Here is a 56,647-nt window from a genome sequence, read left to right on the forward strand (position 1 = left end):
GCTGGTGACCGGCTACATCTCCATGAACACCGAGCACAAGTACCTGAGCGACGTGCGCGTGCGCAAGGCCATCGACATCGCTTTCGACCGCCAGACCCACGTCGACCAGTTGTTCGGCAAGGGCAATGCGCTGGTGGCGGTCAATCCCTACCCGCCGACCATGCTCGGCTACAACACCGACAACCGCAACCCGCCCCGCGACCTGGACAAGGCCCGTGCGCTGCTCAAGGAGGCTGGCGTGCCCGAGGGCACCAGCTTCACCCTGTTCACCCGCAATGGCGGCGGACCGACCAACCCCAACCCCAGCCTGTCGGCGCAGCTGCTGCAAGCCGACCTGGCGAGCATCGGCCTGAAGCTGGACATTCGCATCATGGAATGGGCCGAGATGCTGCGCCGCGCCAAGAAGGGCGAGGCGGACATGGTCTCGGCCGGCTGGGCTGGCGACAACGGCGACCCGGACAACTTCCTCTCGCCGATGCTCAGTTGCGATGCGGTCAAGTCCGGCGAGAACTATGCGCGCTGGTGCAACCCTAAGTTCCAGGCGCTGATCACCCAGGCCCGCGAAATCAGCGACAACGACCAGCGCGCCGCGCTCTATAGCCAGGCCCTGGCGGTGTACGATGCCGACCGGCCGTGGATCAGCATGGCCCACCCGAAGATGTTCACCGCCTTGCGCGAGAACGTCGAGGGCTATGTCATCAGCCCGCTGACCAACAACAACTTCGCTACGACCCGGGTGAAGTAGAAGAAACGACCACCGCCGCCCTCGCGAGGGCTGGCGGCTGCCTTGACCGGCCCGATGAGGTACCTCCGACGATGTTGAGTTTTATTGCCCGGCGCCTGGGCTTGCTGATTCCGACCTTTTTCGGAATCACCTTGCTGACCTTCGCGCTCATACGCCTGATCCCCGGCGACCCGGTGGAAGTGATGATGGGCGAACGCAGGGTCGACCCCGAGATGCACGCCCAGGCCATGGAGCGCCTGGGCCTGAACAAGCCATTGCCTGCCCAGTACCTGGACTACATCGGCAAGCTCGCCCAGGGTGACCTGGGCGAGTCGCTGCGCACCCGCGAGAGCGTGTGGAAAGAGTTCATCACCCTGTTCCCCGCCACCCTGGAGCTGGCCTTGGCGGCCCTGGTGTTCGCCGGGATCGTCGGCCTGCTGGCCGGGGTGATCGCCGCGCTCAAGCGCGGCTCGCTGTTCGACCATGGGGTGATGGGCATCTCGCTGGCGGGATACTCGATGCCGATTTTCTGGTGGGGCCTGATCCTGATCATGTTCTTCTCCGTGAGCCTGGGCTGGACTCCGGTGTCCGGACGCATCGACCTGCTCTACGACATCGAACCCAAGACCGGCTTCATGCTCATCGACACCCTGCTCAGCGACGAAGAGGGCGCGTTCAAGGACGCAGTGATGCACCTGATCCTGCCAGCCATCGTGCTGGGCACCATTCCCCTGGCGGTGATCGCCCGCATGACCCGCTCCTCGATGCTCGAGGTGCTGCGCGAGGACTACATTCGTACCGCCCGCGCCAAAGGCCTGTCGCCGGCGCGGGTGGTGTTCATCCATGGCCTGCGCAACGCGCTGATCCCGGTACTGACGGTGTTCGGCCTGCAGGTCGGCACGCTGCTGGCCGGGGCGGTGCTCACCGAAACCATCTTTTCCTGGCCGGGCATCGGCAAGTGGCTGATCGAGGCCATCGGCGCCCGTGACTACCCCGTGGTCCAGAACGGTATTCTGCTCATCGCCTGCCTGGTGATCCTGGTCAACTTCGTCGTGGACATCCTCTACGGCCTGGCCAACCCACGTATCCGTCATCAGCGCTGAGGGCCTCGTCATGACTCATCCGATTTCCGACGCCGTGAGCCCGGCCACCGCCGACCACAGCGCGCTCTACCCCTCCCCCTACAAGGAGTTCTGGCAGGCCTTCTCGCGCAACAAGGGCGCCGTGGCCGGCCTGGCGTTCATCTGCGTGATCGTGTTCTGCGCACTGTTCGCCCCCTGGGTGGCACCACACGACCCCAGCGAGCAGTACCGCGATTTCCTGCTGACCCCGCCGGTGTGGCTCGAAGGTGGCACCTGGCAGTTCGTGCTGGGCACCGACGAGCTGGGCCGGGATCTGCTGTCGCGGTTGATCCAGGGCTCGCGCCTGTCGCTGCTGATCGGCCTGTCGTCGGTGGTGATGTCGCTGATTCCGGGCATCCTGCTGGGCCTGTTCGCCGGCTTCTTCCCGCGCCTGCTCGGCCCCTCGATCATGCGCCTGATGGACGTGATGCTGGCCCTGCCCTCGCTGCTGCTGGCCGTGGCGATCGTCGCCATCCTCGGCCCTGGCCTGATCAACACGGTGATCGCCATCGCCGTGGTGTCGCTGCCGTCCTATGTTCGCCTGACCCGCGCCGCGGTGATGGGCGAGCTGAACCGCGACTACGTCACCGCCGCACGCCTGGCCGGTGCCGGGTTGCCGCGCCTGATGTTCGTCACCGTGCTGCCCAACTGCATGGCGCCGCTGATCGTGCAGGCCACCTTGAGTTTCTCCTCGGCGATTCTCGACGCCGCCGCCCTGGGCTTCCTCGGCCTGGGCGTACAACCGCCGACGCCCGAGTGGGGCACCATGCTGGCCTCGGCACGCGACTACATCGAGCGCGCTTGGTGGGTGGTCAGCCTGCCGGGCCTGACGATCCTGCTCAGCGTACTGGCCATCAACCTGATGGGCGACGGCCTGCGCGATGCGCTGGACCCGAAACTCAAGAACGCCGCCTGAGGAGAGCGCCATGTCACTGTTGCACATCAACAACCTGAACGTGCGCTTCGGCGATGCCGACGCCGTGCCCGTGGTCGACGGCCTGGACCTGACGGTGGATGCCGGCGAGATCCTGGCCATCGTCGGCGAGTCCGGCTCGGGCAAGTCGGTGACCATGATGGCCCTGATGGGGCTGATCGATGCGCCAGGGCGCATCACCGCCGAGCGCATGAACTTCGACGGCACCGACATGCTCAAGCTCAGCGCCCGGCAGCGGCGCAAGGTGGTCGGCAAGGACATCGCGATGGTCTTTCAGGACCCGATGACCGCGCTCAACCCCAGCTATACGGTGGGCTACCAGATCGAGGAGGTGCTGCGCCAGCACCTGGGCCTGAAGGGCAAGGCCGCGCGCCAGCGGGCGCTCGAGCTGCTGCAGAAGGTGGAGATTCCGGCCCCCGAAAGCCGCCTGGACGCCTATCCGCACCAGCTTTCCGGCGGCATGAGCCAGCGCGTGGCGATCGCCATGGCGATCGCGGGGGAACCCAAGCTGCTGATCGCCGACGAGCCGACCACCGCGCTGGATGTGACCATCCAGGCGCAGATCATGGAACTGCTGGTGAACCTCCAGCGCGAGCGCAACATGGCCCTGATCCTGATCACCCACGACCTGGCCGTGGTCGCCGAAACCGCGAAGCGGGTGTGCGTGATGTACGCCGGCCAGGCCGTGGAAGTGGGCCAGGTGCCGGAGTTGTTCGACGTGCCTGCCCATCCCTACAGCGAAGCGCTGCTGGCGGCGATTCCCGAGCACAGCCTGGGCGCCGAGCGCCTGGCGACGCTGCCCGGCATCGTCCCGGGCCGCTATGACCGTCCGCAGGGTTGCCTGTTGTCCCCACGCTGCCCCTACGTGCGTGAAAACTGTCGGGCCCAACGCCCGGCCCTCGATCCCCAGGCCCACAGCCTGGCACGCTGCTTCTATCCGCTGAATCAGGAGGTGGCGTGATGAGCGTCGTCCTAACCGCCCGCGAACTCACCCGTCACTACGAAGTCTCCCGCGGTCTGTTCAAGGGTCACGCCGTGGTGCGCGCCCTGAACGGCGTGTCCTTCGAATTGCAGGCGGGCAAGACACTGGCCGTGGTCGGTGAGTCGGGCTGCGGCAAGTCGACCCTGGCCCGCGCCCTCACGCTGATCGAGGAACCGTCGTCGGGGTCGCTACAGATCGCCGGCACCGAAGTGGCAGGCGCCAACAAGGCCGAACGCATGCAACTGCGTCGCGACGTGCAGATGGTCTTCCAGAGCCCCTACGCTTCGCTGAACCCACGGCAGAAGATCGGTGACCAGCTGGCCGAGCCGCTGGTGATCAACACCGCGCTGAACCGCGCCGAGCGGCGCGAGCGCGTGCAGCAGATGATGCAGCAGGTGGGCCTGCGCCCGGAACATTACCAGCGCTACCCGCACATGTTCTCCGGCGGCCAGCGTCAGCGCATCGCCCTGGCCAGGGCGATGATGCTGCAACCCAAGGTGCTGGTGGCCGATGAACCGACCTCGGCCCTGGACGTGTCGATCCAGGCGCAGGTGCTGAACCTGTTCATGGATCTGCAACGCGAGTTCAACACCGCCTATGTGTTCATCTCGCATAACCTGGCCGTGGTGCGTCATGTGGCCGACCAGGTGCTGGTGATGTATCTGGGAAGGCCGGCAGAGATGGGCCCCAAGGCGGACATCTATGAAAAGCCACTGCACCCCTACACCCAGGCACTGCTGTCGGCGACGCCGGCGATTCATCCGGATCCACTCAAGCCCAAGATCCGCATTGCCGGCGAGTTGCCCAACCCGCTCGATCCACCGGACGGCTGCGCCTTTCACAAGCGCTGCCCCTATGCCAACGAACGCTGTGCCAAGGAGGTGCCGGCATTCAGGGCCGTGGGTACTCGACAGGTCGCTTGCCACTATGCCGAACAGTTCCTGTAGCGAACGTTGAAATCTGCACCATGCAAAAGGGCCGCAGATGCGGCCCTTTCGTTTGATGCGATCAGTGCATGAAGATCGCGATGAGGATGATCACAGGGATCGGTACGCCAAGCATCCAGAGCAGAATCGAGCGCATGATGAAGTCTCCAGTCGAATAGTCGAATTAGCGAACAACGGTGGTCGAGGCATGCAGGGCGCGGGGATCTTCATCGATCCAGCGAGCGCGGTCGCGCAGGCGGCCACCGAACAGGGCGGCGAAGCTGGCGAAGAACGCACCGCAGAGCAAGGCGACGAAGGTCCAGATGGCGGTCCAGGCAGCGACCTTGGCTGCCGTGTCAGCCGCTTGCTGGGCGGTCTGCTTGGCTTGGGCGGCGTCCTGGCGCGCCTCTTCGTACACCTGCTCGACGCGCGACTGGGCTTCGGCCTGGGTCAGACGAGTACGCTGGGCGACCATTTGCGCCAGGTAGGTACGGTCTTCAGCCGACATGCCGTTGTCCGCTGCCAGGCCACGCATTAGGATGCGGCTGGCGACACCATTGGCGGCATCTTCGCTCACACCCACCGGGCCTTCGCTGCGGAACAGACGGTCGACGTAGTAGCCCATCGGGTCGGCAGCGCCGGATGGCTTGTTCTTTTCATCGCTCATCGACACGCTGGCGACAGCGCCCGAGGCGGCGGCAGCACCGGCCGAGGCACCTGCACTGGCCAGACCACCTGCCGACGACAGCACCAGCATCGCGGTGACCAGGGTCGCCACGGCCCAGGACAGGAAACCATGAGCGGTATCGCGGAAGTACACCTCATCTCCATGCAGATTGGCCCACTTGACCCGCAGCCGGCCGGCGATGTAGCCGCCCAGGCCCGACGCCAGGATCTGCGTGATCAGCAGCCAGACGATCGTGGAAACGCCCAGCGCCTTGGCACTGACGCCCTCGTTCGCCCAAGGCGACGATGCGGCGAAACCCAGGCCAGCGCCCAGGATGACGAGGATCAGTGAGAGGGCAGCCGCCGCAGCGGCACCGGCGAAGATAGCGGCCCAGGAAACCCCCGAGCGGTTCGGGGCCTCGGAGACAGCGGTTGGCAGATCGGCAGTGGTTATCATGATTCGGCGCCTTATGATGAAGGTGAGCAAAACTTCCGTTGGTTTGCACGGTGGACGGTGCAGCCGACGTGCCAGTTGTCACAAAAAATGACCATCAATAAAATCAAAGAGTTACAAATACAAGGGATGTTAGGATCGTGCGAAACGCCCGAAACCTGCCAACGGGAGTGGGCGTTATGCAGTGCTGCGAGGCCGGTGTGGCTACCCGGCTGTGTCGCGCTTGCCCAGGTTCGGCAGACGTAGCACTATCGCGCCATGAACACGCCTTTTGCGCCTGACGGCCCCGAACAGACTCCGCTGACGGCACAAGTCGTCGGGCGCTACCACCTGTGCTGGAAGCGGCGCGATCTGGATGGCGTGATGGCGCTCTACCACCCGCAGGTGAGATACCAGGATTTTTTTCAGAACCGGGTGCTCGGCCTGCACGAGCTGCGCGAGTACGTTCAAGGCTGCCTGCCCCATCGACAGGGCGAGGACATCGTCCATAACGACCGGATCCGCGTCGACGGCTGTACCGCGTTCATTCAGTACCAGGTCACGGTGCAAGGCGGCGCCGGGCTGGTGGCGTTCCAGTCCAGCGAAGCGATCACCGTGCGCGACGGGCTGATCTGGCGGGTCAACGAATACGCCACCCTGGTGCGTCAAGGCTCGGCCAGCCAGGGCAGCGGGCCAGCGCGCCCGGCCATCAGCCGCCTGGGCTTGTCGCCACGCCAACTGAGCACCATGGCTCAGGACCTCGAGCACTATTTCCAGCAGCGCCGACCCTATCTGGACCCAGGATTGGACCTGCAACGCGTGGCCAGCGAAAGCGGTTACAGCCGCAACCAGATCTCCTACCTGCTCAACCAGGTACTGGGGCAGAGCTTCTACCGCTACGTCAACCACGCTCGGGTACTGCATCTGCTCGACGAACTGCAAACGCCCACCGGCACGCTGCGGATCGACGAGCTCGCGTTTGCGGCGGGCTTCAACTCTCTGTCGGCGTTCTACAAGAGCTTCCGCGACCATACCGGGTTGTCACCCACAGCCTACCTGAGGCAGATGAGGGCGCGACCCTGAGAAGATCGCGCCTCGCCGCCTACGGCCGGTGATCAGCTCTGCGGGAAGCTGATCTCTCCATTGGGGCCGATTTTGCCCTGCACCTGAGTACCGTCGTCGAAAACGAAAATCCCATTGGGGAACAGCTTGCCAGTGCCTGGGTAATCGATGACCCCATCGGGGTTCTGCACGCTGCCATCGGGGTAGGTCACGCTACCGTCCGGGCCTTGCTTGGCATCCGGGATCAACGCCTCGATATAGGGCCAGGCGTATAGCCCCACTCCCAGCACTGCCGCCACGGTACTGGCGACGGTACCCAACTGGCTCAGACGCTCCAGCGCCTCGATGGCTGGCTTGCCACCGGCGGGGGCAGGCACGGGCCGCGGCTTGGGTGCCGGTGGTTTCTTGTAGCCGGCTGGCGCCTTGATAACCAGGCCTGATTTGACGGGGGGCTTCACCGGCGGCTTCACAGGTGGCTTTACCGGTGGTTTCACCGGCGGCTTGATGGGTGGCTTCACCGGCGGCTTCACAGGCGCCGTGACGCCCGGCTTCTTGGGCAGCTTGGGGCCGCCTGCAAAGCGGCGCGGAAGGTCAGAGTGAACGCTCATCAGGTCTCTCCTGCTGTGTGAGATGTCCGGCAAGCTTAGGTACTCGTTCTGCGCGCCTTGCGTTAGATAGCTATGGCGTTCTCTGCGTGCACGCACGCAAGACAGCGCGGCACCGCGCCCACTAGCATCGAGCTCATTCCAAGACGCTTCTGGAGCCGTACTCGATGCACGCCTTGCGCACGATCAGCCTGTGGATGGATCAGCTCGACGAGCCGCTGCAGGCACGCCCTGCCCTGCAGCAGGACATCGACGTGGATGTGTGCATCATCGGCGCCGGCTACACCGGTCTGTGGACCGCGTACTACCTCAAGCGCCAGGCACCGCACCTGCGCATCGCCATCCTCGAGGCACGGATCGCCGGGTTCGGTGCGTCCGGGCGCAATGGCGGCTGGGTGATGGGCAACCTGCTGGGCGAAGACCGTCTGCTGGCCACGCTCTCGGCTCGACAACGCCGCGAGAGCATCGACCTGCTGCACGACATACCCGACGAAGTGCAGCGCGTGGTGCTGCAAGAAGGCATCGACTGCGATTACCGCAAGGGCGGGGTGATCTATTGCGCGGCCCGCTATCCGGAACAGGAACGCAGCTTGCGCGCCTACCTGGATGACCTCTATCGCCAGGGCATGAGCGAAGACGACTACCACTGGCTGAGACCAGAAGCGCTGGCGGGACAGTTGCAGGTCAGCAACGCCTACGGTGCGATCTTCAGCCCTCACGTGGCGACCATCCAGCCGGCCAGGCTGGTACGTGGCCTGGCGCGGGTGGTCGAGCGCCTGGGCGTGGCGCTCTACGAGAACACCCCTGCTCACGACTGGCACAGTGGCGAGGTGCGCTGCGCCCAGGCGAAGGTACGCTGCCAGTGGGTGGTGCCGGCCGTGGAGGGTTACGCCGCCAGCCTGCCGCCGCTGGGTCGGTATCAGTTGCCGGTGCAGAGCCTGCTGGTGGCCACCGAGCCACTGCCGGCGTCGGCCTGGGAGCGGATCGGCCTGAGCCAGGGCCAGGCGTTCAGCGAAGGCAGTCGCCAGGTCACCTATGGCCAGCGCACCGCCGACGACCGCCTGGTGTTCGGTGCCCGCGGCGGCTACCGCTTCGGCGGCCGGCTGCGCGAAGACTTCCACCTGAGCGAGACGGAAATCGGACTGCGCCGCGACCTGTTCGGCGACCTCTTCCCACACCTGAAACAGGTGCGCATCACCCACTCATGGGGCGGCAATCTGGGTATGGCGCGACGTTTCCGCCCGCACATGCTCTGCGACCGCCAGCGCGGGCTGGCGCTGTCCGGCGGCTACGGCGGCGAAGGCGTGGGCGCCAGCAACCTGGGCGGTCGAACGCTGGCCGCGCTGATCCTCGGCCAGCAGAACCACCTCACTGCCCAGCCCTGGGTCCATGACAACCGACCGCTGTCGAGCCTTGCCGGCTGGCCGCCCGAGCCCTGCCGCTGGCTGGGCTACAACGCGATCATCTGCAGCTTCGTTCACGAAGACCGCGTACTCGCCGATCCGGCCAGCCCGGCCTGGCGGCGCCACCTGGCCAGTGGGCTGGCGGGCTTCATGGAAGGTTTCATGCACTGAGTCGCCCCTTTCCTTCACCAGAGACCACGCCGTCATGAGCATCACCCACTTCAAGCACACCGAGCGCGCCACCCTGGAAACGTCCAACCCGGTGGCGGTGCCCCTTGGCGAACCTGTCGCGGTCACCTCCGTCACCTGCGTGGAGCGCAGCGACGGGGTCGAGACCGGCATCTGGGAATGCACGCCTGGGCGCTGGCGCCGGCAGATCGTGCAACAGGAGTTCTGCCACTTCACCACCGGCCGCTGCACCTTCACCCCCGACGGTGGCGAGCCACTGCTCATCGAAGCCGGCGACGCCCTGATGCTGCCGGCCAACAGCACCGGCATCTGGGATATCCAGGAGACCGTGCGCAAGACCTACGTGCTGATTTTCTGATCGTTCGATCGCCTGCCGTTCTTCGATAACAACAGACAAAGCAAGGTAAACCGGACATGCGCACACTTCTGATCGCTCCTTTGATGCTGGCCGCCGGCATGGCCAGCGCCGCCGACTCGGTGAAGATCTACAACTGGTCCAGCTACGTCGCGCCGGACACGTTGCAGAACTTCCAGAAAGCCACAGGCATCACGCCCACTTACGATGTCTACGACAGCAACGAGACCCTCGACGGCAAGCTGATGACCGGCAACTCCGGTTACGACGTGGTGTTTCCGTCCAACCATTTCATGGCCCGGCAGATTCAGGGCAAGGCCCTGAAGGCGCTCGACAAGACCCAGTTGCCCAACTGGCAGAACCTCGACCCGCGCCTGCTCAAGGTGCTGGAGGTCAACGATCCGGGCAACCAGCACGGCTTTCCCTACCTGTGGGGCAGTACCGGCATCGGCTACAACATCGACAAGGTCAAGGCCGCCCTGGGAGCAGACGCCCCCGTGGACTCCTGGGACCTGATCTTCAAGCCCGAGTACCTGAGCAAGCTCAAGAGCTGCGGCGTCGCGGTGCTGGACAATGGCCCCGAGCTGCTGCCGATCGCCCTGAATTACCTGGGTCTGCCCCACCACAGCCAGAAGCCCGAGGACTACGAGCAGGCCAAGGCGCTGCTGATGAAGGCGCGCCCCTACATCAGCTATTTCCATTCGTCCAAGTACACCGGCGATCTGGCCAATGGCGATGTGTGCGTGGTGGTCGGGTTCTCCGGTGATGTGCTGCAGGCCAGAAACCGGGCCGAGGAAGCCAAGAACGGCGTGAAGGTGGGCTACTCGATTCCCAGGGAAGGCGCGCCGCTGTGGTTCGACATGGTCGCCATGCCGGCCGATGCACCGAACGAGAAGGCCGGCTATGCCTACATGAACTATCTGTTGCAACCGCAGGTGATGGCCAACATCAGCAACTACGTGCAGTACGCCAACGGCAATGCCAAGGCCGACGCGCTGGTGGAGCCTGCGCTGCGGCACAACACCATGATCTATCCCAGCGATGCCGTGATGAGCAAGCTGTTCGCCCTGGAGGCGATGCCGGCGAAGATCGATCGGTTGCGCACACGGATCTGGACAAGCATCAAGGCGGGGAACTGAGGCTCCAGGCCTGATGCGCGGCCCCGGGCCAGGGCGCGGTGATGCGCCATGGGTGATCTGCGGAGGCGGCGGCGAACCGCCGCATCCACAGGCTTAGGCGCGACGACTCAGTGGTGCTCGCGGGTGGCGCGGAACTGCACGTCGGGCCAGCGCTCTTCCATCAGCGCCAGGTTGACCCGGGTCGGCGCCAGGTAGGTCAGGTGACCACCGCCGTCGATGGCCAGGTTCTCCACGGCCTTGTTCTGGAATTCCTCGAGCTTCTTCTTGTCATCGCAGGCGATCCAGCGCGCCGACCACACCGTGATCGGCTCGTAGGCGCATTCGACCTTGTACTCTTCCTTCAGCCGGCTGGCGACCACATCGAACTGCAGCACACCGACGGCGCCCAGGATGATGTCGTTGCTGCGCTCGGGGAAGAACACCTGGGTGGCGCCCTCTTCGGCCAACTGCTGCAGACCCTGGCGCAGCTGCTTGGACTTCAGCGGATCCTTCAGGCGCACCCGACGGAACAGCTCCGGCGCGAAGTGCGGAATACCGGTGAAGCCCAGGACTTCGCCTTCGCTGAAGGTGTCGCCGATCTGGATCGTGCCGTGGTTGTGCAGGCCGATGATGTCGCCGGCATAGGCCTCTTCCAGCTGTTCACGCTCGGACGAGAAGAAGGTCAGGGCATCACCGATGCGCAGGTCCTTGCCCAGGCGCACGTGACGCATCTTCATGCCTTTCTCGTAGCGGCCCGAGCAGATGCGCATGAAGGCGATGCGGTCGCGGTGCTTGGGGTCCATGTTCGCCTGGATCTTGAACACGAAGCCGGTGAACTTCTCTTCCACTGGCTCGACGGTGCGCTCGTGGGCCACGCGCGCCAGCGGGCGGGGTGCCCAGTCGACGACCGCATCGAGCACATGGTCGACACCGAAGTTGCCCAGCGCGGTACCGAAGAACACGGGGGTCAACTGGCCGTTGATGAACTCGTCCTGGTTGAATTCGTGGCAGGCACCCTGAACCAGCTCCAGTTGCTCGACGAACGAGTCGTACTGATCGCCCAGGTGCGCGCGCGCTTCGTCGGAGTCGAGTTTCTCGATGATCCTGGCCTCGGTGCGCTCGTGGCCATGGCCTGGGGTGTAGACCACGATGTAGTCGCCGGTGAGGTGATACACGCCCTTGAAGTCGCGGTAGCAGCCGATCGGCCAGGTGATCGGCGCGGCCTTGATCTTGAGCACCGCCTCGATCTCGTCGAGCAGCTCGATGGGGTCACGGATGTCACGGTCGAGTTTGTTGATGAAGCTGACGATCGGCGTGTCACGCAGGCGGCAGACGTCCATCAGGGCGATGGTGCGCGGCTCGACGCCCTTGCCGCCGTCGAGCACCATCAGCGCCGAGTCCACTGCGGTCAGGGTGCGGTAGGTGTCTTCGGAGAAGTCTTCGTGGCCCGGGGTGTCGAGCAGGTTGACCATGTGCTCGCGATAGGGGAACTGCATCACCGAGGTGGTGATGGAGATGCCGCGCTGCTTCTCCATTTCCATCCAGTCGGAGGTGGCATGGCGGTCGGACTTGCGCGACTTCACGGTGCCCGCGACGGAAATCGCCTTGCCCATCAGCAAGAGCTTTTCGGTGATGGTGGTCTTGCCGGCGTCGGGGTGGGAAATGATTGCGAAAGTGCGGCGCTTCGCGACTTCGGCGGCCTGATGGGTCATGGGAAATCGCCTGACTGGGGTTCGAAAAGGGGCGATATCATACCTGAACTGCGCCGCCAGGCCAAAAGCGCCGGTGATGGCCAGCGGTCGGCCTGCCGCACCCTGTCGCCAACGGTCCCGCCACGGCGCATCAGGGAATTGAATGGATTCTGCACAAAAGCGTAGCCCTAGTGTTTTCAGCGCCCGAAGCGCATTTTTGCGCTTTTTTTACGCGCTGAGCAGGGACACAGCCAGTGATTAACACTGGCCAAAAGTGCCACTACGTGGGAACCTTTACGGCTCTGGAGACGTCCACTTCCCTGCAACCCGTTTCGGTTCAGGGCTGGTTAGACCAGCGTTCACGAGCCTGACGGGGCTCGACTCATGGCGTGCAGGCTCCACTGCCCGGGGCCCGCGCCGCTACTCGCGAACACACTCATGGCCTTGCCTTACGGCTCGGTCCAGGGTCTGTGCTAAAGGCTTGCGTGCGAAAGCCAGACGCGGTGAAACGGGCGAGCAAGGGCCGTGTACCGCAGTACATGGGCATTGCCAGCCGTGTTTCGACGCTCTCTGGCCGAGTGCAGAGGTCTTTCGTACGGCCCCAAGAAGAAGAAGTGTGCTCGCCGACGACATAAGGAGTCCACCTGTGGCTAGACGCTACGGAAAAGGGCTGTTGGGATGGGCCGCCGTGCTCGTCATCCTGGCCCTGCTGATCCACTGGATCGGCCTCGACACGATCGCCCGCTACCGCGACGATCTGACGTTCTACCTGCAAGCGCACCTGGTACTGGTGCTGGCTTCGATGGCGGCGGCACTGGCCGTGGGCATCCCCGCCGGCATTGCCTTGAGTCGACCGCACCGGGTCGACAAAGCCGAGCGCTTCATGCAGTTCTTCAACGTAGGCAACACCATCCCTCCCCTGGCCGTACTGGCCATCGCCCTCAGCGTGCTGGGCATCGGCGCCGGGCCTGCGATCTTCGCCCTGTTCCTCGCCTCTCTCCTGCCGATCGTGCGCAACACCTACGAAGGCCTGAAAAACGTCCCCGCCTCGCTCAAGGAGGCCGCCACCGGCATCGGCATGACTCCGCGTCAGCAGTTGTGGCAGGTAGAGCTGCCCAATGCGGTTCCGATCATCGTCGGGGGTGTGCGCGTGGCGCTGGCACTGAACGTGGGCACCGCGCCCCTGGCTTTCCTCATCGGTGCCAATAGCCTGGGCAGCCTGATCTTCCCTGGCATCGCCTTGAACAACCAGCCACAGCTGCTGCTGGGCGCTGCCTGCACAGCGCTGTTGGCACTGGCCCTAGACGTGCTGGTGAGCGCCTCCAGCAAGCGCTGGCTGGAACGCGGCCTGGCCTAAGGAAGACACTCCATGAAGAAAGCTATCGCCTTGCTCCTGGGCGCAGGCCTGCTGTTGGCAGGTCTGGCCCAGGCAGCGGAAAAACCGCTGATTCGCGTCGGCGCACGGGTATTCACCGAACAGACCGTGCTCGCTGAAATCACTGCGCAGTACCTGCGCGCCAACGGCTTCGACGTCCGCGTCACCGGCGGTCTGGGCAGCAGCCTGGCACGTCAGGCGCAGGAAACCGGCCAACTCGACCTCATGTGGGAATACACCGGGGTTTCGCTGGTGTCCTACAACCACATCGATGAACGCATGCCCACCCCCGAGGCGACGTACGCCAGGGTCAAGGCGCTGGACGAGAAGAAAGGGCTGATCTGGCTCAAACCGTCGAAGTTCAGCAACACCTACGCCCTGGCGCTGCCCAGCGAAGTGGCCAAGGCCTACCCGCAGATCACCACCATCAGCCAGCTGAACCAGGTGCTCGAGGACGAGAAGGCGCGCAAGCACCTCGTCGCGCTGGACACCGAATTCGCCAATCGCCCGGATGGCCTGGACGGCCTGCAGAAGAAGTATGGCATGCACCTGGGCCGCGCCAACATCCGCCAGATGGACGCCGGCCTTGTGTACACGGCGCTGCGCAACGATCAGGTGTTCGCCGGGCTGGTGTACACCACCGACGGGCGGCTCAACGCCTTCAAGCTGACACTGCTCGAAGACGACAAGCACTACTTCCCGGACTACACCGCAGGCCCGGTGGTGCGCAAGGCCGTGCTCGACGCCCACCCGCAACTGGCCGGGCTGCTCGCCCCCCTGGCCGACGCCCTGGACGACGAAACCATGCGCCAGCTCAACGCCAAGGTGGACGTGGAGCACCAGAGCCCGTCGTCGGTAGCGGCCGCCTTCCTGCGTGAGCATCCCCTGCACGAGGTGACCCCATGAACCTGTTCGACACCTTCGCCCACCTGGATTGGGCACTGGTCCTGCAGCTGACCTGGCAGCACGTCATGCTGGTGGGCATCGCCGTGGGCCTGGCCATCGTCATCGGCGTTCCGCTGGGCATCCTGATGACCCGCTTCCCGGTGCTCGCCGGACCGCTGCAGGCCAGCGCCACGGTGCTGCTGACCATCCCCTCGATCGCCCTGTTCGGGCTGCTGCTGCCGTTCTACTCCAAGTTCGGCCAGGGCCTGGGGCCACTGCCGGCGATCACCGCGGTGTTCCTCTATTCCCTGCTGCCGATCCTGCGCAACACCTACCTGGCGCTGACCAACGTCGAGCCGGGTATTCGCGAAGCCGCGCGCGGCATCGGCATGACCTTCGGCCAGCGCCTGCGCATGGTCGAGTTGCCCATCGCCGTCCCGGTGATCCTCGCCGGGGTACGCACCGCCGTGGTGATGAACATCGGCGTGATGACCATCGCCGCAACCATCGGCGCCGGAGGCCTGGGCGTACTCATCCTCACCTCCATCAGCCGCAGCGACATGTCGATGCTGCTGGTCGGCGCCGTACTGGTCAGCCTGCTGGCGATCATCGCCGACCTGCTGCTGCAAACCCTGCAACGTGCCCTGACTCCAGAAGGACTGCGCTCATGATCGAATTGAAGAACCTCAGCAAGACCTTCAACGCCAACGGCAAGGACGTCAAAGCCGTCGACTCGGTCAGCCTCACCGTCAACGAAGGCGAAATCTGCGTGTTCCTCGGCCCCTCGGGCTGTGGCAAGAGCACCACCCTGAAGATGATCAACCGCCTGATCACCCCGACCTCCGGCCAGGTGTTCATCAACGGTGAAGACACCACCGGCCTGGACGAAGTGACTCTGCGCCGGCACATCGGCTACGTGATCCAGCAGATCGGCCTGTTCCCCAACATGACCATCGAGGAGAACATCACCGTGGTGCCGCGCCTGCTGGGTTGGGACAAGCAGCGCTGCCACGACCGAGCGCGCGAGCTTATGAGCATGATCAAGCTCGAACCCAAGCAGTACCTGCAACGCTATCCGCGCGAGCTGTCCGGTGGCCAGCAGCAGCGCATCGGCGTGATCCGCGCGCTGGCCGCCGAGGCACCGGTGCTGTTGATGGACGAGCCGTTCGGCGCCGTCGACCCGATCAACCGCGAGATGATCCAGAACGAGTTCTTCGAGATGCAACGAGCGCTGAACAAGACCGTGATCATGGTCAGCCACGACATCGACGAAGCCATCAAGCTGGGCGACAAGATCGCCATCTTCCGCGCTGGCAAGCTGCTGCAACTGGACCATCCGGACACGCTGCTGGCGCACCCGGTGGACGACTTCGTCAGCAACTTCGTCGGCCAGGACAGCACCCTCAAGCGCCTGCTGCTGGTGCGCGCCGAAGATGCCGCCGACAACGCCCCCTCGGTCAGCCCGGACACCCCGGTGGCCGAGGCCCTGGAACTGCTCGACGAACACGACCGCCGCTACGTGGTGGTGACCGATGCGGCCAACAAGGCCCAGGGCTACGTGCGTCGGCGCGACATGCACCGCCAGCAAGGCACCTGCGCCGACTTCCTGCGCCCGTTCAACGCCACCGCAGCCCACGACGAGCACCTGCGCATCCTCTTGTCGCGCATGTACGAGTTCAATCGCGCCTGGCTGCCGGTGCTCGATGCCGAGCAGGTGTTCCTCGGCGAGGTGACCCAGGAGTCGATCGCCGCCTACCTGAGCTCGGGCAGATCACGTGGGGCCAAGACCAGCATCGTGTCACCCGCCGAGGTCGCGGCCAGCTGAGGCTGCGCAAGGCGGATTTTTTCCTCGGTAACAAAAAATTTATGGACCCGGATCGGTACCCAGGTACCGCCTCCGGGTGGCCATAAATATGAACACCGGAACCCGCTTTCACGCGGGTTCGACCGAGGCCCGGAACGCTCGATGCCCGCATGAAGGGCATCGCCCTCGCCTCTTCCCCATAACGCCCTTCCACAATTTTTTACGCCCGAATCGTCCGTGGGAACATCACCGCGTCACACGGGTCGGTTATTCCACGGGCTGCGTGGCGAACCACCAGGAACAGGCTGCGATTGCGGGTTGATTCCAGGGTTCTCACGCCCTACAGTGCGCGCCGAACGTCCATGCTGGAAACGATCCATCCGGCTCAAGTACTGAGTAGGCGAACCAAAGTGGGGATACGCAGGACGTTCGGTTTGCAGCCACTTATTCTTTCAGTTTGCCCATGGAGTCCCTGAGCATGTCGATCCAGGTCGAAGACTATTTCGCACGCGACACTTTCCAGAAGATGAAGGCGTTCGCCGACAAGCAGGAAACCCCGTTCGTACTCATCGACACCCAGATGATCAGCCAGGCCTATGACGACCTGCGCGCGGGCTTCGAATTCGCCAAGGTGTACTACGCGGTCAAGGCCAACCCGGCCGTGGAGATCATCGACCTGCTCAAGGACAAGGGCTCGAATTTCGACATCGCCTCGATCTACGAGCTGGACAAGGTCTTGGGGCGCGGCGTCGGTGCCGAGCGCATCAGCTACGGCAACACCATCAAGAAGTCCAAGGACATCCGCTACTTCTACGAGAAGGGCGTGCGTCTGTACGCCACCGACTCCGAAGCCGACCTGCGCAACATCGCCAAGGCAGCGCCGGGTTCGAAGGTCTACGTGCGCATTCTCACCGAAGGCTCCACCACCGCCGACTGGCCGCTGTCGCGCAAGTTCGGTTGCCAGACCGACATGGCCATGGACCTGCTGATCCTGGCCCGCGACCTGGGCCTGGTGCCCTATGGCATCTCCTTCCACGTCGGCTCACAACAGCGCGATATCAGCGTGTGGGACGCGGCCATCGCCAAGGTCAAGGTGATCTTCGAGCGCCTCAAGCAAGAGGACGGTATCGAGCTCAAGCTGATCAACATGGGCGGCGGCTTCCCGGCCAACTACATCACCCGCACCAACAGCCTGGAAACCTACGCCGAAGAGATCATCCGGTTCCTCAAGGAAGACTTCGGTGACGATCTGCCGGAAATCATCCTCGAGCCCGGCCGCTCGCTGATCGCCAATGCCGGCATCCTGGTCAGCGAAGTGGTGCTGGTGGCGCGCAAGTCGCGCACGGCGGTCGAGCGCTGGATCTACACCGACGTGGGCAAGTTCTCCGGCCTGATCGAAACCATGGACGAGGCGATCAAGTTCCCGATCTGGACCGAGAAGAAAGGCGAGACCGAAGAAGTGGTGATCGCCGGGCCGACCTGCGACAGCGCCGACATCATGTACGAGAACTACAAGTACGGCCTGCCGCTGAACCTGGCCATCGGCGACCGCCTGTACTGGCTGTCCACCGGCGCCTACACCACCAGCTACAGCGCCGTGGAATTCAACGGATTCCCGCCGCTGAAGTCGTACTACCTGTAATTTGGCACGAAGCCAGCGAGCGCCTGCTCGCTGGCCCGCTGCGCACGCCGCTGCCAGTGCGCCGCCGCTTTGCCAGGCCAGTGCAAGACTGGTCTGGGCATCCTCGATCGATCAATCCTCGCGCCCTTCGAGCGCCTCGGCATAGCGCGCCGCGAAACTGGTCAACCGCGGGCCTGCCTCCTGCAACTGCGCCAGGGCACTGCGCAGAAACGCCGTGTGTCCCTCCACGCGCGCCTGCTCGAACCAGCGCGACGCCTCGCCCATTTCCCCGCGTGAGGCCAGCACCAGTGCCAGGCTGAACATGCCGCGAAAATCCCCAGCCTCAGCCGCCCGCCGATACCAGCGTGCGGCCCGCAGTGGGCTGGCGGCGACTGCGATGCCCTGCTCCAAGTAACGCCCGTAGACGTTCATCGACTTGGCATGCCCCTGCTGCGCCGCCTTCTCGAAGCAGGTCAGGGCCAGTGCCTGGTCGGCCGGAAGACCGCGTCCGGTGGCCAGCAGATTGCCCAGGTTGTACATCCCCCAATCCGAGCCTGCGTCGGCAGCCTGGGCGTAATGCACGGCTGCCTGACTCAGGGCCACCTCGCCGCCCCAACCATGCTCCAGGCAGCGGCCCAGCAGGTTATGCGCCTTGGCATCGCCCGCCTGGGCGGCCACCGCCAGCCAGTGCCGGGCCAGGCGCTCGTCCTGCTCGATGCCGCAGCCGTCGAGCAGGATTCGTCCGAGCAACCTCTGGGCCGGCACCACGCCCTGTCCCGCCGCGGCCAGAATGGCCTTCGCGGCTTGCGCAGGCTGGTGTTCGAGCAGGGCGCTCAGTCGATCGGCATCGAACCGTGGCGAGGTGCAGGGCTGCATGCGAAGGCTACCTTTGAACGTGCAAAAGACGACCATGATAGGGAGAGGCTTTCACCAGGGGCAAGGGCCGTCGGGCCGGGCGCGTGCTCCGAGAAGCGGGTAAATCGCCCACGGGCCTTCGCAAATGCTAACCAGTCTCAATTGTTACTCTTCCTCGCTTGCATTAGAATCCCAGCGCCCTGCCGCCGTGCCGACCCAGGTGGCAAGTCTGCGCCTAGCGAGCGGCCGTGGCATCGCGTGTCGCTCCCCAGAACAAGGTAATCGAAGTGCTGAAGAAGTCGCTGTTCCAATTGCACTGGTTCTTCGGCATCAGTGCCGGCCTGGTATTGGCGTTGATGGGGATCACCGGTGCGATCTGGTCGTTCCAGGAAGAACTGCTGCGCCTGTTCAACCCGCAGGTGCTCAAGGTCCAGGTGCGCCCCGAAGGGGTACTGCCATTGCCCGAGCTGGTACGCCGCGCCGAGGCGGTCCAGCAGGACAAGGTCGCCATGGTGTGGGTCAACACCCGCAGCGATGACGCCGCCCGCCTGTTCTTCAAAGCCCCGCCTGGCGAACGCCGTGGCGCCCTGCGCTATGCCGATCCGTACACCGGTGAGCTGCGCGGCGAGGTGGCAGGGCAGGACTTCTTCAACCTGATGCTGCAATTGCACCGCTTCCTGGCCATGGGCGACAGCGGCCGGCAGATCACCGGCGCCTGTACCCTGATGCTGATCTTCTTCTGCCTCTCCGGCCTGTACCTGCGCTGGCCACGCAGGGCCAGGGACTGGCGCGCGTGGCTGACCTTCGACTGGGCACGCAAGGGTCGTGCCTTCAACTGGGACCTGCATGCTGTGGCCGGTACCTGGTGCTTGCTGTTCTACCTGCTGTTCGCCCTGACCGGGCTGTTCTGGTCCTACGAATGGTATCGCCAAGGGCTGGAACGGCTGCTCGCCGATCCGCCGGCCGAAGGGCAAACGCGTGTCGAGCGCCGCCCCCGCCCAGCGCCTGCGGGCCAGCAAGCGGCACCTCTGGTGGTGGATTATCCGGCCATCTGGTCTGCGCTCAAGGTCGCGGCAGGGCCCGGGCTGGCCGCCTACAACCTGCGCCTGCCAGCGGCCGGAGGGCAACCGGCCAACCTGTTCTACATGCTCGACGATGCCGCCCATCCGCGCGCCTACAATACCCTGGTGCTGGACCCCGCCAGCGGAGCGGTCAAGAGCCACGAGCGCTATACCGACAAATCGCTCAAGGCGCAGTTGCTGCAGAGCGTCTATGCCCTGCACGTGGGCGAATACTTCGGCCTGCCAGGTCGCATCATCCTCACCGTGGCCAGCTTGACCATGCCGCTGTTCTTCGTCACCGGCTGGCTGCTCTACCTGGACCGCCGCCGCAAGCAGCGCCAGGTACGCGAGGCCCGAGGGAGCGTGTCCAACGCCGATGACAGCGACCATGGCTGGCTGGTCGCCTTCGCCAGCCAGAGCGGGCTGGCAGAGCAGTGGGCTTGGCAGAGCGCCGGTCAGCTCCAGGCGGCGGGCATACCCGTGAAAGTGTGCGCGCTTGGCGAACTGGACCAGGCCCAGCTGAGCCGCGCGACACGGATCCTGTTCGTGGTCAGCACCTTCGGCGAGGGCCAGCCTCCGGACAGCGCCCGTGGCTTCGAGCGCAAGGTCCTGGGCCAGGCCCTCGACCTGAAGCACCTGAGCTGCGCCGTGCTCGGACTGGGCGACCGTCAGTACCCGCACTTCTGCGGCTTCGCCCGCCGCCTGCAAGCCTGGCTGGAGGCGCGCGGGGCCAGCTTGGCGTTCGCCCCGATCGAAGTCGACAATGCCGACGCTGGCGCGCTGCAGCAATGGCAGCAGGCGCTGGCGCAGCTCACCGGCACTACGCTGACCAGCCCCTGGCAAGCGCCGGAGCATGACCGCTGGCGCCTGGTCAGGCGTCAACTGCTCAACCCGGGCAGCGAAGGCGCGCCGGTGTTCCTGCTGGGGCTGAGCGCCGAGCGCCCGAGCACCTGGGAAGCGGGTGACCTGGTGCAGGTCCTGCCTCGCCACGGCCAGGCCCGCGTGGACACCTTCCTGCAAGGGCTCGGGCTTGAAGCTACCCAGGCCGTGCAGGTGGACGGCGTGACGCAGCCCCTCGCCCAGGCGCTGGCCAGCCGGCAATTGCCGAACACTCGCGAGCATCTGATCGGCTTGCATGCTCAGGCGCTGGTCGAGGCGCTGATACCGCTGGATGCACGCGAGTACTCCATCGCCTCGATCGCCAGCGACGGGATACTGGAACTGATCGTGCGCCAGGCGTTTCAACCCGACGGGAGCCTGGGACTGGGCTCCGGCTGGCTCACCGAACACCTCCCGCTGCAGGACACCACTCTACTGCAGGTACGCCGCAACAGCAGTTTCCACGTGCCAGAGGCGCCCGTCCCGCTGGTGTTGATCGGCAATGGCACGGGCATGGCCGGCTTGCGCAGCCTGCTCAAGGCCCGGATCAGCGCAGGCGAAACGCGCAACTGGTTACTGTTCGGGGAGCGCAACCGCGCCTGCGACCTGCTGTGCGGTGAGCAACTGCTCGCCTGGCTGGACAGCGGCGACCTGGCTCGGCTCGACCTGGCGTTCTCAAGGGACCAGGCGCAGAGAATCTATGTGCAGGATCTGCTGCTGGAGCAGGCAGCCACCTTGCGCCGCTGGATCGAGGACGGCGCCTGCGTCTACGTCTGCGGCAGCCTCAAGGGCATGGCCGCTGGCGTGGACGCAGCGCTCAGAGGGATTCTGGGGGAAGAGGCCGTCGAGCGCCTGATCGAGGATGGCCGCTACCGGCGCGATGTCTATTGAACGCGCCGGGTTCGGAACATCGAACCGCGCGGCGACGGCCCCGCCGACCGCTCAATGGATGTCGAAGGTATCGGCGTCCAGGTTCGCCGGAAACCGCGTGCGATAGGCCGCCAGGTCCGCTGCGCTCAAGGCCACATGCAACACCCCGTCGGCTTCCGCCGCACCCAGCAACACCTCACCCTGGAAATCCAGGACCTGACTGTCGCCTGAGTACGCGAAGCCTTTACCGTCGGTGCCCACCCGGTTCACCGCGGCGACATAGCACAAGTTCTCGATCGCCCGTGCCGGCAACAGCCGGTTCCAGTGCTGACGTCGCGCCGCCGGCCAGTTGGCGGTGTACAGCAACAGGTCGGTATCCTGGGCATCGCGACTCCAGACCGGAAAGCGCAGGTCGTAGCAGATCAACGGACGAATGCGCCAGCCCTTGAGCTCGAACTGCACCTGCCGCTCGCCCGGCGTGTAGTGCTCATGCTCCCCGGCCATTCGGAACAGGTGGCGCTTGTCGTAGTGCAGCACCTGGCCGTCGGGCCGCGCCCACAGCAGCCGGTTGCGGTGGCTGCCATCGACCGTGCGCACGATCACGCTGCCGGTGACCACCGCCTCCAGCTTCCTGGCCTGGGCCTTGAGCCATTTGTGGCTCGGGCCCTGTTCAGGCTCGGCCAGCCGCTCGGCGTCCATGCTGAAGCCGGTGGTGAACATCTCCGGGAGCACCACCAGGTCCGCCCCGTGCGCCTGTTCGAGAAGACCCTCGAAATGCGCCAGGTTGGCCTCGCGGTCATGCCAGGCCAGGGTGGTCTGGATCAGCGCCAGGTTCAGGTTGGGCAGTTGGCTCAGATCGCGCATAGTTTCAGCGCTGCCTCACGCAGCGTCTCCTCTCGTTTGGCGAAGCACAGGCGCACCAGGCGCTGCTCGGCGATGGGCTGCTGGTAGAACACCGACACCGGAATGCTCGCCACGCCATGCTCGCGGGTCAGCCACAGGGCCATCTGCACGTCATCGAGGTCCGGGCGGATCGCCGAATAGTCCAGCAACTGGAAATAGGTGCCGGCCGTGGGGGTGAAGGTGAAGCGCGATTTACGCAGCAGGTCGCAGAACAGGTCGCGCTTGGCCTGGTAGAACGCCGGCAGCGCATCCACGTGCTGCGGTTGCTCGGCCATGAACTCGGCCAGTGCCCACTGCAACGGGGTGACACCGCAGAAGTTGACGTACTGATGCACCTTGCGCAGTTCCGCGCTCAAGGCCGGCGGCGCGACCACATAGCCGGTCTTCCAGCCGGTGACGTGGTAGGTCTTGCCGAAGGAGCTGACCACGAAGGCCCGGTCATACAGCTCTGGATGCGCCAGCACGCTGGCATGCCCTACCCCGTCGAACACCAGATGCTCGTAGACTTCGTCGCTGAGCAGGTACAGATCGCGCCCGGCAATCGATTCGGCGAGCTGCTGCAGGTCTTCATGGCTGATCAGCGCACCGCTGGGATTGTGCGGCGAATTGAGCACGACCATGCGCGTGCGTGGCGTCAGGGCATCGGCGAAGCGCTGCCAGTCGATGCGAAAATCGCCGTGGCTGAGGGGCACGTGCACGCAACGACCGCCGGCCAGCGTCACGGCCGGATCGTAGCTGTCGTAGCAAGGGTCGAAGACGATGACTTCGTCGCCCGGCCGAATCACGGCCTGGATAGCGCAGAAGATCGCTTCGGTGGCGCCGGGGGTAATGGTGATTTCCTGGTCGACGTCCGGGGTGACGCCATACAGACGGGCGATCTTGGCCGCTACCTGTTCACGCAGCACGGGCAAGCCGGTCATGGGCGCGTACTGGTTGTGGCCGGCCTGGACAGACCGCGTCACGGCCTCGAGCAGCGCAGGCGGGGCCGGAAAGTCGGGGAACCCCTGGGACAGGTTCAGCGCGCCCGTCTGGGCGGCGAGCTGGGACATGCGGGTGAAGATGGTCGTGCCGACATTGGGCAGCTTGCTGCTGATCATGGAGCCCTCTTTCCTGCGGACTGAGGCAGATAAGCTACAAGCTATGGGCAGGTGACGACAAGGGAGGCGTGGCAGCGGCGGCCATTCGCCGCCGCTGCCGCAGGGATCAGCGCTTGTCCTTGCGCTTCTTCTCGGCCTTCTTGTGGTGCGACATCAAGCGGCGCTTCTTGTTGACCTGGCGATCGGTGAGGGTGTTCTTGTTGCCCTCGTAGGGGTTTTCGCCGCCCTTGTATTCGATGCGGATCGGCGTGCCGACCAGTTTCAACACCCGGCGATAGGTGTTTTCCAGGTAGCGCGAGTAGGAGCGCGGGATCTTGTCGGTCTGGTTGCCGTGGATCACGATCAGCGGCGGGTTGGCGCCACCGAGGTGGGCATAGCGCAGCTTGATGCGACGACCGTTGACCAGCGGCGGCTGGTGCTCGCTGACGGCATCCTCGAGAATCTGCGTCAGGCGGCTGGTCGGCCAGCGGGTGACGGCCGACATGAACGCAGCCTGGATCGACTTGTACAGATGGCCCACGCCGGTGCCGTGCAGCGCCGAGATGAAGTGGATGTCGGCGAAGTCGACGAAGAACAGCCGACGCTCCAGCTCGGTCTTCACGTAGTCGCGCTCGCCCGACTCCATGCCATCCCACTTGTTCAGGGCGATGACGATGGCCCGGCCCGCTTCCAGGGCGAAGCCCAGCAGGTTCAGGTCGTGGTCCACCACGCCTTCGCGGGCGTCCATGACGAACACCACCACGTTGGCGTCCTTGATCGCCTGCAAGGTCTTGACCACCGAGAACTTCTCGACTTCCTCGTGGATCTTGCCGCGCTTGCGCACACCGGCGGTGTCGATGAAGGTGTATTTCTCGCCGTCACGCTCGAACGGGATGTAGATGCTGTCACGGGTAGTGCCAGGCTGGTCGTAGACCACCACGCGCTCCTCGCCGAGCATGCGGTTGACCAGCGTGGACTTGCCCACGTTCGGTCGCCCGATGATGGCGATCTTGATGCCATCCTTCTCGCTCGGACCGGGAATACGCGCAGCTTCCTCGCCCTCGGCGACTTCGGCATCCAGCGCTTCCTCGACCTGGTCGCGTGGGATATGACCGAGCACGGCCTCCATCAGGCCGTTGATGCCACGGCCTTGGGAACCGGCCACCGGAATGGCGTTGCCCATGCCCAGGGGCGAAAACTCGGCGCGGGCCACGTCGGCGTCGATGTTGTCGATCTTGTTGGCGACCAGGATCGCTTCCTTGTTCCGCTTGCGCAGGTGCTCGGCGATCATCTGGTCGGCGGCGGTCATGCCGGCGCGGGCATCGACCAGGAACAGCACGTAGTCGGCTTCCTCGATGGCCATCAGCGACTGGGCGGCCATCTTTTCGTCCATGCCCACTTCGTCGCCGGTGATACCGCCGGTGTCGATGAGGATGTACGAGCGGCCCTGCCAGGCGGCATCGCCATACTGGCGATCGCGCGTCAGCCCCGAGAGGTCGCCGACGATGGCGTCACGGGTCTTGGTGAGTCGGTTGAACAGGGTGGATTTGCCGACGTTCGGCCGGCCCACCAGGGCGATTACGGGAACCATGCGGCTCTCCACTCTTGAATTCTTGAAAATGCAAAGGCCGCTGCAAGGCAGCGGCCGGAGTTCGGGCGGCGCGTCCTGCGCCGCGGCCTGAAACCGAGGACGGTTTCAAGCATAGCGTCAGCGGATGGTCAGTGCCTCGAGCTTGCCGCTGTTGCCATAGACGTAGATCGTGTTGCCCACCACCAGCGGACGCGCACGCAGGCCGTCGCTGTCGATGCGCTCACGGCCGACGAAGCGACCGTCGACCTGGCTCAGCAGGTGCAGGTAGCCTTCGAAGTCGCCCACCGCCACATAGCTGGACACCACCTCGGGAGCGGTCAGCTGCCGACGAGCCAGCGCATCGTTGCTCCACAGCGCCGAAGTAGAACGCTCGTCGATACCCTCGACGGTGCCGGACGCCTCGCTGACGTAGACGGTGCCCAGACCCTGGGCGACCCCCACGTAGCTGGACGCATCGCGCTGCCACAGCACTCGACCGCTCTCCAGGTCCAGGCCGGCGACGCGACCCTGGTAGCTGCTCACGTAGAGGATGCCACCGGACAGCTGCAGGCCGCCGTCGATATCAACCACGCGCTCGAGCTCCGAACGACCTTTTGGAACCGCCACGCGGGCTTCCCACACCGGTACACCGTTCTGGGTATCGACGGCCACCACCTTGCCGGTGGACAGGCCGGCCACCGCCAGGCGGTTGGTCACGATCGGCGCACCCGTGCCGCGCAGGGTCAGTACGGCAGGGGAGCTTTCGTAGATCCAGCGGCGCTCGCCAGTGGCGAAGTCCAGGCCCACCAGACGGTCGTCCTGGGTCTGCACCACCACCACGTCACCATTGGTGGCGGGCGGGGCCAGCACTTCGCTGGTCACGCGCGAGCGCCAGCGCTCTTCGCCGGTGCTGGCATCCAGCGCGATGACCTCACCCTTGAGGGTGCCCATCATCACCAGGCCGTAACCCACGCCCACGGCGCCGGACACCGGCACTTCCAGATCCTTGTCCCAGATGACGTCGCCGTTGAGGCGATTCAGGGCGTAGATCTTGCCATTGACGTCGGCGGCGAAGATGCGGTCGTTCTCGATGGCCGGCACCAGAAGATTGTACTTCTCGCCCTGGCCATCACCGATCGAACGGCTCCACTGTTTGCTGAGCACCACCTCTTCGGTGAACTTGGTCAGTTCGGCCGGGGGCAGTTCCTTCTTGCTGTTGCTGCTGCAACCCGCGGCCAGGACGGCCAGGGCGAGCACTGCTGCTTGTTTCCAACCGGTCACGTCACGCGTCCCCTTTGGCCAGGTCATCGAGCTTGAGTTGCAGGCCACCGATCGCGGCGTCGTCGGACAGCGCGGCCTTGGCTTTTTCGTAGGCGCCATGAGCATCGTCGGCACGGCCCAACTGGACCAGCAGATCGCCCTTGAGCTCTTCGCGGCTGGCCTGGAAGGCCTTGTCGGCGTCGCCGTCGAGCAGCTTGAGCGCCTCATCGGCCTTGTTCTGCGCCGCGAGCACGCGCGCCAGGCGCTGACGGGCGATCTCGCCGAGCGTAGCATCGGCCGGCTTGTCCATCACGCCCTTGAGTTCGGTGACGGCGTCGTCGAGCTTGCCGCTCTCGACCGCGACCTTGGCCACGAACAGGCTGCCGTACTGGGCGTAGGCGGTGCCGCCGTACTCGCTCTTGAGCTTGCCGGACAACTCGGCGACCTTGGTCGCATCCGGCTTGCCGTCAGGCGTCAAGGCGGTCTCCAGCAGCGCCTGATAGAGCACGGACGCGCCCTGCGACTGGTTGCTCTGATATTTGTGCCAGGCCTGCCAGCCCATCACCAGCGCAGCGGCGAGCAAGGCTCCGGTCAGCAGCGGCTTGCCGTTGCGGTTCCACCAGTCCTTGGCTGCCACCAGGCCTTCATCATCGGTACTCGACACCCCAATACTCCTTTTCAGCAATTCGGCTGTATGACCGCTTCACGCCTGCGCGAGAGCAGCTTGCAGGTGCTCGGCCAGAGCATCCCAGGCAATGTTCTGTTGTTCGCCCTGGCCACGCAGGGGCTTGAAACCTACCACTTGTTGCGCCAGCTCGTCGTCCCCCAGGATCAGGGCGAACAATGCCCCGCTGCGGTCGGCTTTCTTGAACTGGTTCTTGAAATTGCCGCCCCCGGCGTTGATCGCCAGGCGCAGGTTCGGCAGGCGGTCGCGCAACTGCTCGCCAAGGGTGAGCCCGGCCAGCTCGGCCTGCTCGCCGAAGGCGCAGAGGTAGACGTCCAGCGTGCGGGCGATGGACTCGGGCACCTGGCCCAGGGTTTCGATCAGCAGCAGCAGGCGCTCGATGCCCATGGCGAAGCCGACACCGGCCGTGGGCTTGCCGCCCATCTGCTCGACCAGGCCATCGTAGCGGCCACCCGCGCAGACGGTCCCCTGGGCGCCGAGCTTGTCGGTGACCCATTCGAAGACGGTCTTGCTATAGTAGTCCAGGCCACGCACCAGTTTGGTATTGATCACGAACGGAATGCCGGCGGCGTCCAGGCGGGCCTTCACGCCCTCGAAGTGCACCCGGGACTCCTCGTCCAGGTAATCCTCCAGCTTCGGCGCGCCGACCAGTGCGGCCTTGGTGCCTTCGTGCTTGCTGTCGAGGATGCGCAGCGGGTTGCTCTTGAGCCTACGCTGGCTGTCTTCGTCCAGCTGATCGAGTCGCTCGGAGAGAAACGCCACCAGGGCGTCACGGTAACGCGCGCGCGCCTCGCTGGTGCCCAGGCTGTTGAGCTCCAGGGTGACCGCGTCCTGGATGCCCAGGCGCGCCCACAGGCGCCAGGTGAGCAGGATCAGTTCGGCATCGATATCGGGACCGGCCAGGTTGAACACTTCGACGCCGATCTGGTGGAACTGCCGGTAGCGACCCAGCTGCGGGCGCTCGTGACGGAACATCGGGCCGACGTACCAGAGCTTCTGCACCTGGCCATTGCCGATGATGCCGTGCTCGAGCACCGCGCGTACGCACGCCGCCGTGCCTTCCGGGCGCAAGGTCAGGGAGTCCTTGTTGTCCTGGAAGGTATACATCTCTTTTTCGACGATGTCGGTGACTTCACCGATCGAGCGCTTGAACAACTCGGTGAACTCGACGATCGGCGTGCGGATCTGGCTGTAGCCATAAGTGTCCAGCAGGCTGGCCACGGTGCCCTCGAAGTAGCGCCACAGCGGCGACTGCTCGGGCAGGATGTCGTTCATGCCACGGATGGCTTGCAGCGATTTGCTCACGAAAAGTCCTTACGAATCTGTATCAGCCACGGGCGATGAGCGCCGCGTCGGCCTCGGCCTTCTCGGCCGCTTTCTGGCGGATGAGCCTTTCCAGCTCATCGACCAGGTTGTCGTTGGTCAGCTTCTGCGCCGGCTTGCCGTCGATGTACACGAGGTTCGGCGTACCCCCGGTGAGGCCTACATGGGACTCCTTGGCCTCGCCCGGCCCGTTGACCACGCAACCGATGACCGCGACGTCCAGCGGCACCAGCAGGTCCTCCAGGCGCCCTTCCAGCTCGTTCATGGTCTTGACCACATCGAAGTTCTGCCGCGAACAGCTCGGGCAGGCGATGAAGTTGATGCCACGCGAACGCAGGTGCAGCGACTTGAGGATGTCGTAGCCGACCTTCACTTCCTCGACCGGATCGGCCGCCAGGGAAATGCGGATGGTATCGCCGATGCCTTCGGCGAGCAGCATACCGAGGCCGACGGCGGATTTCACCGTCCCCGAACGCAGACCACCGGCTTCGGTGATGCCCAGGTGCAGGGGCTGGACGATCTGCCGGGCGAGCAGGCGGTAGGCCTCGACGGCCATGAACACGTCCGAAGCCTTGACGCTGACCTTGAAATCCTGGAAATCCAGGCGATCGAGGTGCTCGACATGGCGCATCGCCGACTCCACCAGCGCGGCCGGGGTCGGTTCGCCGTACTTCTTCTGCAGATCCTTCTCGAGCGAGCCGGCATTGACCCCGATACGAATCGGAATGCCGCGATCGCGGGCGGCGTCCACCACCGCGCGCACACGGTCTTCGCGACCGATGTTGCCCGGATTGATGCGCAGGCAGTCGACGCCCAGCTCGGCGACGCGCAGGGCGATCCGGTAGTCGAAATGGATGTCGGCGACCAGGGGCACGCTGACTTGTTGCTTGATCTTGCCGAACGCTTCGGCAGCGTCCATGTCCGGCACGGACACGCGCACGATGTCGACGCCGGCATCGACCAGGCGCTGGATCTGCCCCACGGTGGCCGCCACGTCGTTGGTGTCGGTGTTGGTCATGCTCTGCACCGCGATGGGGGCGTCGCCGCCCACCGGCACATTGCCGACCCAGATCTTGCGGGATTCGCGACGTTTGATCGGAGATTCGCCGTGCATGACTTACTGTCCCAACTTCAGGCGAGCGGTCTCGCCACTGGTGAACGGAGCGACATCGACCGCCTGGCCGTTGAAGCTGACCTGGGCGCCGCGGGCGAAGCCCAGACGCACTGCGAAAGGCGGCTTGCCGGCCAGGTCCAGGTTCTCACCCTTGCGCTTGATGCCGCTGAACAGCACCTTGCCGTTGCCGTCGGTGACCTGGGTCCAGCAATCGGCCGAGAACTGGATGGCGACCTTGCCTTCACCGGCGACCGCAGCGGCGGGCTCACCGGCTGGGACGGGGGTCGGCGTGGCGGCGACAGCGCCTGCAGTCGAATGCTGCGGCTGAGCCTGCACGTGGGCCTGGGCCGGCGCGGTCGCTGCCGGGGTGGCCGGCGGGGTGGCCGGAGCCTGCTCGGACGGTTCGGCGGCCGGCGCGGCCGACTCGCTCTCGGCGGTGCCCGCAGCACTCTGATCCAGCGGCAGCGGTGAGCTTTCCGGCTGCTGACCAGCGCTCACCGCCTGGTCTTCAGGCTCGTCCAGCGCGTGGATCTGCGTGGTGCCATCGGCACTTTCGACTTCGACGTGCTCCAGGGCGATGTTGCTCAGGTCCTTGCCGTGCTGAGCGCTCTGGTCCTGCCACCAGAAGAAGCCACCCCCGACCACGGCGATCAGCAGCAGCAGGCTGACACCGCGCAGGATGTTGTGCGACAGGCGCACCGGCTCCTCGATGCGACCGAGCGAATGCACCTCGCTGCCCTTGGCGTGGGTACCGGTGATCTGGTCGAAGGCCTCGACCAGGGGCGCCTGGTCCATGTCCATGAGCTTGGCGTAGGCGCGAATGTAGCCGCGTGCGAAGGTGTGCCCGGGCAGCTTGTCGAAGGCCCCGGTTTCCAGGTAATTCAGCGAAGTGACCGTAAGGTTGAGCCTACGGGCGACCTCGGCCTGCGACCAGTCCCGGTGCTCGCGCGCCTGGCGCAGGATTTCACCGGGATGCTGCTGAATCGCTGCTGCTGCTTCGGGGTGCGCGGCTTTCATCGTTGCTCCGACAGGTATTGCTGATATTCCGGCGTACCGGGATAAAGTCGTTGTAATGTGCGGCCCAGCTCGTCCGCCGTGCCATGGGCCTCGACGATGCGAGCCAGACGATTGCCCAGCAACAGGCTGCGGGCATCCTGTTCGCCCTGCTGGCTGAATCGTTCGTAGTAATCCCAGGCCGGCACATAATGCCTGTTTTCGTAGGACAACTCAGCCATTTCCAGCAGTGCCCGCGGCTGATGCCGGTCGAGGCGCAAGGCTTTCTCCAGATGAGCCTGGGCCTGATCGGCGTGGCCTAGCCTGAGCGCGGTCAGCCCGAGGTTCTCGTAGACCCGCGCGCGCTCAGGATACAGGGTATCGCTGGCCGCTTGGCGAAACATCTGCTCGGCCTGGCGAAAATGCCCTTGAGCATAGAGGAAACTGCCATAGTTGTTGCGAATGCGCGCATCGTCGCTGCGCTGGGCCAGGGCCTGGCGATAGTGGGCGTCCGCCAGCTCGGGCTCGCCCTGCGCCTGGAACGCCAGCGCCAGGGCCGCATGGGCGTCGGCATCGCGCGGGTCCAGTTCCAGTGCACGGGCCAGCGGCACCTTGGCCTGCTCGGCCATGCCCTGCTGCAGATAACCCAAGCCGAGTTGCACGTAAGCCCGCCCTGCCTCCACTCGGCCTTGGCGAGTGGACAGCGGATCGCTGGCGCCGCCGGAAACGCAACCGGCCAGCAATAGCAATGACAGGATCGACAGCGCTGCGCGCAGGGTCATCGGCGGTGTCCGTCAGTGGCGCGCAGCGCTGTCTGGCAACTCGCTGCCGTCGGCGTTGAGCTGGCGCACAGCGATGTAGCGCTCGCTGCGGCGGGTGCGGTCCATGACCTGGCCGACCAGCTGGCCGCAGGCCGCATCGATGTCCTCGCCGCGGGTGGTGCGGGTGGTGACGTTGAAGCCGCCGTGATGCAGCAGGTCCTGGAAGCGACGGATCGCGTTGTTGCTCGGTCGCTCGTAGCCCGAGTGCGGGAACGGGTTGAACGGGATCAGGTTGATCTTGCACGGCACGTCGCGCAGCAGCTCGATCATCTGCGCAGCATGTTCGGGCTGGTCATTGACGTCCTTGAGCAAGGTGTACTCGACGGTCAGCACGCGCTTGCCGCCCAGGGTGGCCATGTAGCCCAGGCAGGACTCCAGCAGCACCTTGAGCGGGTACTTCTTGTTGATCGGTACCAGCTGGTTGCGCAACGCGTCGTTGGGCGCGTGCAGCGACAGGGCCAGGGAGACGTCGATATGCTTGGCCAGCTCGTCGATCATCGGCACCACGCCGGAGGTGGACAAGGTGACGCGACGCTTGGAGATGCCATAGCCCAGATCGTCCATCATGATCTTCATGGCGGCGATGACATTGTCGAAATTGAGCAGCGGCTCGCCCATGCCCATCATCACCACATTGGTGATGGCGCGGTCGACCTTGGCCGGGACGGTGCCGAAGGATTTGTTCGCCAACCAGACCTGGCCGATGACCTCTGCCGCGGTGAGGTTGCTGTTGAAGCCTTGCTTGCCGGTGGAGCAGAAGCTGCAGTCCAGGGCGCAGCCGGCTTGCGACGAGACGCAGAGGGTACCGCGGTCGTCGGTGGGAATGTAGACGGTCTCGACGCAGCTGCCCGAGGCAACGCGCACCACCCATTTGCGGGTACCGTCGGCGGAAATGTCTTCACTGACCACTTCCGGAGGCCGGATCTCGGCAATGGCCTCGAGCTTCTCGCGCAAGGCCTTGCCGACGTTGGTCATGTCCGCGAAGTCGGACACGCCAAAATGGTGAATCCATTTCATCACCTGACCGGCACGGAAGCGCTTCTCCCCGATCGAGTCGAAGAACTGTTCCATTTCCGGCAGGGTCAGCCCCAACAGGTTGATTTTGCCAGTAGATGTCGTCATGGATTCACCTTCACGCGCGAGCTTTCGCTCAGCGAGTGGTTACCTCGGTAGCTGCGAAGAAGTAAGCGATCTCGCGAGCGGCAGCGGCTTCGGAGTCCGAACCGTGGACGGCGTTGGCGTCGATCGACTCGGCGAAGTCGGCGCGGATGGTACCGGCGGCGGCTTCTTTGGGGTTGGTGGCGCCCATCAGTTCGCGGTTCAGTGCGATGGCGTTCTCGCCTTCGAGCACCTGGACGACGACCGGACCGGAGGTCATGAAGGCGACCAGGTCACCGAAGAAGCCGCGCGCGCTGTGCTCGGCGTAGAAGCCTTCGGCCTCGGCCTTGGACAGTTGCTTGATCTTCGAGGCGACGACTTTCAGGCCGGCTTTTTCGAAGCGGGTGGTGATCTCGCCGATCACGTTCTTGGCAACGGCGTCAGGCTTGATGATGGAGAAGGTACGTTGAACAGCCATGGAAAACTCCAGAATATTGAGTGTTGCGAAAAATTAAACCCGCGAATTATACGCGGGTTCGGGGGCATTGCCTAACCTGCGGGTGTCGTTCAATCGGCTTCTTCGATCCAGGCGGCCTGGATGGCCTCCAGGACCTTCTCGCCACCGCGCGAGGGATCGTCGCTGAAGTCGGGCAACTCCTGCACCCAACGCGACAGATTGACGAAGTTCACGTAACGAGGATCGACGTCCGGCTTGCTTTCTGCAAGTTGAATGGCGATCTCAAGTACATCAACCCATTTCAGACTCATGAATCGACCCTCAATGCGGCGCTTCGGCAGCGTGGTTGAGTGAGTATTTGGGAATCTCGATGGTCAGGTCGGCGTCGCCCACCACCACCTGGCAACCCAGGCGCGACTGCGCTTCCAGGCCCCAGGCCTTGTCCAGCATGTCTTCCTCGAGTTCATCGGCTTCCTCGAGCGAGTCGAAGCCTTTGCGCACGATGCAGTGGCAGGTGGTGCAGGCCTTGACCCCACCACAGGCGCTTTCCATCTCGATGTGGTGCTCGTGGGCCAGCTCCAGGATATTGGTGCCGGATGCCACCTCCACGGTCAGCCCCTCGGGGCAGAATTTCTCATGCGGCAGGAATGTCACCAGCGGCATCGGTTACTCCTCGATCTCATTCAGGTTGCGCCCGGCCAGTGCGGCTTTGACCGTCGAATCAAGGCGACGGGCGGCAAAGGCATCGGTCACCTGCGACAGACGCTTGGTCTGCTGCTCGATGGCGGCGCCATCGGTGCCGGTGAGCAAATCACGTAGTTCCTGCATCTGGAAGCCGATGGCTTCGCGCTCTTCGGCGCTGAGCAGACGTTCGCCGTCGGCGTCCAGGGCACCCTGGACCGCCTCGAGCAGACGCTCGCCGTCGACCTGATGCTCACGCAGCTGGCGCGCCTGCTTGTCGGAGCCGGCGTGCTCGAACGAGTCCTTGAGCATGCGGGCGATCTCACCATCGGTCAGGCCATAGGATGGCTTGACCTGAATGCTCGACTCCACGCCCGAGGCCAGCTCGCGCGCCGCGACGCTGAGCAGGCCATCGGCGTCGACCTGGAACGTCACGCGGATCTTCGCAGCACCCGCGACCATCGCCGGGATGCCACGCAGCTCGAAGCGGGCCAGGGAGCGGCAGTCGCTGATCAGCTCGCGCTCGCCCTGGAGCACGTGGATCATCATGGCCGACTGGCCATCCTTGTAGGTGGTGAACTCCTGGGCGCGGGCCACCGGAATGGTGGTGTTGCGCGGGATCACCTTCTCCATCAGGCCGCCCATGGTCTCCAGACCCAGCGACAGGGGAATGACGTCCAGCAGCAGCAGCTCACCGCCCTCGCGGCGATTGCCTGCCAGGGTGTCGGCCTGAATGGCGGCGCCGATGGCGACCACCTGGTCCGGGTCGATCGAGGTCAGGGGCGCGCGACCGAACAGCGTGCCGACCGCGTCACGCACGCGCGGAACGCGGGTGGAGCCGCCGACCATCACCACCGCGGCGACATCCTCAAGCTCGACGCCACTGTCGCGCACGGCGCGCCGGCAGGCCTTCAGGCTGCGGGCTATCAACGGCTCGATCATGGCCTCGAACGCAGTGCGGCTGAGCTCGCCCTGCCAGCTTCCATAGGCGACCTGGACGCGCTCGGCATCGGTCAGCGCTTCCTTGGCGGCGCAGGCGGCCTGCAACAACTGGCGCTGGGTGGCCGGGTCGAGGTCGGCGGACAAGCCCGCCTGCTCGATGATCCAGCTGGCGATGGCGTGGTCGAAGTCATCGCCGCCCAGCGCCGTGTCGCCACCGGTGGCCAGCACTTCGAACACCCCGGCGCTCAGGCGCAGGATGGAAATGTCGAAGGTGCCGCCGCCCAGGTCGAAGATCGCCACCAGGCCCTCGGCGTTCTGGTCCAGGCCGTAGGCCACCGCCGCAGCGGTAGGCTCGTTGAGCAGGCGCAGCACATTCAGCCCGGCCAGCCGCGCGGCATCCTTGGTGGCCTGGCGCTGGGCATCGTCGAAATAGGCCGGCACGGTGATCACCGCGCCCACCAGATCGCCGCCCAGGGTCTGTTCGGCGCGCTCGCGCAGCACCTTGAGGATGTCCGCCGAGACCTGCACCGGGCTCTTGGGCCCCTGCACGGTGTCGATGAAGGGCATGTGCGACTCGCCACCGACGAAGCGATACGGCAGTTGCTCACCGAGCTGTTTGACATCGGCCAGGCCACGTCCCATCAGACGCTTGACCGACAGAATACTGTTGAGTGGGTCGCTGGAGGCGGCGTCGCGCGCAGCCTGGCCCACTTCGCAGCGGCCTTCCAGATAACGCACCGCGGAGGGCAGGATGAGAGCGCCCTGGTCATCGGGCAGTGGCTCGCTACGGCCACTGCGTACAGCGGCGACGAGCGAATTGGTGGTCCCCAGGTCGATGCCCACCGCCAGGCGACGCTGGTGCGGCTGGGGGCTCTGACCGGGTTCGGCGATCTGCAGTAGGGCCATGCTTATCTAGATACCTTGGGCGTCGTCACGGCAACGCCGGGATTAATCGTCGAGGCGCTCTTCGAGTTGGCGCACTTCCTGGGCGAGCTTGTCGAGGAACTGCATGCGGCGCATCAGGCGCTCGGCCCTGTCGCGCTCGGCAGCTTGATCCCAGCAGGCGGCGAATTCCTCGTCGAGGGCGCTCTGGGCGCCCTTGAGGCGCTTCTTGAACACCGCCACGCCGTCCAGGTCCGCCTCGTCCTGCAACTCCTCGAGCTCCTCGCGCCACTGCATCTGCTGCAACAGGAAGTCCGGGTCGTGGACCGTGACTTCCTGGGGCACCTCCTGGCCGTTCATGGCCAGCAGATAACGGGCACGGCGCGGCGCACTGCGCAGCGTCTGGTAGGCGTCGTTGAGCGCGGCGGACTTCTCCAGCGCCGTGCGCTGGTCACGCTCGGAGGCATCGGCGAAGCGATCGGGATGAACCTCACGGGCCAGCGCGCGATAGCGCACGGCCAACTGGTCGAGGTCCAGGCGGAAGCTGGGTTGCAGCTCGAACAGCGCGAAATGGCAAGGACTACCCACGTCAGGCCTCAGACATTGAAGCTTTCGCCGCAGCCACATTCACCGCGCACGTTGGGGTTGTTGAACTTGAAGCCTTCGTTCAACCCTTCCTTGACGAAGTCCAGCTCGGTGCCGTCGAGGTACACCAGGCTTTTCGGGTCGATGATGACCTTCACGCCATGGTTCTCGAACACCTGGTCTTCGCCGGCCAGCTCGTCGACGAACTCCAGCACGTAGGCCAGGCCCGAGCAGCCGGTGGTGCGCACGCCCAGGCGGATGCCCTCACCCTTGCCGCGCCCGTCGAGGGAGCGGCGAATGTGGTTGGCGGCGGCTTCTGTCATGCTGATAGCCATCGGAACTCCTTCGCGTGGGCGAGTCAGATCAAGCCTTTTTTCTGCTTGTAGTCGCGTACGGCTGCCTTGATGGCATCCTCGGCGAGAACCGAGCAGTGGATCTTGACCGGCGGCAAGGCCAGCTCTTCGGCCAGCTGCGTGTTCTTGATGGTTTCGGCTTCGTCCAGGGTCTTGCCCTTCATCCACTCGGTGGCCAGGGAGCTGGAGGCGATGGCCGAACCGCAGCCGTAGGTCTTGAACTTGGCGTCTTCGATGACGCCCTGCTCGTTGACCTTGATCTGCAGGCGCATCACGTCGCCGCACGCCGGGGCGCCGACCATGCCGGTGCCGACATCGGGGTCTTCGGCGTTCATCTTGCCGACGTTACGCGGGTTTTCGTAGTGGTCGATGACCTTTTCGCTGTATGCCATGGTGCAATTCCTTCCTCGTCAGGGAGCCGCTCTTGCTGGCGACTGCTTAGTGGGCGGCCCACTCGATCTTGGAGATGTCGACGCCGTCCTTGTACATATCCCACAGCGGCGACAGTTCACGCAGTTTGTTCACCGCCTTGCAGACTTCCTGCGCGGCGTAGTCGACTTCTTCCTCGGTGGTGAAGCGGCCGAAGGAGAAGCGGATCGAGCTGTGCGCCAGCTCGTCGTTGCGGCCCAGGGCGCGCAGCACGTAGGACGGCTCCAGCGAAGCGGAGGTGCACGCCGAACCGGAAGACACCGCGATGTCCTTGAGCGACATCAGCAGCGACTCGCCTTCCACGTAGTTGAAGCTCAGGTTCAGGTTGTGCGGCACGCGCTGGGTCTGGCTGCCGTTGACGTACAGCTCCTCAAGGTTGGAGACCTGCTTGAAGAAGCGGTCGCTCAGGGCCTTGATGCGCACGTTTTCGGCGGCCATGTCCTGCTTGGCGATGGCGAAGGCCTCGCCCATGCCGACGATCTGGTGAGTGGGCAGGGTGCCGGAGCGCATGCCGCGCTCATGGCCACCACCGTGGATGATGGCTTCCAGGCGCACCCGCGGCTTGCGGCTTACGTACAGCGCGCCGATGCCCTTGGGACCGTAGACCTTGTGCGCGGAGAACGACATCAGGTCGACCTTGAGCTTTTGCAGGTCGATCTCGACCTTGCCCGCCGACTGCGCGGCATCGACATGGAACAGCACGCCGCGGGCGCGGGTCAGTTCGCCGATGGCGGCGATGTCGTTGATCGAGCCGACTTCGTTGTTCACGTGCATCAGCGAGACCAGGATGGTGTCATCGCGCAGCACCGCCTCGACCATCGCCGGGGTGACGATGCCGTCTTCGCCGGGTTCGAGGTAGGTGACTTCGAAACCTTCGCGCTCGAGCTGGCGAGCGGTGTCCAGGACCGCCTTGTGCTCGATCTTGGAGGTGATGATGTGCTTGCCCTTGGTCTGGTAGAAGTGCGCAACGCCCTTCAGAGCCAGGTTGTCGGACTCGGTGGCGCCGCTGGTCCAGACGATCTCGCGCGGATCGGCGTTGATCAGCTCGGCGACCTGACGACGGCCATTCTCGACCGCTTCCTCGGCGCGCCAGCCGAACACGTGGGAACGCGAGGCCGGGTTACCGAAGTTGCCGTCCACCAGCAGGCAGTCGGCCATCTTCTGCGCGACACGAGGATCGACCGGCGTGGTCGCGGAGTAATCGAGGTAGATCGGCAACTTCATTGAATATCTCCTATCAGGCGTTGGCGTCGCTCGTCGCATCAGTCGACGGCGGACGTCTCAATCTTGTCCAGCAGGGCAACGCGACCGGCGACACGGCGCAGGTCCTGGCGCTGGGCGACTTCCTGCACCTCGCGGCGCATGACCAGGTCGGCCAGGCTGATGCCGCTGAGGAACTCGTGGATCTGCTGGCTGAGGTCGCACCACAGGTGGTGGGTCAGGCAGGTGTCACCCGAGTGGCAGTCCCCGAGGCCCTGGCAGCGGGTGGCATCGACCGACTCGTTGACCGCATCGATCACCTGAACCACCTGGATGGTGTCCATGGTCCTGGACAGCTGATAGCCGCCGCCCGGTCCGCGTACGCTGGACACCAGGCTACTGCGGCGCAGCTTGGCGAACAGCTGCTCCAGGTAGGAAAGGGAGATGCCCTGGCGTTCGGAGATATCGGCCAGGGACACCGGGCCGTGCTGCGCATGCAACGCCAGGTCGAGCATGGCGGTCACGGCGTATCGGCCTTTGGTAGTCAATCGCATGGCTATGGGTACCACAGGAGTTACAGGATGTGAGCGAGTATGCGATTCCCGAGCATTTAAGTCAAGTATAAGACCTAGTGCTTTAGTCGGGATTGAGCGCGAGGGGCGGCGCGATGATAGCAGAGACCGCGCCTGAGCACACGCCCCGCCTTGCCCCCTCGCCTGCACCGCACACTCAGTGGACTGACGCGTCGCTGCGGGTGACCGGCTCGACCGCGGCGAAGTCTTCCTCGGGCAGTGCTGGCAGCGCCTTGGCGCTGTAGTCGCTGCCCAACTGGGTGAGCGCGCCGCACATGCCTTCCAGGCGTTCGTCCACGGCGTGCAGGTGGTCGAGCATCTGGCCGATGGCGCGGGCCACCGGGTCGGGCATGTCGGCGCTGACCCCATAGGCGTCGAAACCGATCTTCTCGGCCATGGCCTTGCGCCGGGCTTCGACCTCGTCGTCGGGCTGGCGCACGATGATCCGCCCGGGTATGCCCACCGCAGTGGCCCCGGCCGGCACCGCCTTGGTCACCACGGCGTTGGAGCCGATCTTGGCCCCGGCACCCACAGTGAAGGGACCCAGCACTTTGGCGCCGGCGCCGACCACCACACCATCTTCCAGGGTGGGGTGACGCTTGCCCTTGTTCCAACTGGTGCCACCGAGGGTCACGCCCTGGTACAGCGTGACGTCGTCGCCGATTTCGGCGGTTTCGCCAATGACGATTCCCATGCCGTGATCGATGAAGAAGCGGCGCCCGATGGTGGCACCCGGATGGATCTCGATGCCGGTGGCCCAGCGGCCGAGGTTCGACACCAGCCGCGCCAGCCATTTGAAGTCGCGACGCCACAGCGCACTGCCCAGCCGATGCAGCCAGATCGCGTGCATGCCGGGGTAGCAGGTGAGCACCTCGAAGGTGTTGCGCGCGGCGGGGTCACGGTGGAAGACGCTCTGGATGTCTTCACGCAGACGTTCGAACATGTTTTCAGTCCTTGCGCTTGTGCGCGTCACCCCGAGCCACTTTCTGGGTCTCGGTGAGGATGCCACGCAGGATACTCATTTCGGTCCGGTCCATGGCGCTGCGCCCATAGAGCCGGCGCAAGCGCGGCATCAGGTGCCGGGGCTTGTGCGGATCGAGGAAACCGATGTCCACCAGGGTCTTTTCCAGGTGCTCGTAGAACAGCTCCATGTCGTCCATGGTCGCCAGTTCGCCCGACTCGTCCTTTTCCTTGTGCTTGTCCACAGGCGCCACTGCCAGGCTGGCCATGCGCACCTCATAGGCCAGTACCTGCACGGCCGCCGCCAGGTTCAGCGAGCTGAAATCGGGGTTGGACGGGATGTGCACATGGAAATGACAGCGCTGCAGTTCCTCGTTGGTGAGGCCGGCATGCTCGCGCCCGAACACCAAGGCGATCTGCTCGCCACCGACGGCACGTTCGACTGCCTTGGCGCCACACTCGCGCGGGTCGACCAACGGCCAGGGAATGCTGCGCTCGCGGGCACTGGTGCCCATCACCAGGCTGCAACCGACCAGCGCCTGCTCCAGGCTCTCGACCACCTCGGCAGCGGCGAGTACATCGTCGGCGCCCGAGGCACGGGCGCTGGCCTCTTCAGCAGGGAAGGCCTTGGGCTGGACCAGCACCAGGCGCGACAGGCCCATGTTCTTCATGGCACGCGCAGCGCCGCCGATGTTGCCGGGGTGACTGGTGTTGACCAGAACGACACGAATATTCTGCAGCACGGGGACAGGCTCACGAAGGCGGATAACAGGGGAGCGGATGTTACCTAAGCGACAGACGTTGCGCCACGAAAGCGCATGTCACCCTTCTGCCGGAACACTTTTCTGATAGACTAGGCGGCTTTCTTCTTTAACATCTCCAGGTGAAACGCCCATGCAGCCTATGCTGAATATCGCCCTGCGCGCGGCCCGCAGCGCCAGTGAACTGATTTTCCGCTCCATCGAACGCCTTGACAGCATCAAGGTGGACGAGAAAGAGGCCAAGGACTACGTTTCGGAAGTCGATCGCGCTGCCGAGCAGACCATCGTCAACGCCCTGCGCAAGGCCTATCCCAACCACTCCATCCAGGGTGAAGAAACCGGCCTGCACGCCGGCACTGGCGAGGAAGGCAAGGACTACCTGTGGATCATCGATCCGCTGGACGGCACCACCAACTTCCTGCGTGGCGTTCCGCACTTCGCGGTGAGCATCGCCTGCCGCTACCGCGGTCGCCTGGAGCACGCGGTCATCGTCGATCCGGTGCGCCAGGAAGAATTCACCGCCAGCCGCGGCCGCGGCGCCCAGCTCAACGGTCGTCGCCTGCGCGTCAGCTCGCGCAGCAGCCTGGAAGGCGCGCTGCTGGGCACCGGCTTCCCGTTCCGCGACAGCCAGATGGCCGACCTGGACAACTACCTGGGCATGTTCCGCGCCCTCACCGGCCAGACCGCTGGCATTCGCCGCGCCGGTTCCGCCGCGCTGGACCTGGCCTACGTGGCCGCCGGCCGTTTCGATGCATTCTGGGAGTCGGGCCTGTCCGAATGGGACATGGCCGCGGGCGTGCTGCTGATCCAGGAAGCGGGCGGCCTGGTCAGCGACTTCAACGGTGGGCATGATTTCCTCGAGAAAGGCCACATCGTCGCGGGCAACATCAAGTGCTTCAAAGCGGTGCTAACGGCCATCCAGCCGCACCTGCCGGAAAGCCTGAAGCGCTGAAAACCTGCCTTCTGACTGTAACGAAAGGGGCCGCTCACTGAGCGGCCCCTTTCGTTTATCGGCAATCGCGCTTGCGCGCACTCACTGCCCAGGCTGGGCCTGGCTCAGCACCAGCTTGCCGTTCTTGTCCAGCGGGATGGTCGAGCCTGGCTCGTGGTCCATCTTCACCACCCCGGCCTGGTCGCCGATGGTGTACTTCACCGTATAGCCGACGACCTTGTCGCTGATGTCGTTGACGGTGTTGCAGCGCGTCTGGGTGGTGCTGTAGGTGTCACGCTGCTGCATGCCCTCCTGCACCTTGTTGCCGGCGTAGCCGCCGCCCACCGCACCGGCCACCGTGGCCAGCTTCTTGCCGTTGCCGCCACCGATCTGATTGCCCAGCAGGCCGCCAGCCAGCGCACCCACCACCGTACCGGCGATCTGGTGCTGATCCTGCACGGGACGCTGACGCGTCACGGTCACATCCTTGCACACCTCGCGCGGCGTCTTCACCTGTTGCTTGATCGGCTGCACATCGGTGACCTGGGCGTATTCCGGCCCTTTGTTCACCAAGCTGTAGGTCGCCACAGCACCTCCGGCAGTGACACCGACAGCACCCAGAACCGCACCCACCAGCATTGATTTGTTCACGTGGAATCTCCTGATCGTACACAGCGGGACACTGCCCGCCTTCTCCCTGCCTTGGAGCAAAAAAAAAGGCGCGAGTTCAACACTCGCGCCTCTCAGTACGCCAGACGGCGCGGGAAAAGCCTTATGGGCGGTCGTCCACACCCTCGGCCTTGACCGGTGGAATCAGGTCTTCGCTGTTCAGATTCAGCCAGATCAGCACCACGTTGGCGATGTAGATCGACGAGTAGGTACCGGCCATGACGCCGATGAACAGCGCCAGGGAGAAGCCGAACAGGTTGTCGCCGCCGAAGAACAGCAGCGCAGCGATCGCCAGCAGGGTCGACACCGAGGTGGCGATGGTGCGCAGCAGGGTCTGGGTGGTCGAGACGTTGATGTTCTCGATCAGGGACGCCTTGCGCATCACCCGGAAGTTCTCGCGCACCCGGTCGAACACCACGATGGTGTCGTTGAGCGAGTAACCGATGATCGCCAGCACCGCCGCCAGCACCGTCAGGTCGAAGGTGATCTGGAAGAACGACAGGATGCCCAGCGTCACCACCACGTCGTGGATCAGCGAGACGATGGCGCCTACGGCGAACTTCCATTGGAAGCGGAAGGCCAGGTAGATGAGGATGCCGCCCAGGGCCAGGAGCATGCCCAGACCGCCCTGGTCGCGCAGCTCTTCACCGACCTGCGGGCCGACGAACTCGACGCGCTTGACGGTGGCCGGGTTGTCGCCGCCCAGTTTCTGCAAGGCGCCGGCCACGCGGTTACCCAGTTGCGGGTCGTCGCCCGGCATGCGCACCAGCAGGTCGGTGGTGGCACCGAAGCTCTGCACCACGGCTTCGTGGAAGCCCGACTGGTTCAGCTCGGCACGCACGGCCTGCAGATCCGCCGGACGCTCGTAGGTCAGCTCGATCAGCGTGCCGCCGGTGAAGTCCAGGCCGAAGTTCAGGCCCTTCTGCCACCAGCTGAACAACGCCAGCACGGTGAGGAGCATGGTGACGGCGAACGCGACGTTGCGCACGCCCATGAAATTGATGGTTTTCATCGCAGCTCCCTCAAACCCACAGCTTCTTGATGTCACGCCCGCCGCAGGTCAGGTTGACCATGGCGCGGGTCACCATGACGGCGGTGAACATCGAGGTGAATATCCCGAGGGACATGGTGACCGCGAAGCCCTTGACCGGGCCGGTACCCATGGCGAACAGGATGCCGCCGACCAGCAGGCTGGTCAGGTTGGCGTCGATGATCGCGGTATAGGCGCGGTTGAAACCTTCATGAATGGCGCGCTGCACCGACATGCCCGACTTCAGCTCCTCGCGGATCCGCGAGAAGATCAGCACGTTGGCGTCGACCGCCATGCCCATGGTCAGCACGATACCGGCGATACCCGGCAGCGTCAGGGTGGCGCCGAGCAACGACATCAGCGCCAGCAGCAGCACCATGTTGCCCGCCAGGGCGATGGTGGCGATCACGCCGAAGCCGCGGTAGATGGCGATGATGAACAGCGAGACGAACAGCATGCCCCACAGCGACGCGTCGATACCCTTGGTGATGTTGTCGGCACCCAGGCTCGGGCCGATGGTGCGCTCTTCGGCGAAGTACATCGGTGCGGCCAGGCCACCGGCGCGCAGCAGCAGCGCCAGTTCGGACGATTCGCCCTGGCCGTTCAGGCCGGTGATGCGGAACTGGCTGCCCAGTGGCGACTGGATGGTCGCCAGGCTGATGATCTTCTTCTCTTCCTTGAAGGTCTGGATCGGCACGTCTTTCTCGACGCCGTCGACCACCTGCTTCTCGTAGCGGGTCATCGGGCGCTGCTCGATGAAGATCACCGCCATGCTGCGCCCGACGTTGCTGCGCGTGGCGCGGCTCATCAGTTCGCCGCCGTGGCCGTCCAGGCGGATGTTGACCTGCGGACGGCCGTGCTCGTCGAAGCTGGCCTGGGCGTCGGTGACCTGGTCACCGGTGATGATCAGACCGCGCTCCACTGCTGCCGAGCGGTTGCCGTCGCGGAACTCGAACACTTCGGTGGTGGCTTTCGACGCGCCCGGCTCGGCGCCGAAGCGGAACTCCAGGTTGGCGGTCTTGCCGAGGATTCGCTTGGCTTCGGCGGTGTCCTGCACGCCCGGCAATTCGACCACGATGCGGTTGCCGCCCTGGCGCTGGACCAGCGGTTCGGCCACGCCCAGTTCGTTGACCCGGTTGCGCACGGTGGTGAGGTTCTGTTTGACCGAGTATTCGCGGATTTCCGCGACCTTGGCCGGGGTCAGCGCCATGCGCAGCACCGACAGCTCATTGCGCTCGGTGGTGGTGACCTCGAAGTCGGTGAAATTCTTGCGCACCAGGGCACGGGCCTGTTCGCGGGTGGCGTCGTCGGCGAAGCCGAGCAGGATGGCGCCGTCCTGTTGCGGCAGGCTGCGGTAGCGTACGCGCTCCTTGCGCAGCAGGGTCTTGACTTCACCGTCATAGACCTTCATGCGCGCGCTCATGGCCTTGTCCATGTCCACTTCGAGCAGGAAGTGCACACCGCCGGAGAGGTCCAGGCCGAGCTTCATGGGGCTGGCGCCGAGGTTGCGCAGCCACTGCGGGGTGGTCTGGGCCAGGTTGAGCGCGACCACGTAGTCGTCACCCAGGGCCTTGCGCACCACGTCCTTGGCCGGCAGTTGGTCTTCCTGGTTGCTCAGGCGCACCAGCGCACTGCCCTTCTCGCCCAGGCTGGCGCCCTTGACGGCGATGTTGGCGTCGGTCAGCGCCTTGGTGGCGCGGTCCAGATCGGCCTGGCTCAGGTGCAGGGCCGAGCTTGCGCCGCTGATCTGCACTGCCGGATCGTCCGGATAGAGGTTGGGAGCGGAATAGATAAAGCCGACCGCCAGTACCGCGAGGATCAGCAGGTATTTCCACAGAGGGTATTTGTTCAGCATCACGCCGCCCGTTCAAGACGCGGGGCGCTTTGCGCGCCCCGACTGGAAAAAATGAAACCGGTAACTCAGATAGCCTTGAGCGTACCTTTTGGCAGGGTCGCGGCGATGGCGCCCTTCTGGAACTTCAGCTCGACGCTGTCGGACACTTCCAGTACCACGAAGTCATCCGAGACCTTGACGATCTTGCCGGCGATACCACCGTTGGTGACCACTTCGTCGCCTTTCTGCAGGGCGCCGAGCAGGTTCTTCTGCTCTTTGGCGCGCTTGGCCTGCGGGCGCCAGATCATCAGGTAGAAGATGACCAGGAAGCCGACCAGGAAGATCCATTCGAAGCCAGTGCCGGCAGGACCGGCGGCCGGGGCTGCGGCATCCGCGTAGGCGGCGGGAATCAGAAAGCTCATGTAGCACTCCAGTTGCTTAATTTAGTGTTGTGTACGAACAGTCAATCCAAGGGCGGTACGGGGAGCCCGCGCTTGGCGTAGAAGGCGTCGACAAAGGCGGCCAATTTACCCTGTTGAATAGCCTCGCGTAAACCGGCCATCAAGCGCTGGTAATGGCGCAAGTTGTGGATGGTATTGAGCATGCTGCTCAGCATTTCGCCGCACTTGTCCAGGTGATGCAGGTAGGCGCGGGAGAAGTTGCTGCAGGTATAGCAGTCACAGGTCGGATCCAGCGGCGAATCATCGTGGCGATGGAACGCGTTGCGGATCTTGATCACCCCCGTGTCGACGAACAGATGACCGTTGCGCGCATTGCGCGTGGGCATCACGCAGTCGAACATGTCGACGCCGCGGCGCACACCCTCGACCAGATCCTCGGGTTTGCCTACCCCCATAAGGTAACGAGGTTTGTCAGCAGGCATCTGTTCCGGCAGGTAGTCCAGCACCTTGATCATCTCGTGCTTGGGCTCGCCCACCGACAGGCCGCCGATGGCCAGGCCGTCGAAGTCGGTGTTCACCAGCGCCTCGAGCGAGCGCATGCGCAAGTCCTGGTACATGCCGCCCTGGACGATGCCGAACAGCGCCGCGGTGTTGTCGGCATGGGCGTTCTTCGAGCGCTGGGCCCAGCGCAGCGACAGCTCCATGGAGGTGCGCGCGACGTCGTGCTCGGCCGGGTACGGCGTGCACTCGTCGAAGATCATCACGATGTCCGAACCCAGGTCGCGCTGCACCTGCATGGACTCTTCCGGGCCCATGAACACCTTGGAGCCGTCCACCGGCGAGGCGAAGGTCACGCCCTCTTCCTTGATCTTGCGCATGGCGCCGAGGCTGAACACCTGGAAGCCGCCGGAGTCGGTGAGAATCGGGCCTTTCCACTGCATGAAGTCGTGCAGGCCATTGTGCTTCTTGATCACCTCGGTGCCCGGGCGCAGCCACAGGTGGAAGGTGTTGCCCAGGATGATCTCGGCGCCGATGGCCTCGATGTCCCGCGGCAGCATGCCCTTGACCGTGCCGTAGGTACCCACCGGCATGAACGCCGGCGTTTCCACGGTGCCACGGGGGAAGGTCAGCCGACCGCGACGGGCCTTGCCGTCGGTGGCCAGCAGTTCGAAGGACATACGACAGGTGCGACTCATGCTTGATCCTCGGGGCCGCGCGGCGCCGGATTGCGGGTGATGAACATGGCATCACCGTAACTGAAGAAGCGATACCCCTGCTCGACCGCCGCCGCGTAGGCCGCCATGGTCTCGGGGTATCCGGCGAAGGCCGAGACCAGCATCAGCAGCGTGGACTCGGGCAAATGGAAATTGGTCACCAGGGCGTCGACCACATGGAACGGCCGCCCGGGATAGATGAAGATGTCGGTGTCGCCGCTGAAGGCCTTGAGCACGCCATCGCGCGCGGCGCTCTCCAGCGAGCGCACGCTGGTGGTGCCCACCGCGATCACCCGCCCGCCCCGCGCGCGGCAGGCCTGGATGGCATCGACCACGTCCTGGCCCACTTCGAGCCATTCCTTGTGCATGTGGTGGTCTTCGATCTTGTCGACCCGCACCGGCTGGAAAGTGCCGGCGCCCACGTGCAGGGTGACGAAGGCGCTGTCGACGCCCTTGGCGGCGATCCGTTCGAGCAGCGCCTGGTCGAAGTGCAGGCCCGCCGTGGGCGCCGCCACGGCACCGGCACGCTCGGCGTACACGGTCTGGTAGCGCTCGCGGTCGGCGCCTTCGTCGGGCCGATCGATGTAGGGCGGCAGCGGCATGTGCCCGACGCGGTCGAGCAGCGGCAGCACTTCTTCGCTCAAGCGCAGCTCGAACAGGGTGTCGTGGCGCGCCACCATCTCGGCTTCGCCGCCGCCGTCGATCAGCACCGTGGCACCGACCTTCAGCGCCTTGCTGGCGCGCACATGGGCCAGCACGCGATGGCTGTCCAGCACCCGCTCGACGAGCATCTCGAGCTTGCCGCCCGAGGCTTTCTGGCCGAACACCCGCGCCGGTATCACGCGGGTGTTGTTGAACACCATCAGGTCGCCGGGGCGCAGGTATTCGAGCAAGTCGGTGAAGCGCCGGTGCGCCAGCTCCCCGCTCGGCCCGTCCAGGACCAGCAAGCGGCTGCCATGGCGCTCGGCCAGGGGGTGACGGGCGATGAGGGAATCGGGGAGTTCGAAGGAAAAATCGGCGACGCGCATGATCGTGTTCGGCTTGGCAGGGCCGGGAAGTTTAGCCCAACCCATGAAAATTGACCATGAAAGCCGATTGACCGACCAGTGGCACCTCTCTATACTGCGGCGCCTACAAGCCCTGATGGCGGAATTGGTAGACGCGGCGGATTCAAAATCCGTTTTCGAAAGGAGTGGGAGTTCGAGTCTCCCTCGGGGCACCAAGATGTTGAAAGAAACCGACCTTTGGGTCGGTTTTTTTGTGGGTGAGTGGTTTGTGGCCACTTTCCTGAGGTGCCGTGTAGGCGAGTCAAAACCGCTTCACGGACTCACGCCAAAGCGAGCGTGCCTGCCATTCGACCTGCTCGCCAACCCCTACCTCGGCGTTCATCCAAACCGCGACTCGCAGCTTCCGTCACCACGCCTCCTAAGCCAAAACCCGCAACACCCACCACATCACGCCTTGCCAAACCTTGAAACACTCATGAAAATGAGACTAATTTTCATTCAGTTCGTCTCAGGTACGGGCAATGTCTTCTGTCGATCCTTCACAGCATCAGGCCATGGAATCTCTCTATGCCGAGCATCACCCGTGGCTGTGCGGCTGGTTGCGCAAGCGTCTGGGCTGTCTGGATCATGCGGCGGATCTGGCGCAAGACACGTTCATCCGGGTGCTGCTGCAGCGCAAGGCGCTGGAGTTGCGCGAGCCGCGAGCGTACCTCAGCACCATTGCCCGCAGCTTGATGATCGACGGTTTTCGGCGTCGGGCGCTGGAGCAGACTTACCTGGAAACCTTGGCAGCACGCCCCGAAGCGCTGGAGGTGTCGCCGGAAACCCGCTTGCAGATCATCGAGACCCTGCTGGAAATCGATCGCATGCTGGACGGTCTCGGCGGACGAACCCGGGAGATTTTTCTGATGGCCCAGCTCGATGGCTTGAGCTATGTGGAAATCGCACGCCAGTTGAGGGTGTCGGTCACCACTGTGAAGAAGCATGCGGTGCGAGCCTTGACCCACTGCCTGTTCGCCCTCGAGGACTGAGCGGTGGCGCTGAATCATGCCGTGCTCGAAGCCGCCGCGCGCTGGCACGTCGAGCTGCACTGCGACCCCTCTGACGAAACGGTCCGGGAAGCGCACCGGCGCTGGCTGGACGCCGATCCGGGGCATCGTCTGGCCTGGGAGCGTCTGGGGCGCTTGCAGGAGCGTTTCGGGCAGATCGAGCCGGGCATCGGTCGCGCCACCTTGCACAGTGCCTATCTCAAGCGACGCGAGGTCATGAAAGTGCTGTCGCTGCTGATTGCAGCCGGGGCCACCGGCACTGCTACCTGGAAGCTGGCACCCCTGCCCTCGCTGACGGCCGACCTACGCACCGCCACCGGCGAGCGAAAAACCTTGGAACTCGAAGACGGCAGCCAATTGCAACTGAACACGGCGACGGCGATCAACGTGCGCTACAGCGCCACGCTGCGGGAATTGCAGGTGGTACGCGGGGAAATCCTGGTCGAGACCGCTCGCGACCCCTCAGGTCGGCCCTTCATCGTCCACACCCCTGAGGGCAGCGTTCGTGCCCTGGGCACGCGCTTTCTGGTGCGCAGCGAAGACGCCCAGAGCCGCGTCTGTGTGCTGCAACATGCCGTTGAAGTGCGCGCGGCACATACGCTGTCGCCCGTGCACGTCGGCGCCGGGGAGCAACTGCTGTTCACTCAGGACACGGTGGGCTCAGTACGCACGGCGCTGCCACAGGCCGACGCCTGGACCCGCAGCATGCTGGTGGTCAACGACTGGCGGCTGCAAGACTTGATCGCCGAATTGCAGCGCTACCGCCCCGGGTATCTTCGCTGCAGTGAAAAGGTCGCGAACTTGAGTATTTCCGGGGTCTTCCATCTGCAAGACATCGACGCGGTGCTGGAAAACCTCACCTCGACCCTGCCCGTGCGCATCCGCGCGTTCACCCCGTACTGGACCCGTGTGGAACCGGCTTGAGACCTTGTGAAAAAAAATGCGCGCAGGGGTTATCGATTGGAATGATCGTTCGACTTGGTAGTAAAGGCGCCATCTGCGTCACCCCTGCCACGTCGAACCAAGAGAGCTCGCATGTCTGCCTCAACGCCCACCCACCACCGACCCGATCCGCTGAAACGCGCCATTGCCCAGGGCGTCATGAGCCTCGCCCTGAGCGTGCCCCTGGGCGCCCTGATGGCCGCGCCCAGCGCGTGGGCGCAGACCGCAGGTGATATCCGCCTGGACATCCCCGCAGGTGCGGTGGGCGCTGCGCTGGCGCAGTTCTCGACCACGACGGGTGTCAACATTTCCTACGACCCAAAAGCTGCGCAAGGCCAGCGCTCGTCAGCGCTGCATGGCCGTTACACCGTGGACGCCGGTCTGCGCCAGCTGTTGGCCGGAACCCGACTGCAAGCGGTCCTGCTGGGCAACGGCAGCTACTCGCTGGTGGCGATGACCGACGACGCCGTGCAACTGAGCCCTACCGCCATTTCCGGCAAAACCCTGGAGCCTGCCTCGGGTCCGAGCGAGGGCTATGTCGCCACCCGCAGCAGCACCGGCAGCAAGACCGACACACCGATCGTCGAGACGCCCCAGTCGATTTCCGTCATCACCCGCCAGCAGATGCAGGCCCAGGGCGCGCAGACGGTCACCGACGCATTGCGCTACGTGCCCGGCGTGAAGGTCGAGGCCTATGGCCTGGACCCCAAAGGCTTCGATTGGCTGTACCTTCGCGGTTTCAACGGCCAGTCCAGCAGCGACTACCTCAACGGCCTGCGCCAGCAGAACAACAGCTACGCGTTCTTTCGTAGCGAAGCGTACGCCTTCGACCGTATCGACGTGGCACGCGGCCCTTCATCCACCCTGTTCGGTCAGGGCGATGCGGGCGGTATCGTCAATCGCGTCAGCAAGAAACCGCAGGCCGACCACACCAACGAAGTGCAGCTGACCGGGGGCAACCACGATCGCCTGCAAGGCCAATTCGACATCGGCGGCACACTGAACAACGATCCGACCTTGCTCTACCGCGTGGTCGGCCTGGCCCGCGATGCCAACACCCAAGTCGATTACGCCGACGGCCACGAGCTGGAAGACAACCGCCTGTACATCGCGCCGTCGTTCACCTGGGCACCGGACGAAGACACCAGCTTCACCTTCCTCAGCGATTTCATGCGCGACCATAACGGCGGTTCGCTGTTCGCCTACAGCACGCCCAGTGGCCATACCACGAACATCCTGATGGGCGACCACAGCTACAACCATTTCGACCAGGATCAGTACACCCTCGGCTACGAGTTCCGCCACCGTTTCAATGACACCTGGGAATTCCGTCAGAACGCGCGTTACGGGCAAGTCGACCTGATCTTCCAGAACCTGCTGCCCGCCGCGGTCGATCCAGGCACTGGCAACGTCACGCGTATCGCCGACCGCTTCGACCAGCACATGGACACCTTCAACCTCGACAACCAGTTGCAGGCCGACTTCGACACCGGGCCTCTGACCCATAAACTGTTGATGGGCGTGGATTACGCCTGGCAGGACGCCGATATCACTCGCTGGCGCACACGCGGTCCGAGCCTGAACATCTACAACCCGCAGTACGGCCAGAGCGTCGCCCGGCCTTCGGCAGCCAACAGCCTGAGTTCCATCAACTACGACCAGACCATTCAACAAGTGGGTGGTTACCTGCAGGATCAGATCAAGTTCGACGACCACTGGATTCTCACCGCAGGCGGCCGTTACGACTATGTGCGCAACGACCTGGACAACCACGTCGGCGCCTCGACCAACCAGAAGGACAACGCCTTCACCGGGCGCCTGGGCCTGACCTATCTCACCGACTTCGGCCTGGCGCCCTACGTCAGTTATGCCGAGTCGTTCATGCCCAACACCGGAACCGACCGCACCGGCAGCGCCTTCGACCCCAGCGAGGCCCATCAATGGGAAGTGGGCGTGAAGTATCAGCCAACCGACGACGTGCTGATGACCTTGGCCGCCTACGACCTGACCAAGACCAACGTCACCACCAACGAGATCGTGGGCGGCGTGACGACGGGCTACTCGGTGGCTTCCGGCGAGCAACGATCCAAGGGTATCGAAGCGGAGATCAAGGCCCGTCTGGACCGCAACTGGGACTTGCTGGCTTCCTACACCTATACCCGCGCCGAGATCACCAAGAGCAATAACGGCGACCAAGGCAATCGCCCGGCCAACGTGCCCAAGCACATGGCCTCCGCCTGGCTGAACTACACCTTCCACGACACGGCGCTGGACGGCTTGAGCCTGGGCGCAGGTGCCCGCTACACCGGCGTGCTGTACGGCGACAACGCCAACACCTACCACATCGACAACTACACGCTGTTCGATGTCGGGGCGAGCTACCCGATCAACAGCAACGTGACGGTCTCGGTGAACGCGCAGAACTTGCTCGACACCCAATACGTCGCTTCTTGCGATGACTCGTACGAGTGCTATCCGGGTATGCGCCGCACGTTGTTGACCAGCGTGAAGTATTCCTGGTGAACGACGCGTTTACGATCGTGCAGAGGTGTTACTGGCACTGAACCCGTGTGAGGCCGTCGATCTTATGACGTGCGGCGGCCCGTACTTGCCAGGACTACATTGCTTGTGTGGCACGTGATATGAGCGGCGTGATGAAATGGAGCAGGCGTTTCGCTCTACAGCAAGATGTGAAAAACCGACCTTCGCGTCGGTTTTTTTTGATTTGTGGCTGCGAGCGTTGGCGACACTACGAGCAAGGAAATTCAGTCAGATTACGTCAGCAAAAATTCAGAGAGCGAAAGGAGATTCCACCCCGAACAGCCCGCAGCCGGGATGGCTACTTATAGTTTTTCAGCAACCAAACCAAGCTCGATACCTTGACAAACTCCGTGATCATTCCCAAGAGAAAAAACAACCACGGTACTGAATGACTCAGTTCACTCGACCAAAATAGCGAAAGAGGGATCGATGGAAGAATAAGTAGTCGAAACGGTGACTGAACCAGCGCGAGATAGACCGCTGATCGTGCCCCAGTCAAGAACAGGATGCTGCTCACAATCAGCGACACATGCAGCACCCAGCTGCCTAACCCCAACCAAAGAGCCATGTCGCTGTGCTCGGTCGCGAGCACGATAATCCGCTTGAGATCCTCCCAATAAGGAATGTCTCCCATGCGAAAACTGCCTGATACATATAACGCGATGATCAAGGCGTCCATGCTGCCCCACCAAAGCTGAATACCTCTTTGTCTCGAACTGACGCTCATGGCCAGAAACCCCCTCCCCTGTATTCGTACACGGTATCCGCTACTACAGGACGCCAGTGCCAAGACTTGCCCTCTTGAGGCCAATGATCATCAGCTTCGACATGGCGCTGCTTGATGCGTCTCGTTTGCCCATAGACGCGTCGTGCAGCATGAAGATGCATAGGCGACCCCTTTTCCTGAAGAGGAACCCATTGGGTGGTGCAGCGCTGCCGGCCTCCATGGGTCGATCACGTTTAAGCGCTTCGTCCACGCGGCTCTCACGATAAAAGTACTCTCGACTGTTCTCTGGCGACAGGATCGATCTCACGGCTAGTTGTCAGAAAGAGTGTCTCAACTTACGACGCCTACAAAGTCATCCAAGATGCCCTGAGTTCTCAAGGCACTCCTGGATCAGCCGAATTGAGAGGTGCAGGTACTCGAACAGGTCGGCGGCGTCTCGCGGAACGGGCGCAGTACCAGTCGGGGGTTTAGAGGATGTTGGGGGGCGTGATCATGGCATGATCCTCGTCACCGTCGGCTCAAGGCCAGTCGCGCGGCGAAGATCATGAACAGCACGCCCGTGGTGCGATCCATCCAGGCGATTACCGGGCCTTTGCGCAGCACGCCGGAGAGCGAACGGGTGGCGCCGATCAGTGCCGCGGCCCAGAGTACGCCGAGCACCACATGGATGGCCACCAGGGTGAAGGTCCAGGGAATCAGTGGCTCGCCCTGGGGGATGAACTGCGGCAGGAACGATACGTAGAAAATGCCGATCTTGGGGTTGAGCAGATTGCCGAACAGGCCCCTGAGGAACCAGTTGTGGGTGCGCGGCGCTTCGGACTGGGCTGGGGCCAGGGATTTCCTGGGGCGCAGCAGCATGTTGAGGCCGAGCCAGGCAAGGTAGGCGGCGCCGCAGTATTTGAGAATGTCGTAGGCCAGTTCGGAAACGGCGATCAGGGCGCCCAGGCCGAAGGCGACTGCGGCGCCCCAGATCAGACAGCCGACGTTGATGCCGAGCGCGGCGCGCAAGCCTTGTGCGCGGCCTTCGACGGCCGAGGTGCGCAGGATGAGCGCAGTGTCCAGGCCGGGCGTGATTGTCAACAGGGTAGCGGCGAAAGTGAAGGCAAGCAGGTTGTCGGCAATGGACATGGGGGCGGCCTCGAAGGGTGTGGGCCTAGAATAGTCCCTGGGGCTGGCTTTCCCTAGTGGCTGGCCTCACAGAACGTTTGCAGCCGTGCACGGTTGTAGCATGTTGCCTCGGATGCTGTAGGTCCTTAGGCGCACAGGCTGCGGGCAAGGAAGCATGTTGAAGGAGAGAAACTGTCCTCCCGCATAGCTTTGCGCCAACCTGATTTTCTGAGCTGCCTACACGGCGGTGAACGTGCTGCGCGATGCGCGGGCGCTGGCGCTGGCGCTGGCGCTGGCGAAGAGTTTCTGAGCTGCCTACACGGCAGTGAACCATCGATCAGGAGTTTGGGCTATGAAGGCGCATTTCTGAGCTGCCTACACGGCAGTGAACGGATGTCCGATTCGAGAGCCACTCCAACGGCATTTTCTGAGCTGCCTACACGGCAGTGAACTGGCCAGCGCCGGGCATGTGCCGCTGGCTGATTTTCTGAGCTGCCTACACGGCAGTGAACGCGCCGGTTGGGTCGTAACGCGCGGTGCCCGCTTTCTGAGCTGCCTACACGGCAGCTCAGAAAAGTTCCAGAGCTGGCATGGGCATTGAATTAATATCGACTGCCGCGTAGGCAGCTCGGAAACACAGGAGGCCATAGTCCAGGTCGACGATGTTGCTCACTGCCGTGTAGCCGGCCGAGCAACGATAGCGGAGTGCAACACGCCCTAGGCACCGGACAACAGTGCCTGGGGTCGTTCACTCACACCGTAACCTGCCTGCCCGGCTCGGTACCGCTCTGGCTGCGCAGCAGCAACAGCAAGCTCCAAACCTTCACCACTTCGGCGATGAGGCTGAGAAAGAACACAAGCCAGCCGGCCGGTTCGATCAGCGGGTCCGGCCATAGCAGCGCGGTCGGTATCGACGGCACCAGGATCACTCGGAACGGGGCCTGGGCCAGGCCGAGATAGGCCGCTGAGCGTGCGCCCTTGAGGAACAGGCAGGCGCTGATGAGCACCGTCAGGTACACCGCCAGGCTGGCGAAACCGATCAGGTAGGCGAGCTCGACCTGTGCGGCGGCCAGCTCGAGAAAGCTGCACAGGTCGGTCCAGAACGGAATGTCGCCACGGCGCCAGTTGTCGGCGGCGTAGACCAGCACGATGAGCAGGTCCATCGCCCCCCAGCCGACCTGAGTGAAACGCTGGAACCGCTTGGCCATCAGGGTCAAGAAACACCTCCTGTCGTTGTTTTTCTGGCGACAGCCCACGAAAACGCAGGCGCCGTGCGCGAGCATTTAACGGCCCGGCAGCGGTTAGCGCACTGGGATGGAGGCGAAGGGATGTGTGGGATGTCTCTGTGGCCCTTGTGGGGAGCACGACGAACACCCCGAACAGGGGGCCGCGCCCCTGCAGCCAGTTAGTCGCGAGGCGTGTCTACAGCGCAGCGGCCGCGCGTCCTGCCACCACGATGCGGTTGCGACCCGCGCCCTTGGCCTGGTACAGCGCCATGTCGGCCTCGTGCAGCCAGCCGTCGGCACTGGGCTGGTGGGCACCGTAGGCGGCGATGCCGATGCTCAGGCTCAATCGCTGCTCGGGCAGTTCGGGGTGCCGGTAGAGTTCCACGGCCTGACGCAGGCGCTCGAGGATTTCCTCGGCCTGGGCCATGGCGGCGCCGGGCAGCATCACGCAGAACTCGTCGCCACCGTAACGGGCCATGAGATCGCTCTTGCGCAGGTGGGTGGGGAGCAAGGCGCTGAGGGTGCGCAGAATGTCATCGCCGCGCAGGTGGCCGTGCACGTCGTTGATTCGCTTGAAATGGTCGATGTCGATCAGCGCCAGCACGCTGGTCTGGTCGGTATGCCGACAGCGCTGGAACTCGCGCAGCAGCAGGTCCTTCCAGGCGCCGTGGTTGATCAGGCCGGTGAGGCTGTCGGTCTGGCTGAGACGTGCCAAGGCGCGCTTGTGCTGGCCGAGCTGGACCGTGACCTGGTAGCAGATCAGGCCGATGGCCATGGGATAGATCAGCAGGATCGGCAGGCACGCCAGCATCTGCCCCTGGGTGGTGGGCGGGAACAGCGGCGGCGCGAACAGCCATAGGCCCAAGGCGATGCCGAGCGCCTGGGCGATGACCGTCTTGATGAGCATGCGCCAGCCGCCAGCGGCGATCTTGTCCATGGCGATCATCGACAGGATGATCACGCTCGGCAGGGGATTGAGCCCCATCGCCCCGGCCCACCAGCCACCGGCGAAGCCGTCGAACACCAGGTTGCGCTGCTCGGCGACGAAGGGTTGTGGGGCACGGCGGGCGATCTGGTACGCCAGGTGGGGCCAGACGAAACCGTGCAGCACCATCAGGGTCCAGACCCACCAGGCCGGTTGCAGCGGCCACAGGCCGATCATCACGCAGAAAAAGCCGAGGCCGGTGCCGATGGCACGCGGCGCGTACATGCGCTTGGCGAAGGAAAGGCCCTTACCTGCTCGCTGGTTCATCGCAGATCACCGAAAGAGGGACTGTCCCTGGGGCACCGGACGGGCAGCCAGGCCGGCGGGGCACTGGGGTTCGATGTTATTTGGCATTGTGCCACTAGTGAAAAGCGGTGTTCAAATTGGCCCATGCGAATTTCCGACAGTTCGCTGCGTAACCATCCACCGGCAACCCTCCTCTCTCGCGAACCTTGTGCCGCCGCCGACGTCCGATCCTCATCCGCTCTACGATGAGAGACTGCGTGTGAAAAACTACTTGGTGCGCAAGGCCCGCCTGGTGTTCAAGACCTTCAACTACATCGGCTGGTCGCTGTTGTGGCTGCTGTTGTGGGACATTCTGGTAACCCTGGACTTCATGCTGTTCATGGAAAGCAAGTTCAGCCTGCCGCTGATTCCGCTGACTCTGCTGGGCTCGGCGCTGGTGGTGCTGGTGAGCTTTCGCAACAGCAGCGCCTACAACCGCTGGTGGGAGGCGCGCACCCTGTGGGGCGCCCTGGTC

At 64.3% G+C, this 56,647-nt stretch carries 55 protein-coding genes, 1 tRNA gene and 1 CRISPR repeat array (2 of these 57 only partly in view); of the genes, 21 read left to right on the top strand and 35 right to left on the bottom strand.

What is annotated here, in order from left to right:
• From IAE34_RS12190 to IAE34_RS12210, 5 genes are all read left to right on the top strand, one after another.
• Positions 1-745: the 3' end of an ABC transporter substrate-binding protein gene (locus IAE34_RS12190; protein WP_200139209.1), read on the top strand. The gene continues 857 nt to the left of window position 1, outside the view; the window shows 745 of its 1,602 coding nt (coding positions 858-1,602); its start codon lies beyond the left edge, outside the window; it ends in the stop codon at positions 743-745.
• A gap of 71 nt (positions 746-816) precedes the next feature.
• Entirely contained in the window at positions 817-1,827 is a 1,011-nt protein-coding gene (locus IAE34_RS12195) for an ABC transporter permease subunit (RefSeq protein ID WP_200139210.1), read from the top strand.
• Positions 1,828-1,837: 10 nt separating this feature from the next.
• Positions 1,838-2,761, top strand: coding sequence for an ABC transporter permease subunit (locus IAE34_RS12200; RefSeq protein WP_200139211.1), 924 nt, complete (start codon positions 1,838-1,840; stop codon positions 2,759-2,761).
• 10 nt (positions 2,762-2,771) lie between these two features.
• A complete protein-coding gene (locus IAE34_RS12205; RefSeq protein ID WP_200139212.1) occupies positions 2,772-3,740 on the top strand; it encodes an ABC transporter ATP-binding protein in 969 nt (322 codons plus the stop codon).
• Positions 3,740-4,708 carry a peptide ABC transporter ATP-binding protein gene (locus IAE34_RS12210; RefSeq protein ID WP_200139213.1) on the top strand — a complete coding sequence of 323 codons (969 nt, stop codon included), beginning with the start codon at positions 3,740-3,742 and terminating at the stop codon, positions 4,706-4,708. Before IAE34_RS12205 ends, IAE34_RS12210 begins: the two co-directional genes overlap by 1 nt.
• Positions 4,709-4,871: 163 nt before the next feature.
• Here the strand turns inward: IAE34_RS12210 and IAE34_RS12215 are convergent, their stop codons facing one another.
• Entirely contained in the window at positions 4,872-5,810 is a 939-nt protein-coding gene (locus IAE34_RS12215) for a hypothetical protein (RefSeq protein ID WP_200139214.1), read from the bottom strand.
• Positions 5,811-6,065: 255 nt separating this feature from the next.
• On the opposite strand from IAE34_RS12215, the gene IAE34_RS12220 reads away from it, so the two are divergent.
• Positions 6,066-6,869, top strand: coding sequence for an AraC family transcriptional regulator (locus tag IAE34_RS12220; RefSeq protein ID WP_200139215.1), 804 nt, complete (start codon positions 6,066-6,068; stop codon positions 6,867-6,869).
• 32 nt (positions 6,870-6,901) lie between these two features.
• Here the strand turns inward: IAE34_RS12220 and IAE34_RS12225 are convergent, their stop codons facing one another.
• Positions 6,902-7,456: a hypothetical protein gene (locus IAE34_RS12225; protein WP_200139216.1), complete on the bottom strand. Its 555-nt coding sequence runs from the start codon at positions 7,454-7,456 to the stop codon at positions 6,902-6,904.
• A 164-nt stretch (positions 7,457-7,620) separates the two neighbouring features.
• On the opposite strand from IAE34_RS12225, the gene IAE34_RS12230 reads away from it, so the two are divergent.
• The 3 genes from IAE34_RS12230 to IAE34_RS12240 are packed head-to-tail and all read left to right on the top strand — an operon-like array spanning position 7,621 to position 10,539.
• The gene (locus IAE34_RS12230) at positions 7,621-9,027 is read left to right on the top strand and encodes an NAD(P)/FAD-dependent oxidoreductase (protein WP_200139217.1); all 1,407 of its coding nucleotides are present in this window, start codon (positions 7,621-7,623) and stop codon (positions 9,025-9,027) included.
• Between the two features lie 34 nt (positions 9,028-9,061).
• Positions 9,062-9,403 carry a cupin domain-containing protein gene (locus IAE34_RS12235; protein ID WP_200139218.1) on the top strand — a complete coding sequence of 114 codons (342 nt, stop codon included), beginning with the start codon at positions 9,062-9,064 and terminating at the stop codon, positions 9,401-9,403.
• Positions 9,404-9,459: 56 nt separating this feature from the next.
• Entirely contained in the window at positions 9,460-10,539 is a 1,080-nt protein-coding gene (locus IAE34_RS12240; protein WP_200139219.1) for a polyamine ABC transporter substrate-binding protein, read from the top strand.
• A gap of 107 nt (positions 10,540-10,646) precedes the next feature.
• On the opposite strand, the gene IAE34_RS12245 is transcribed toward IAE34_RS12240, so the two are convergent.
• Entirely contained in the window at positions 10,647-12,230 is a 1,584-nt protein-coding gene (locus IAE34_RS12245; protein ID WP_200139220.1) for a peptide chain release factor 3, read from the bottom strand.
• 625 nt (positions 12,231-12,855) lie between these two features.
• On the opposite strand from IAE34_RS12245, the gene IAE34_RS12250 reads away from it, so the two are divergent.
• The 5 genes from IAE34_RS12250 (at position 12,856) to IAE34_RS12270 (ending at position 17,915) form a co-directional block, all read left to right on the top strand.
• Positions 12,856-13,566 carry an ABC transporter permease gene (locus tag IAE34_RS12250; RefSeq protein ID WP_200139221.1) on the top strand — a complete coding sequence of 237 codons (711 nt, stop codon included), beginning with the start codon at positions 12,856-12,858 and terminating at the stop codon, positions 13,564-13,566.
• A gap of 12 nt (positions 13,567-13,578) precedes the next feature.
• Positions 13,579-14,490 (top strand): glycine betaine ABC transporter substrate-binding protein, encoded by a 912-nt coding sequence (locus tag IAE34_RS12255; RefSeq protein WP_200139222.1) that lies wholly within the window; start codon positions 13,579-13,581, stop codon positions 14,488-14,490.
• Positions 14,487-15,140 (top strand): ABC transporter permease, encoded by a 654-nt coding sequence (locus tag IAE34_RS12260; RefSeq protein ID WP_200139223.1) that lies wholly within the window; start codon positions 14,487-14,489, stop codon positions 15,138-15,140. Before IAE34_RS12255 ends, IAE34_RS12260 begins: the two co-directional genes overlap by 4 nt.
• Positions 15,137-16,294 carry an osmoprotectant ABC transporter ATP-binding protein OsmV gene (locus IAE34_RS12265; RefSeq protein WP_200139224.1) on the top strand — a complete coding sequence of 386 codons (1,158 nt, stop codon included), beginning with the start codon at positions 15,137-15,139 and terminating at the stop codon, positions 16,292-16,294. Before IAE34_RS12260 ends, IAE34_RS12265 begins: the two co-directional genes overlap by 4 nt.
• A 457-nt stretch (positions 16,295-16,751) precedes the next feature.
• A complete protein-coding gene (locus tag IAE34_RS12270; protein WP_200139225.1) occupies positions 16,752-17,915 on the top strand; it encodes a type III PLP-dependent enzyme in 1,164 nt (387 codons plus the stop codon).
• A 111-nt stretch (positions 17,916-18,026) separates the two neighbouring features.
• Here the strand turns inward: IAE34_RS12270 and IAE34_RS12275 are convergent, their stop codons facing one another.
• Complete coding sequence (locus IAE34_RS12275) at positions 18,027-18,770, bottom strand: tetratricopeptide repeat protein (protein ID WP_200139226.1); 744 nt, start codon at positions 18,768-18,770, stop codon at positions 18,027-18,029.
• 266 nt (positions 18,771-19,036) lie between these two features.
• Here IAE34_RS12275 and IAE34_RS12280 point away from each other — a divergent pair, with 266 nt between their 5' ends.
• On the top strand, positions 19,037-21,580 hold the full coding sequence (locus IAE34_RS12280) for a PepSY domain-containing protein (RefSeq protein ID WP_200139333.1): 2,544 nt from the start codon (positions 19,037-19,039) through the stop codon (positions 21,578-21,580).
• A 51-nt stretch (positions 21,581-21,631) separates the two neighbouring features.
• Here the strand turns inward: IAE34_RS12280 and IAE34_RS12285 are convergent, their stop codons facing one another.
• From IAE34_RS12285 to trmJ, 21 genes are all read right to left on the bottom strand, one after another.
• Positions 21,632-22,423: an amidohydrolase gene (locus IAE34_RS12285; protein WP_200139227.1), complete on the bottom strand. Its 792-nt coding sequence runs from the start codon at positions 22,421-22,423 to the stop codon at positions 21,632-21,634.
• Positions 22,411-23,559 (bottom strand): pyridoxal phosphate-dependent aminotransferase, encoded by a 1,149-nt coding sequence (locus IAE34_RS12290; protein ID WP_200139228.1) that lies wholly within the window; start codon positions 23,557-23,559, stop codon positions 22,411-22,413. The genes IAE34_RS12285 and IAE34_RS12290 overlap by 13 nt, the downstream gene beginning before the upstream one ends.
• A gap of 106 nt (positions 23,560-23,665) precedes the next feature.
• Positions 23,666-25,129, bottom strand: coding sequence for a ribosome biogenesis GTPase Der (der, locus tag IAE34_RS12295; RefSeq protein WP_200139229.1), 1,464 nt, complete (start codon positions 25,127-25,129; stop codon positions 23,666-23,668).
• Positions 25,130-25,246: 117 nt separating this feature from the next.
• Complete coding sequence (gene bamB / locus IAE34_RS12300) at positions 25,247-26,389, bottom strand: outer membrane protein assembly factor BamB (RefSeq protein ID WP_200139230.1); 1,143 nt, start codon at positions 26,387-26,389, stop codon at positions 25,247-25,249.
• A gap of 1 nt (position 26,390) precedes the next feature.
• Complete coding sequence (locus IAE34_RS12305) at positions 26,391-27,032, bottom strand: tetratricopeptide repeat protein (protein ID WP_200139231.1); 642 nt, start codon at positions 27,030-27,032, stop codon at positions 26,391-26,393.
• A gap of 39 nt (positions 27,033-27,071) precedes the next feature.
• Positions 27,072-28,358 (bottom strand): histidine--tRNA ligase, encoded by a 1,287-nt coding sequence (hisS, locus tag IAE34_RS12310; protein WP_200139232.1) that lies wholly within the window; start codon positions 28,356-28,358, stop codon positions 27,072-27,074.
• A gap of 22 nt (positions 28,359-28,380) precedes the next feature.
• Entirely contained in the window at positions 28,381-29,490 is a 1,110-nt protein-coding gene (gene ispG, locus IAE34_RS12315; RefSeq protein WP_200139233.1) for a flavodoxin-dependent (E)-4-hydroxy-3-methylbut-2-enyl-diphosphate synthase, read from the bottom strand.
• A gap of 3 nt (positions 29,491-29,493) precedes the next feature.
• A complete protein-coding gene (locus IAE34_RS12320; protein ID WP_200139234.1) occupies positions 29,494-30,507 on the bottom strand; it encodes a RodZ domain-containing protein in 1,014 nt (337 codons plus the stop codon).
• Positions 30,504-31,265 (bottom strand): type IV pilus biogenesis/stability protein PilW, encoded by a 762-nt coding sequence (pilW, locus tag IAE34_RS12325; RefSeq protein WP_200139235.1) that lies wholly within the window; start codon positions 31,263-31,265, stop codon positions 30,504-30,506. The genes IAE34_RS12320 and pilW overlap by 4 nt, the downstream gene beginning before the upstream one ends.
• A gap of 12 nt (positions 31,266-31,277) precedes the next feature.
• Positions 31,278-32,426 (bottom strand): 23S rRNA (adenine(2503)-C(2))-methyltransferase RlmN, encoded by a 1,149-nt coding sequence (rlmN, locus tag IAE34_RS12330; RefSeq protein WP_200139236.1) that lies wholly within the window; start codon positions 32,424-32,426, stop codon positions 31,278-31,280.
• Positions 32,427-32,454: 28 nt separating this feature from the next.
• Positions 32,455-32,880: a nucleoside-diphosphate kinase gene (gene ndk / locus IAE34_RS12335; RefSeq protein ID WP_200139237.1), complete on the bottom strand. Its 426-nt coding sequence runs from the start codon at positions 32,878-32,880 to the stop codon at positions 32,455-32,457.
• 89 nt (positions 32,881-32,969) lie between these two features.
• A complete protein-coding gene (gene iscX / locus IAE34_RS12340) occupies positions 32,970-33,170 on the bottom strand; it encodes a Fe-S cluster assembly protein IscX (protein ID WP_200139238.1) in 201 nt (66 codons plus the stop codon).
• A 10-nt stretch (positions 33,171-33,180) separates the two neighbouring features.
• Positions 33,181-33,522, bottom strand: a complete 342-nt coding sequence (fdx, locus tag IAE34_RS12345; protein ID WP_200139239.1) for an ISC system 2Fe-2S type ferredoxin — start codon at positions 33,520-33,522, stop codon at positions 33,181-33,183.
• Between the two features lie 3 nt (positions 33,523-33,525).
• Positions 33,526-35,388 (bottom strand): Fe-S protein assembly chaperone HscA, encoded by a 1,863-nt coding sequence (hscA, locus tag IAE34_RS12350; RefSeq protein ID WP_200139240.1) that lies wholly within the window; start codon positions 35,386-35,388, stop codon positions 33,526-33,528.
• Between the two features lie 42 nt (positions 35,389-35,430).
• Positions 35,431-35,952, bottom strand: coding sequence for a co-chaperone HscB (gene hscB, locus IAE34_RS12355; RefSeq protein ID WP_200139241.1), 522 nt, complete (start codon positions 35,950-35,952; stop codon positions 35,431-35,433).
• Positions 35,953-35,960: 8 nt separating this feature from the next.
• Positions 35,961-36,284, bottom strand: coding sequence for an iron-sulfur cluster assembly protein IscA (gene iscA / locus IAE34_RS12360; protein WP_028695982.1), 324 nt, complete (start codon positions 36,282-36,284; stop codon positions 35,961-35,963).
• Positions 36,285-36,307: 23 nt separating this feature from the next.
• Positions 36,308-36,694, bottom strand: coding sequence for a Fe-S cluster assembly scaffold IscU (gene iscU / locus IAE34_RS12365; RefSeq protein ID WP_003248539.1), 387 nt, complete (start codon positions 36,692-36,694; stop codon positions 36,308-36,310).
• A 46-nt stretch (positions 36,695-36,740) separates the two neighbouring features.
• On the bottom strand, positions 36,741-37,955 hold the full coding sequence (locus IAE34_RS12370) for an IscS subfamily cysteine desulfurase (protein ID WP_200139242.1): 1,215 nt from the start codon (positions 37,953-37,955) through the stop codon (positions 36,741-36,743).
• Positions 37,956-37,993: 38 nt separating this feature from the next.
• Positions 37,994-38,485 carry a Fe-S cluster assembly transcriptional regulator IscR gene (gene iscR, locus IAE34_RS12375; protein WP_200139243.1) on the bottom strand — a complete coding sequence of 164 codons (492 nt, stop codon included), beginning with the start codon at positions 38,483-38,485 and terminating at the stop codon, positions 37,994-37,996.
• Between the two features lie 175 nt (positions 38,486-38,660).
• The gene (gene cysE / locus IAE34_RS12380) at positions 38,661-39,446 is read right to left on the bottom strand and encodes a serine O-acetyltransferase (RefSeq protein WP_200139244.1); all 786 of its coding nucleotides are present in this window, start codon (positions 39,444-39,446) and stop codon (positions 38,661-38,663) included.
• 4 nt (positions 39,447-39,450) lie between these two features.
• Positions 39,451-40,206 carry a tRNA (cytosine(32)/uridine(32)-2'-O)-methyltransferase TrmJ gene (gene trmJ, locus IAE34_RS12385; protein ID WP_200139245.1) on the bottom strand — a complete coding sequence of 252 codons (756 nt, stop codon included), beginning with the start codon at positions 40,204-40,206 and terminating at the stop codon, positions 39,451-39,453.
• Positions 40,207-40,357: 151 nt separating this feature from the next.
• On the opposite strand from trmJ, the gene suhB reads away from it, so the two are divergent.
• The gene (suhB, locus tag IAE34_RS12390) at positions 40,358-41,176 is read left to right on the top strand and encodes a type III secretion system regulator SuhB (protein ID WP_200139246.1); all 819 of its coding nucleotides are present in this window, start codon (positions 40,358-40,360) and stop codon (positions 41,174-41,176) included.
• Between the two features lie 81 nt (positions 41,177-41,257).
• Here the strand turns inward: suhB and IAE34_RS12395 are convergent, their stop codons facing one another.
• From IAE34_RS12395 to queA, 6 genes are all read right to left on the bottom strand, one after another.
• Positions 41,258-41,806 (bottom strand): glycine zipper 2TM domain-containing protein, encoded by a 549-nt coding sequence (locus IAE34_RS12395; RefSeq protein WP_200139247.1) that lies wholly within the window; start codon positions 41,804-41,806, stop codon positions 41,258-41,260.
• Between the two features lie 121 nt (positions 41,807-41,927).
• On the bottom strand, positions 41,928-42,836 hold the full coding sequence (gene secF / locus IAE34_RS12400) for a protein translocase subunit SecF (protein ID WP_200139248.1): 909 nt from the start codon (positions 42,834-42,836) through the stop codon (positions 41,928-41,930).
• A gap of 10 nt (positions 42,837-42,846) precedes the next feature.
• Positions 42,847-44,709, bottom strand: a complete 1,863-nt coding sequence (secD, locus tag IAE34_RS12405) for a protein translocase subunit SecD (protein WP_200139249.1) — start codon at positions 44,707-44,709, stop codon at positions 42,847-42,849.
• Positions 44,710-44,774: 65 nt separating this feature from the next.
• Complete coding sequence (gene yajC, locus IAE34_RS12410; protein WP_200139250.1) at positions 44,775-45,110, bottom strand: preprotein translocase subunit YajC; 336 nt, start codon at positions 45,108-45,110, stop codon at positions 44,775-44,777.
• Positions 45,111-45,151: 41 nt separating this feature from the next.
• Positions 45,152-46,267: a tRNA guanosine(34) transglycosylase Tgt gene (gene tgt, locus IAE34_RS12415; RefSeq protein ID WP_200139334.1), complete on the bottom strand. Its 1,116-nt coding sequence runs from the start codon at positions 46,265-46,267 to the stop codon at positions 45,152-45,154.
• A 14-nt stretch (positions 46,268-46,281) separates the two neighbouring features.
• Positions 46,282-47,331 carry a tRNA preQ1(34) S-adenosylmethionine ribosyltransferase-isomerase QueA gene (queA, locus tag IAE34_RS12420; RefSeq protein ID WP_200139251.1) on the bottom strand — a complete coding sequence of 350 codons (1,050 nt, stop codon included), beginning with the start codon at positions 47,329-47,331 and terminating at the stop codon, positions 46,282-46,284.
• A gap of 109 nt (positions 47,332-47,440) precedes the next feature.
• Here queA and IAE34_RS12425 point away from each other — a divergent pair.
• From IAE34_RS12425 to IAE34_RS12440, 4 genes are all read left to right on the top strand, one after another.
• Positions 47,441-47,525 (top strand) — tRNA-Leu (locus IAE34_RS12425).
• A gap of 306 nt (positions 47,526-47,831) precedes the next feature.
• A complete protein-coding gene (locus IAE34_RS12430; RefSeq protein ID WP_200139252.1) occupies positions 47,832-48,341 on the top strand; it encodes a sigma-70 family RNA polymerase sigma factor in 510 nt (169 codons plus the stop codon).
• Positions 48,342-48,344: 3 nt separating this feature from the next.
• Complete coding sequence (locus tag IAE34_RS12435) at positions 48,345-49,283, top strand: FecR domain-containing protein (RefSeq protein WP_200139253.1); 939 nt, start codon at positions 48,345-48,347, stop codon at positions 49,281-49,283.
• A 177-nt stretch (positions 49,284-49,460) separates the two neighbouring features.
• On the top strand, positions 49,461-51,824 hold the full coding sequence (locus IAE34_RS12440; RefSeq protein ID WP_442793238.1) for a TonB-dependent siderophore receptor: 2,364 nt from the start codon (positions 49,461-49,463) through the stop codon (positions 51,822-51,824).
• A 316-nt stretch (positions 51,825-52,140) separates the two neighbouring features.
• Here IAE34_RS12440 and IAE34_RS12445 read toward each other — a convergent pair whose 3' ends face one another.
• The 4 genes from IAE34_RS12445 to IAE34_RS12460 all read right to left on the bottom strand — a co-directional run bounded on the left by IAE34_RS12445 (position 52,141) and on the right by IAE34_RS12460 (position 56,154).
• Positions 52,141-52,521, bottom strand: a complete 381-nt coding sequence (locus tag IAE34_RS12445) for a hypothetical protein (RefSeq protein WP_200139255.1) — start codon at positions 52,519-52,521, stop codon at positions 52,141-52,143.
• A 555-nt stretch (positions 52,522-53,076) separates the two neighbouring features.
• A complete protein-coding gene (locus IAE34_RS12450) occupies positions 53,077-53,697 on the bottom strand; it encodes a LysE family translocator (RefSeq protein WP_200139256.1) in 621 nt (206 codons plus the stop codon).
• 204 nt (positions 53,698-53,901) lie between these two features.
• A CRISPR array of direct repeats spans positions 53,902-54,248; the repeat unit is 28 nt; unit sequence TTTCTGAGCTGCCTACACGGCAGTGAAC.
• A gap of 180 nt (positions 54,249-54,428) precedes the next feature.
• Positions 54,429-54,893 carry a hypothetical protein gene (locus IAE34_RS12455; protein WP_200139257.1) on the bottom strand — a complete coding sequence of 155 codons (465 nt, stop codon included), beginning with the start codon at positions 54,891-54,893 and terminating at the stop codon, positions 54,429-54,431.
• A gap of 205 nt (positions 54,894-55,098) precedes the next feature.
• The gene (locus IAE34_RS12460) at positions 55,099-56,154 is read right to left on the bottom strand and encodes a diguanylate cyclase (RefSeq protein WP_200139258.1); all 1,056 of its coding nucleotides are present in this window, start codon (positions 56,152-56,154) and stop codon (positions 55,099-55,101) included.
• Positions 56,155-56,392: 238 nt separating this feature from the next.
• Between IAE34_RS12460 and IAE34_RS12465 the strand changes: the two genes are divergently transcribed.
• On the top strand, positions 56,393-56,647 hold the 5' end (the start) of the coding sequence (locus IAE34_RS12465; protein WP_200139259.1) for a bestrophin family protein. Its footprint extends 657 nt past the window's final position; only the first 255 of its 912 coding nucleotides appear in the window; its start codon is at positions 56,393-56,395; its stop codon lies off the right edge, out of view.

The sequence above is a fragment of the Pseudomonas sp. S30 genome, assembly GCF_016518545.1.
In the GTDB taxonomy this organism is placed as follows: Bacteria; Pseudomonadota; Gammaproteobacteria; order Pseudomonadales; family Pseudomonadaceae; genus Aquipseudomonas.

Excerpts from the sequence above, each read along its gene's own strand:
- IAE34_RS12265 (WP_200139224.1), top strand. The coding sequence starts at position 15,137 with ATGATCGAATTGAAGAACCTCAGCAAGACCTTCAACGCCAACGGCAAG.
- iscX (WP_200139238.1), bottom strand. The coding sequence starts at position 33,170 with ATGAGTCTGAAATGGGTTGATGTACTTGAGATCGCCATTCAACTTGCA.
- IAE34_RS12450 (WP_200139256.1), bottom strand. The coding sequence starts at position 53,697 with ATGTCCATTGCCGACAACCTGCTTGCCTTCACTTTCGCCGCTACCCTG.
- yajC (WP_200139250.1), bottom strand. The coding sequence starts at position 45,110 with ATGAGCTTTCTGATTCCCGCCGCCTACGCGGATGCCGCAGCCCCGGCC.
- hscA (WP_200139240.1), bottom strand. The coding sequence starts at position 35,388 with ATGGCCCTACTGCAGATCGCCGAACCCGGTCAGAGCCCCCAGCCGCAC.
- queA (WP_200139251.1), bottom strand. The coding sequence starts at position 47,331 with ATGCGCGTCGCCGATTTTTCCTTCGAACTCCCCGATTCCCTCATCGCC.
- rlmN (WP_200139236.1), bottom strand. The coding sequence starts at position 32,426 with ATGACGACATCTACTGGCAAAATCAACCTGTTGGGGCTGACCCTGCCG.
- secF (WP_200139248.1), bottom strand. The coding sequence starts at position 42,836 with ATGAAAACCATCAATTTCATGGGCGTGCGCAACGTCGCGTTCGCCGTC.
- IAE34_RS12225 (WP_200139216.1), bottom strand. The coding sequence starts at position 7,456 with ATGAGCGTTCACTCTGACCTTCCGCGCCGCTTTGCAGGCGGCCCCAAG.
- IAE34_RS12205 (WP_200139212.1), top strand. The coding sequence starts at position 2,772 with ATGTCACTGTTGCACATCAACAACCTGAACGTGCGCTTCGGCGATGCC.
- pilW (WP_200139235.1), bottom strand. The coding sequence starts at position 31,265 with ATGACCCTGCGCGCAGCGCTGTCGATCCTGTCATTGCTATTGCTGGCC.
- secD (WP_200139249.1), bottom strand. The coding sequence starts at position 44,709 with ATGCTGAACAAATACCCTCTGTGGAAATACCTGCTGATCCTCGCGGTA.
- ndk (WP_200139237.1), bottom strand. The coding sequence starts at position 32,880 with ATGGCTGTTCAACGTACCTTCTCCATCATCAAGCCTGACGCCGTTGCC.
- IAE34_RS12445 (WP_200139255.1), bottom strand. The coding sequence starts at position 52,521 with ATGGACGCCTTGATCATCGCGTTATATGTATCAGGCAGTTTTCGCATG.
- IAE34_RS12270 (WP_200139225.1), top strand. The coding sequence starts at position 16,752 with ATGTCGATCCAGGTCGAAGACTATTTCGCACGCGACACTTTCCAGAAG.
- der (WP_200139229.1), bottom strand. The coding sequence starts at position 25,129 with ATGGTTCCCGTAATCGCCCTGGTGGGCCGGCCGAACGTCGGCAAATCC.
- IAE34_RS12275 (WP_200139226.1), bottom strand. The coding sequence starts at position 18,770 with ATGCAGCCCTGCACCTCGCCACGGTTCGATGCCGATCGACTGAGCGCC.
- fdx (WP_200139239.1), bottom strand. The coding sequence starts at position 33,522 with ATGCCGCTGGTGACATTCCTGCCGCATGAGAAATTCTGCCCCGAGGGG.
- IAE34_RS12260 (WP_200139223.1), top strand. The coding sequence starts at position 14,487 with ATGAACCTGTTCGACACCTTCGCCCACCTGGATTGGGCACTGGTCCTG.
- IAE34_RS12240 (WP_200139219.1), top strand. The coding sequence starts at position 9,460 with ATGCGCACACTTCTGATCGCTCCTTTGATGCTGGCCGCCGGCATGGCC.
- tgt (WP_200139334.1), bottom strand. The coding sequence starts at position 46,267 with ATGTCCTTCGAACTGCTGGCCACCGACGGCAAGGCCCGTCGCGGTCGG.
- iscU (WP_003248539.1), bottom strand. The coding sequence starts at position 36,694 with ATGGCATACAGCGAAAAGGTCATCGACCACTACGAAAACCCGCGTAAC.
- IAE34_RS12195 (WP_200139210.1), top strand. The coding sequence starts at position 817 with ATGTTGAGTTTTATTGCCCGGCGCCTGGGCTTGCTGATTCCGACCTTT.
- IAE34_RS12430 (WP_200139252.1), top strand. The coding sequence starts at position 47,832 with ATGTCTTCTGTCGATCCTTCACAGCATCAGGCCATGGAATCTCTCTAT.
- IAE34_RS12290 (WP_200139228.1), bottom strand. The coding sequence starts at position 23,559 with ATGATCAGCAGCAAGCTGCCCAATGTCGGCACGACCATCTTCACCCGC.
- IAE34_RS12440 (WP_442793238.1), top strand. The coding sequence starts at position 49,461 with ATGAGCCTCGCCCTGAGCGTGCCCCTGGGCGCCCTGATGGCCGCGCCC.
- IAE34_RS12230 (WP_200139217.1), top strand. The coding sequence starts at position 7,621 with ATGCACGCCTTGCGCACGATCAGCCTGTGGATGGATCAGCTCGACGAG.
- IAE34_RS12285 (WP_200139227.1), bottom strand. The coding sequence starts at position 22,423 with ATGCGCGATCTGAGCCAACTGCCCAACCTGAACCTGGCGCTGATCCAG.
- ispG (WP_200139233.1), bottom strand. The coding sequence starts at position 29,490 with ATGCACGGCGAATCTCCGATCAAACGTCGCGAATCCCGCAAGATCTGG.
- IAE34_RS12200 (WP_200139211.1), top strand. The coding sequence starts at position 1,838 with ATGACTCATCCGATTTCCGACGCCGTGAGCCCGGCCACCGCCGACCAC.
- cysE (WP_200139244.1), bottom strand. The coding sequence starts at position 39,446 with ATGTTCGAACGTCTGCGTGAAGACATCCAGAGCGTCTTCCACCGTGAC.
- IAE34_RS12370 (WP_200139242.1), bottom strand. The coding sequence starts at position 37,955 with ATGAAGTTGCCGATCTACCTCGATTACTCCGCGACCACGCCGGTCGAT.
- IAE34_RS12215 (WP_200139214.1), bottom strand. The coding sequence starts at position 5,810 with ATGATAACCACTGCCGATCTGCCAACCGCTGTCTCCGAGGCCCCGAAC.
- iscR (WP_200139243.1), bottom strand. The coding sequence starts at position 38,485 with ATGCGATTGACTACCAAAGGCCGATACGCCGTGACCGCCATGCTCGAC.
- iscA (WP_028695982.1), bottom strand. The coding sequence starts at position 36,284 with ATGGCTATCAGCATGACAGAAGCCGCCGCCAACCACATTCGCCGCTCC.
- IAE34_RS12210 (WP_200139213.1), top strand. The coding sequence starts at position 3,740 with ATGAGCGTCGTCCTAACCGCCCGCGAACTCACCCGTCACTACGAAGTC.
- IAE34_RS12460 (WP_200139258.1), bottom strand. The coding sequence starts at position 56,154 with ATGAACCAGCGAGCAGGTAAGGGCCTTTCCTTCGCCAAGCGCATGTAC.
- IAE34_RS12220 (WP_200139215.1), top strand. The coding sequence starts at position 6,066 with ATGAACACGCCTTTTGCGCCTGACGGCCCCGAACAGACTCCGCTGACG.
- IAE34_RS12235 (WP_200139218.1), top strand. The coding sequence starts at position 9,062 with ATGAGCATCACCCACTTCAAGCACACCGAGCGCGCCACCCTGGAAACG.
- IAE34_RS12245 (WP_200139220.1), bottom strand. The coding sequence starts at position 12,230 with ATGACCCATCAGGCCGCCGAAGTCGCGAAGCGCCGCACTTTCGCAATC.
- suhB (WP_200139246.1), top strand. The coding sequence starts at position 40,358 with ATGCAGCCTATGCTGAATATCGCCCTGCGCGCGGCCCGCAGCGCCAGT.
- IAE34_RS12320 (WP_200139234.1), bottom strand. The coding sequence starts at position 30,507 with ATGAAAGCCGCGCACCCCGAAGCAGCAGCAGCGATTCAGCAGCATCCC.
- IAE34_RS12255 (WP_200139222.1), top strand. The coding sequence starts at position 13,579 with ATGAAGAAAGCTATCGCCTTGCTCCTGGGCGCAGGCCTGCTGTTGGCA.